52 protein-coding genes and 1 tRNA gene (1 of these 53 cut by a window edge) are annotated in these 56,440 nt (G+C 61.5%); 22 read left to right on the top strand and 31 right to left on the bottom strand.

All coding sequences use genetic code 11. The annotated features are described in order from the left end of the window. The 3 genes in view from ACE3O2_RS16285 to mutY are tightly spaced (at most 58 nt apart) and all read right to left on the bottom strand, a layout consistent with a single transcriptional unit that may run on beyond the window. Nucleotides 1-735: the 5' portion of an ATP-binding protein gene (locus ACE3O2_RS16285; protein ID WP_374339311.1), read on the bottom strand. The gene continues 126 nt to the left of window position 1, outside the view; only the first 735 of its 861 coding nucleotides appear in the window; the start codon lies at nucleotides 733-735; its stop codon lies beyond the left edge, outside the window. 5 nt (nucleotides 736-740) lie between these two features. After that, nucleotides 741-1,979 carry a bifunctional glutamate N-acetyltransferase/amino-acid acetyltransferase ArgJ gene (gene argJ, locus ACE3O2_RS16280; protein ID WP_168878579.1) on the bottom strand — a complete coding sequence of 413 codons (1,239 nt, stop codon included), beginning with the start codon at nucleotides 1,977-1,979 and terminating at the stop codon, nucleotides 741-743. A gap of 58 nt (nucleotides 1,980-2,037) precedes the next feature. Continuing rightward, nucleotides 2,038-3,090 (bottom strand): A/G-specific adenine glycosylase, encoded by a 1,053-nt coding sequence (mutY, locus tag ACE3O2_RS16275; RefSeq protein WP_374339309.1) that lies wholly within the window; start codon nucleotides 3,088-3,090, stop codon nucleotides 2,038-2,040. Between the two features lie 114 nt (nucleotides 3,091-3,204). Between mutY and hutH the strand changes: the two genes are divergently transcribed. The 9 genes from hutH (at nucleotide 3,205) to ACE3O2_RS16230 (ending at nucleotide 13,134) form a co-directional block, all read left to right on the top strand. Further along, nucleotides 3,205-4,734 (top strand): histidine ammonia-lyase, encoded by a 1,530-nt coding sequence (gene hutH / locus ACE3O2_RS16270; protein ID WP_374339307.1) that lies wholly within the window; start codon nucleotides 3,205-3,207, stop codon nucleotides 4,732-4,734. A 2-nt stretch (nucleotides 4,735-4,736) separates the two neighbouring features. Continuing rightward, nucleotides 4,737-5,432 (top strand): histidine utilization repressor, encoded by a 696-nt coding sequence (hutC, locus tag ACE3O2_RS16265; protein WP_374339305.1) that lies wholly within the window; start codon nucleotides 4,737-4,739, stop codon nucleotides 5,430-5,432. Between the two features lie 23 nt (nucleotides 5,433-5,455). Continuing rightward, the gene (gene hutU, locus ACE3O2_RS16260; RefSeq protein WP_374339302.1) at nucleotides 5,456-7,135 is read left to right on the top strand and encodes a urocanate hydratase; all 1,680 of its coding nucleotides are present in this window, start codon (nucleotides 5,456-5,458) and stop codon (nucleotides 7,133-7,135) included. A 1-nt stretch (nucleotide 7,136) separates the two neighbouring features. Then, nucleotides 7,137-7,772, top strand: coding sequence for a HutD family protein (locus ACE3O2_RS16255; protein WP_374339299.1), 636 nt, complete (start codon nucleotides 7,137-7,139; stop codon nucleotides 7,770-7,772). Then, nucleotides 7,762-8,976: an imidazolonepropionase gene (gene hutI, locus ACE3O2_RS16250; protein ID WP_374339297.1), complete on the top strand. Its 1,215-nt coding sequence runs from the start codon at nucleotides 7,762-7,764 to the stop codon at nucleotides 8,974-8,976. The genes ACE3O2_RS16255 and hutI overlap by 11 nt, the downstream gene beginning before the upstream one ends. A gap of 12 nt (nucleotides 8,977-8,988) precedes the next feature. Next, complete coding sequence (gene hutG / locus ACE3O2_RS16245) at nucleotides 8,989-9,933, top strand: formimidoylglutamase (protein ID WP_374339295.1); 945 nt, start codon at nucleotides 8,989-8,991, stop codon at nucleotides 9,931-9,933. A gap of 94 nt (nucleotides 9,934-10,027) precedes the next feature. Further along, nucleotides 10,028-10,528, top strand: coding sequence for a MarR family winged helix-turn-helix transcriptional regulator (locus ACE3O2_RS16240; protein WP_168878587.1), 501 nt, complete (start codon nucleotides 10,028-10,030; stop codon nucleotides 10,526-10,528). A 208-nt stretch (nucleotides 10,529-10,736) separates the two neighbouring features. After that, nucleotides 10,737-11,924: an ABC transporter substrate-binding protein gene (locus tag ACE3O2_RS16235; protein ID WP_374339293.1), complete on the top strand. Its 1,188-nt coding sequence runs from the start codon at nucleotides 10,737-10,739 to the stop codon at nucleotides 11,922-11,924. Between the two features lie 61 nt (nucleotides 11,925-11,985). Beyond that, nucleotides 11,986-13,134, top strand: a complete 1,149-nt coding sequence (locus ACE3O2_RS16230; protein ID WP_374339291.1) for an ABC transporter substrate-binding protein — start codon at nucleotides 11,986-11,988, stop codon at nucleotides 13,132-13,134. Nucleotides 13,135-13,200: 66 nt separating this feature from the next. Here ACE3O2_RS16230 and ACE3O2_RS16225 read toward each other — a convergent pair whose 3' ends face one another. The 3 genes from ACE3O2_RS16225 to ACE3O2_RS16215 form a co-directional block, all read right to left on the bottom strand. Continuing rightward, on the bottom strand, nucleotides 13,201-15,735 hold the full coding sequence (locus ACE3O2_RS16225; protein WP_374339289.1) for an AsmA family protein: 2,535 nt from the start codon (nucleotides 15,733-15,735) through the stop codon (nucleotides 13,201-13,203). A 172-nt stretch (nucleotides 15,736-15,907) separates the two neighbouring features. Beyond that, nucleotides 15,908-16,510 (bottom strand): glutathione transferase GstA, encoded by a 603-nt coding sequence (gene gstA, locus ACE3O2_RS16220; protein WP_374339287.1) that lies wholly within the window; start codon nucleotides 16,508-16,510, stop codon nucleotides 15,908-15,910. A 163-nt stretch (nucleotides 16,511-16,673) separates the two neighbouring features. Next, nucleotides 16,674-16,747: transfer RNA gene (locus tag ACE3O2_RS16215), tRNA-Gly, on the bottom strand. 116 nt (nucleotides 16,748-16,863) lie between these two features. Between ACE3O2_RS16215 and ACE3O2_RS16210 the strand changes: the two genes are divergently transcribed. After that, nucleotides 16,864-17,409: a DUF4442 domain-containing protein gene (locus ACE3O2_RS16210; RefSeq protein ID WP_374339285.1), complete on the top strand. Its 546-nt coding sequence runs from the start codon at nucleotides 16,864-16,866 to the stop codon at nucleotides 17,407-17,409. A 179-nt stretch (nucleotides 17,410-17,588) separates the two neighbouring features. Further along, nucleotides 17,589-18,449, top strand: a complete 861-nt coding sequence (locus ACE3O2_RS16205; RefSeq protein WP_374339283.1) for a methyltransferase domain-containing protein — start codon at nucleotides 17,589-17,591, stop codon at nucleotides 18,447-18,449. A gap of 507 nt (nucleotides 18,450-18,956) precedes the next feature. Here the strand turns inward: ACE3O2_RS16205 and ACE3O2_RS16200 are convergent. Further along, nucleotides 18,957-19,655, bottom strand: a complete 699-nt coding sequence (locus ACE3O2_RS16200; protein WP_374339281.1) for a DUF599 domain-containing protein — start codon at nucleotides 19,653-19,655, stop codon at nucleotides 18,957-18,959. 111 nt (nucleotides 19,656-19,766) lie between these two features. Here ACE3O2_RS16200 and ACE3O2_RS16195 point away from each other — a divergent pair, with 111 nt between their 5' ends. Together ACE3O2_RS16195 and ACE3O2_RS16190 are read left to right on the top strand one after the other, a co-directional pair. Continuing rightward, nucleotides 19,767-20,318 carry an RBBP9/YdeN family alpha/beta hydrolase gene (locus ACE3O2_RS16195; protein WP_374339279.1) on the top strand — a complete coding sequence of 184 codons (552 nt, stop codon included), beginning with the start codon at nucleotides 19,767-19,769 and terminating at the stop codon, nucleotides 20,316-20,318. 8 nt (nucleotides 20,319-20,326) lie between these two features. Continuing rightward, nucleotides 20,327-21,535, top strand: coding sequence for a GGDEF domain-containing protein (locus ACE3O2_RS16190; protein WP_374339277.1), 1,209 nt, complete (start codon nucleotides 20,327-20,329; stop codon nucleotides 21,533-21,535). A 6-nt stretch (nucleotides 21,536-21,541) separates the two neighbouring features. Here ACE3O2_RS16190 and ACE3O2_RS16185 read toward each other — a convergent pair whose 3' ends face one another. The 4 genes from ACE3O2_RS16185 to rlmM form a co-directional block, all read right to left on the bottom strand. Then, nucleotides 21,542-22,741, bottom strand: a complete 1,200-nt coding sequence (locus ACE3O2_RS16185; RefSeq protein WP_374339275.1) for a class I SAM-dependent rRNA methyltransferase — start codon at nucleotides 22,739-22,741, stop codon at nucleotides 21,542-21,544. An 82-nt stretch (nucleotides 22,742-22,823) separates the two neighbouring features. Next, complete coding sequence (locus tag ACE3O2_RS16180; protein ID WP_374339273.1) at nucleotides 22,824-24,398, bottom strand: DEAD/DEAH box helicase; 1,575 nt, start codon at nucleotides 24,396-24,398, stop codon at nucleotides 22,824-22,826. A gap of 335 nt (nucleotides 24,399-24,733) precedes the next feature. Then, nucleotides 24,734-25,162, bottom strand: a complete 429-nt coding sequence (gene mscL / locus ACE3O2_RS16175) for a large conductance mechanosensitive channel protein MscL (protein WP_374339271.1) — start codon at nucleotides 25,160-25,162, stop codon at nucleotides 24,734-24,736. An 88-nt stretch (nucleotides 25,163-25,250) separates the two neighbouring features. Continuing rightward, nucleotides 25,251-26,345 carry a 23S rRNA (cytidine(2498)-2'-O)-methyltransferase RlmM gene (rlmM, locus tag ACE3O2_RS16170; RefSeq protein WP_374339269.1) on the bottom strand — a complete coding sequence of 365 codons (1,095 nt, stop codon included), beginning with the start codon at nucleotides 26,343-26,345 and terminating at the stop codon, nucleotides 25,251-25,253. Between the two features lie 244 nt (nucleotides 26,346-26,589). On the opposite strand from rlmM, the gene ACE3O2_RS16165 reads away from it, so the two are divergent. Further along, on the top strand, nucleotides 26,590-26,757 hold the full coding sequence (locus ACE3O2_RS16165) for a DUF3149 domain-containing protein (protein WP_168878601.1): 168 nt from the start codon (nucleotides 26,590-26,592) through the stop codon (nucleotides 26,755-26,757). A gap of 33 nt (nucleotides 26,758-26,790) precedes the next feature. Then, entirely contained in the window at nucleotides 26,791-27,201 is a 411-nt protein-coding gene (locus ACE3O2_RS16160) for a YchJ family protein (RefSeq protein ID WP_374339267.1), read from the top strand. Between the two features lie 36 nt (nucleotides 27,202-27,237). On the opposite strand, the gene ACE3O2_RS16155 is transcribed toward ACE3O2_RS16160, so the two are convergent. From ACE3O2_RS16155 to ACE3O2_RS16140, 4 genes are all read right to left on the bottom strand, one after another. Continuing rightward, on the bottom strand, nucleotides 27,238-28,578 hold the full coding sequence (locus ACE3O2_RS16155; protein ID WP_168878603.1) for a glutamine synthetase family protein: 1,341 nt from the start codon (nucleotides 28,576-28,578) through the stop codon (nucleotides 27,238-27,240). Nucleotides 28,579-28,718: 140 nt separating this feature from the next. Next, nucleotides 28,719-29,396 carry an HAD family hydrolase gene (locus ACE3O2_RS16150; protein WP_374339265.1) on the bottom strand — a complete coding sequence of 226 codons (678 nt, stop codon included), beginning with the start codon at nucleotides 29,394-29,396 and terminating at the stop codon, nucleotides 28,719-28,721. A gap of 9 nt (nucleotides 29,397-29,405) precedes the next feature. After that, a complete protein-coding gene (locus ACE3O2_RS16145; RefSeq protein ID WP_374339263.1) occupies nucleotides 29,406-30,116 on the bottom strand; it encodes a hypothetical protein in 711 nt (236 codons plus the stop codon). A gap of 21 nt (nucleotides 30,117-30,137) precedes the next feature. Continuing rightward, a complete protein-coding gene (locus tag ACE3O2_RS16140) occupies nucleotides 30,138-31,580 on the bottom strand; it encodes an exonuclease domain-containing protein (RefSeq protein WP_374339261.1) in 1,443 nt (480 codons plus the stop codon). Nucleotides 31,581-31,672: 92 nt separating this feature from the next. Here ACE3O2_RS16140 and ACE3O2_RS16135 point away from each other — a divergent pair, with 92 nt between their 5' ends. Next, nucleotides 31,673-32,446: a hypothetical protein gene (locus tag ACE3O2_RS16135; protein ID WP_374339259.1), complete on the top strand. Its 774-nt coding sequence runs from the start codon at nucleotides 31,673-31,675 to the stop codon at nucleotides 32,444-32,446. Here ACE3O2_RS16135 and ACE3O2_RS16130 read toward each other — a convergent pair. Then, nucleotides 32,437-33,660, bottom strand: coding sequence for a multidrug effflux MFS transporter (locus tag ACE3O2_RS16130; RefSeq protein WP_374339257.1), 1,224 nt, complete (start codon nucleotides 33,658-33,660; stop codon nucleotides 32,437-32,439). The genes ACE3O2_RS16135 and ACE3O2_RS16130 overlap by 10 nt on opposite strands. Nucleotides 33,661-33,752: 92 nt before the next feature. Next, nucleotides 33,753-34,355, bottom strand: a complete 603-nt coding sequence (locus ACE3O2_RS16125; RefSeq protein WP_374339254.1) for a lysophospholipid acyltransferase family protein — start codon at nucleotides 34,353-34,355, stop codon at nucleotides 33,753-33,755. 131 nt (nucleotides 34,356-34,486) lie between these two features. Here ACE3O2_RS16125 and def point away from each other — a divergent pair, with 131 nt between their 5' ends. Continuing rightward, nucleotides 34,487-35,020, top strand: coding sequence for a peptide deformylase (def, locus tag ACE3O2_RS16120; protein ID WP_374339252.1), 534 nt, complete (start codon nucleotides 34,487-34,489; stop codon nucleotides 35,018-35,020). Nucleotides 35,021-35,023: 3 nt separating this feature from the next. Here the strand turns inward: def and ACE3O2_RS16115 are convergent, their stop codons facing one another. The 6 genes from ACE3O2_RS16115 to ACE3O2_RS16090 all read right to left on the bottom strand — a co-directional run bounded on the left by ACE3O2_RS16115 (nucleotide 35,024) and on the right by ACE3O2_RS16090 (nucleotide 40,033). Then, nucleotides 35,024-35,584, bottom strand: a complete 561-nt coding sequence (locus ACE3O2_RS16115) for a thymidine kinase (protein WP_374339250.1) — start codon at nucleotides 35,582-35,584, stop codon at nucleotides 35,024-35,026. Nucleotides 35,585-35,587: 3 nt separating this feature from the next. Then, entirely contained in the window at nucleotides 35,588-36,154 is a 567-nt protein-coding gene (locus tag ACE3O2_RS16110; RefSeq protein ID WP_374339248.1) for a YaeQ family protein, read from the bottom strand. A 26-nt stretch (nucleotides 36,155-36,180) separates the two neighbouring features. Then, entirely contained in the window at nucleotides 36,181-38,733 is a 2,553-nt protein-coding gene (locus tag ACE3O2_RS16105) for a CHASE domain-containing protein (RefSeq protein WP_374339246.1), read from the bottom strand. Between the two features lie 62 nt (nucleotides 38,734-38,795). Continuing rightward, nucleotides 38,796-39,059, bottom strand: coding sequence for a GIY-YIG nuclease family protein (locus ACE3O2_RS16100; RefSeq protein WP_374339244.1), 264 nt, complete (start codon nucleotides 39,057-39,059; stop codon nucleotides 38,796-38,798). Continuing rightward, complete coding sequence (locus ACE3O2_RS16095) at nucleotides 39,056-39,658, bottom strand: YceH family protein (protein ID WP_374339242.1); 603 nt, start codon at nucleotides 39,656-39,658, stop codon at nucleotides 39,056-39,058. Before ACE3O2_RS16095 ends, ACE3O2_RS16100 begins: the two co-directional genes overlap by 4 nt. A 45-nt stretch (nucleotides 39,659-39,703) precedes the next feature. Then, a complete protein-coding gene (locus ACE3O2_RS16090) occupies nucleotides 39,704-40,033 on the bottom strand; it encodes a hypothetical protein (RefSeq protein WP_374339239.1) in 330 nt (109 codons plus the stop codon). Nucleotides 40,034-40,160: 127 nt separating this feature from the next. On the opposite strand from ACE3O2_RS16090, the gene ACE3O2_RS16085 reads away from it, so the two are divergent. Next, complete coding sequence (locus ACE3O2_RS16085) at nucleotides 40,161-40,937, top strand: ferredoxin--NADP reductase (protein ID WP_168878615.1); 777 nt, start codon at nucleotides 40,161-40,163, stop codon at nucleotides 40,935-40,937. Between the two features lie 48 nt (nucleotides 40,938-40,985). Here ACE3O2_RS16085 and ACE3O2_RS16080 read toward each other — a convergent pair whose 3' ends face one another. The 6 genes from ACE3O2_RS16080 to ACE3O2_RS16055 form a co-directional block, all read right to left on the bottom strand. Beyond that, the gene (locus ACE3O2_RS16080) at nucleotides 40,986-41,198 is read right to left on the bottom strand and encodes an RNA-binding S4 domain-containing protein (RefSeq protein WP_374339237.1); all 213 of its coding nucleotides are present in this window, start codon (nucleotides 41,196-41,198) and stop codon (nucleotides 40,986-40,988) included. Between the two features lie 39 nt (nucleotides 41,199-41,237). Beyond that, a complete protein-coding gene (locus ACE3O2_RS16075; RefSeq protein ID WP_374339235.1) occupies nucleotides 41,238-42,467 on the bottom strand; it encodes an MFS transporter in 1,230 nt (409 codons plus the stop codon). Beyond that, nucleotides 42,460-43,032, bottom strand: a complete 573-nt coding sequence (locus ACE3O2_RS16070) for a DUF1415 domain-containing protein (protein ID WP_374339232.1) — start codon at nucleotides 43,030-43,032, stop codon at nucleotides 42,460-42,462. Before ACE3O2_RS16070 ends, ACE3O2_RS16075 begins: the two co-directional genes overlap by 8 nt. Nucleotides 43,033-43,146: 114 nt before the next feature. Beyond that, a complete protein-coding gene (locus ACE3O2_RS16065; protein ID WP_374339230.1) occupies nucleotides 43,147-46,194 on the bottom strand; it encodes an efflux RND transporter permease subunit in 3,048 nt (1,015 codons plus the stop codon). A gap of 34 nt (nucleotides 46,195-46,228) precedes the next feature. After that, entirely contained in the window at nucleotides 46,229-47,380 is a 1,152-nt protein-coding gene (locus tag ACE3O2_RS16060) for an efflux RND transporter periplasmic adaptor subunit (protein WP_374339228.1), read from the bottom strand. A gap of 35 nt (nucleotides 47,381-47,415) precedes the next feature. Beyond that, nucleotides 47,416-48,828, bottom strand: coding sequence for an efflux transporter outer membrane subunit (locus ACE3O2_RS16055; protein ID WP_374339226.1), 1,413 nt, complete (start codon nucleotides 48,826-48,828; stop codon nucleotides 47,416-47,418). Nucleotides 48,829-49,057: 229 nt separating this feature from the next. Between ACE3O2_RS16055 and ACE3O2_RS16050 the strand changes: the two genes are divergently transcribed. Beyond that, a complete protein-coding gene (locus ACE3O2_RS16050; protein WP_374339224.1) occupies nucleotides 49,058-49,702 on the top strand; it encodes a TetR/AcrR family transcriptional regulator in 645 nt (214 codons plus the stop codon). A 5-nt stretch (nucleotides 49,703-49,707) separates the two neighbouring features. Here the strand turns inward: ACE3O2_RS16050 and ACE3O2_RS16045 are convergent, their stop codons facing one another. Then, entirely contained in the window at nucleotides 49,708-50,697 is a 990-nt protein-coding gene (locus ACE3O2_RS16045; protein ID WP_374339222.1) for a nucleoid-associated protein, read from the bottom strand. Nucleotides 50,698-50,923: 226 nt separating this feature from the next. On the opposite strand from ACE3O2_RS16045, the gene ACE3O2_RS16040 reads away from it, so the two are divergent. From ACE3O2_RS16040 to ACE3O2_RS16030, 3 genes are all read left to right on the top strand, one after another. Continuing rightward, the gene (locus tag ACE3O2_RS16040; RefSeq protein ID WP_374339220.1) at nucleotides 50,924-52,546 is read left to right on the top strand and encodes a diguanylate cyclase; all 1,623 of its coding nucleotides are present in this window, start codon (nucleotides 50,924-50,926) and stop codon (nucleotides 52,544-52,546) included. 139 nt (nucleotides 52,547-52,685) lie between these two features. Then, nucleotides 52,686-54,533, top strand: coding sequence for a helicase-related protein (locus ACE3O2_RS16035; protein ID WP_374339218.1), 1,848 nt, complete (start codon nucleotides 52,686-52,688; stop codon nucleotides 54,531-54,533). An 84-nt stretch (nucleotides 54,534-54,617) separates the two neighbouring features. Next, the gene (locus ACE3O2_RS16030; protein WP_374339216.1) at nucleotides 54,618-55,760 is read left to right on the top strand and encodes a methyl-accepting chemotaxis protein; all 1,143 of its coding nucleotides are present in this window, start codon (nucleotides 54,618-54,620) and stop codon (nucleotides 55,758-55,760) included. Here ACE3O2_RS16030 and ACE3O2_RS16025 read toward each other — a convergent pair. Beyond that, on the bottom strand, nucleotides 55,720-56,160 hold the full coding sequence (locus ACE3O2_RS16025; RefSeq protein WP_374339214.1) for a hypothetical protein: 441 nt from the start codon (nucleotides 56,158-56,160) through the stop codon (nucleotides 55,720-55,722). The two genes, ACE3O2_RS16030 and ACE3O2_RS16025, sit on opposite strands and share 41 nt — an antisense overlap. Nucleotides 56,161-56,440 lie beyond the last annotated feature (280 nt).

Raw genomic sequence — 56,440 nt, 5'->3', positions numbered from 1 at the left:
CGCGCCAAAATGCTGCAACCAGTGTGCCGCTGCCGCCAGATACTCGTTCTGGTCAAACGGGTAAAACGACAGCCACAGACCAAAGCGCTCCGAGAGGGCAATCTTGTCTTCCACCGCCTCGGCGGGATGGATTTCCTCGCCCACCAGTTTGCTGCGGGCATTGTCCTCAAAATACTCGGGCACCAAATGGCGTCGGTTACTGGTAGCGTAAATCAGCACGTTCTCACCCGGTGCCGTCACCGTACCATCCAGCGCCACCTTCAGCGCCTTGTAGCTGCCGTCCCCTTCGTCAAACGACAGGTCATCGCAGAACACGATAAAGCGCTCAGGCCGCCCGTAGAGTTGCTCGATCAGCTCCGGCAGATCCTGCAGCTCGCTCTTGTCCACCTCCACCAGCCGCAGCCCCTGATCGACAAAGGTGGTCAGCATGGCCTTGATCAGCGAGGACTTGCCGGTCCCCCGGCTGCCGGTCAGCAGTACATTGTTGGCAGGACGGCCCGCCACAAACTGGCGGGTGTTTTGCAGCATCTGCTGCTTCTGCGGCTCGATGCTGTGCAGATCATCCAGCGCAATGCGGTGCCAGTGCGGCACCGGCTGCAAATAGCCCCGCGCCCCCTGCCGCCGCCAGCGGTAGGCACTGGCCTGCCAGTCGTTGACGGGCAATGCCCCGCCCTCGAGGGCATCGGCAATACGGGCCAGCTGCTGCAGCACCTGCTGCTGAATATCCAGGCTCATGCAGCTCAGCTCCGGTAATCCGCGTTGATCTTCACATAGTCATAGGAGAAATCGCAGGTCCAGACGGTGCTGCGTGCCGAACCCCGGTTCAGCACCACCCGGATCAGGATTTCGGCCTCCTGCATCACCGCCTGGCCGTCCTCTTCACGGTAGCTGCTGGCTCGGCCACCGTGCTCGGCCACCAGCACCTTGCCCAGATAGACTTGCAGCGCGCTGGTGTCCAGATCCGCCAGACTGGCGCATTCGCGTGGTGCATAGCCAATCGCCGCCAGGATCCGCCCCAGATTGGGGTCGGAAGCAAAAAACGCCGTCTTGACCAGCGGTGACTTGGCGATGGCGTAGGCCACCGCCTTGCACTCCTCCAGCGAGCGCCCGCCTTCCACCGCCACCGTCATTAATTTGGTCGCGCCTTCGCCATCACGCACAATGGCCTTGGCCAGAAACTGTGCCACCTCACGCAGCGCCGTGTAGAGCTGCTCCAGTGCCAGGCCCGGCTGTGCAATCAGGGCATTGCCCGCCTGGCCCGTCGCCATCACGATGAAGGAATCGTTGGTTGAGGTATCACCATCCACCGTGATGCAGTTGAAGGACTCATCTGCCAGACGGCGCGTCATTTCCTGCAGCAAACCGGGGGCCACGGCCGCGTCGGTCGCCACATAACCCAGCATGGTCGCCATATTGGGGTGGATCATGCCTGCCCCCTTGGCGATACCGGTAATGGTGACGGTCTTGCCATCCAGCTGCAGCTGGCGCGACATCGCCTTGGGGGCGACATCAGTGGTCATGATGGCGTGCGCTGCCTCGTACCAGTTGCCCGGCTGCAAGCGGCTCACAGCTTGTGGCAGCCCGGCCAGCAGGCGGTCCATCGGCAAAGGCTCCAGAATCACCCCGGTCGAGAACGGCAGCACGGCCTGCGCCGGCACATCCAGCAGCTCGCCGACGCGCTGGCAGGTCGCCAGTGCATCACGCAAGCCCATTTCGCCCGTACCGGCGTTGGCGCAGCCGGTGTTTACCACCAGCGCCCGCGCCGGGCGCTGCGCCAGATGGTCCTGACACACGGTGACAGGCGCGGCGCAGAAACGGTTACGGGTAAACACCCCGGCCACCGCCGTGCCTTCTGCCAGGCGCATGACCAGGACATCCTTACGGCCCGGTTTCTTGATCCCGGCTTCCGCCCAGCCCAGTTCAACACCGGGCACCGGCAGCAGGTCGGCAGGTTGCAAGGTCGGCAAGTTCACCGGCATGGTCAGCGCACTCCAGAAAGGGTTGAGTTCAGCACCACTGCATCCTGCAATGGCAAGATTAAGCTTCGGATTGTAAACGAAAATCCTGCTGCATCGCGGCCGTTGCCTGCAGGATTTTTCGGATCGGCTGCGGCAAGCCCAGTTGCAAGGCATCCGGCAGGGTAAACCAGCGCCCATCAAGCGGCGGAGGCGCGGCCTCCGGCCACACGCTCAGACAGGGGCTGATCTGCAAGCGGAAGTGGGTAAACACGTGGGTAAAGGCGGGTAAATGCTGCCGCGGCACCGCGCCGGACAGCACCGCAATCTCGTCATCCCCGGCATACTCCGGCAAACACCACAGCCCGCCCCACAACCCCTGCATGGGCCGCTGTTGCAGGCACACCTGATCACGCCACAGGCACACCCATAGCGCCACTGCACGCTCTGGCTGGGTTTTGCGTACCTTGGGGCGGGGCAACTGCTGCTGCAAACCCTGCGCATGCGCGGCACAGCTGCTCTGCAATGGGCAATCGTCACAACGCGGCTGGCGGCGGGTACAGCGCAAATTACCGAGGTCCATGCAGGCCTGGGTGTAGGCCACCATCTCGGCATGGCTGGCATCTGCGGGCACCAGGGCCTGTGCCTGCTGCCACAGCTGCTCATGCACCCGCTTCTGGCTCAGGTCCGCATCCAGCGCCAGCCACCGCGCCAGCCAGCGTTTGACGTTGCCATCCAGAATGGCCACCGGCGCGCCCCAGCTGAAAGCCGCAATGGCGTGCGCCGTCGAGGGGCCAATGCCGGGCAAGGCCTGCAGGCCTTCCGGCGTGCGCGGAAAGCCGCCCAGCGCCACCACCTGCTGTGCGGCGCGATGCAGGTTACGGGCGCGGGCGTAATAGCCCAAGCCGCTCCACAACGCCAGCACGGCATCCGCGGGGGCCACCGCCAGCGCTTCCACATCCGGAAACGCCGCCAGAAAGCGCTCGTAATAGCCGATGACCGTTGCCACCTGTGTCTGCTGCAGCATGATTTCGGACAGCCATACCCGGTAAGGGTCCGCCGACTGCTGCCACGGCAAGCCGCGCCGTCCATGCTGACGTTGCCACGCTACCAGTTGCTGGAACACTGCCGACATGCTGCATCCACCTCATTTCAGACCGCTGCGATGGTAGCACACCCTGTCGCGAGCACTTGTATAGACAATTTTTTTCTCCTATACTGCACGAACTTGTCTATACAGGATGCCATCATGACCGAACTGACCCTCCACCCCGGCCACCTGACCCTGGCGCAACTGCGGCAGGTCGCCCGCAGCCGGACGACCCTCAAGCTGGCGGCGGACGCTGTTCCGGTCATTGAAGCCGGTGCGCAGGCGGTAGCTGCGATTGTCGCCAAAGGCGAGCCCGCTTACGGCATCAACACTGGTTTTGGTCGCCTGGCCAGTACCCATATCCCGAACGATCAGCTGGAGCTGCTGCAGAAAAATCTGGTGCTGTCGCACGCCGTCGGCGTGGGTGAGCCGATGTCGGCCCCGGTGGTACGCCTGCTGATGGTGATGAAACTGTCGTCGATGGCGCGCGGCCACTCCGGTGTGCGCCTGCGTGTGATTGATGCCCTGATCCGCCTGTACAACGCCGACGTGCTGCCGCTGATCCCGGTCAAAGGCTCGGTGGGTGCATCCGGCGATCTGGCCCCGCTGGCGCATATGGCAGCGGTCTTGCTGGGGGTGGGTGAGGTATTTATTGAAGGTCGCCGCTGCAGCGCCGTGGAAGGCCTGCGTCACATCGGTTGTGAACCGATGACGCTGGCCGCCAAGGAAGGGCTGGCCCTGCTCAACGGTACCCAGGCTTCCACCGCGCTGGCCGTCAAACATCTGTTCGACATTGAAGACCTGTACCAGACCGCGCTGGTGTCTGGCGCGCTGTCGGTGGACGCGGCGGCCGGTTCGGTCAAGCCGTTTGACCATCGTATCCACGCCCTGCGCGGCCACCAGGGCCAGATCGACGCTGCGGCAGCCTACCGCACGCTGCTGGATGGCTCCGACATCAACCTGTCGCACCGTGAATGCAGCAAGGTGCAAGACCCTTACTCCCTGCGCTGCCAGCCACAAGTGATGGGCGCCTGCCTGGACCAGATTCGCCACGCCGCCAGCATCCTGCTGACCGAAGCCAATGCGGTATCCGACAACCCGCTGGTGTTCCCGGACACGCTGGAAGTGCTGTCCGGTGGCAATTTCCACGCCGAGCCGGTGGCGTTTGCTGCAGACAATCTGGCGCTGGCCGTGGCCGAAATTGGCGCGCTGTCCGAGCGCCGGATTGCGCTGTTGATCGACGCCACCCTGTCCGGCCTGCCACCCTTCCTGGTCAAGGATGGCGGTGTGAACTCCGGCTTCATGATTGCACACGTCACCGCAGCGGCACTGGCCTCGGAAAACAAGACACTGGCCCACCCAGCCTCCGTCGACTCGTTGCCGACTTCCGCCAACCAGGAAGACCATGTGTCAATGGCGACTTTTGCCGCCCGCAAGCTGGGGGACATGGCCGAGAACACGGCCAACATCCTGGCCATTGAACTGCTGGCGGCGGCACAAGGGGTGGACATGCACGCACCGCACATCACCAGCCCGCGCCTGCAAGCCGTGATGCAACAGGTGCGCAGCCAGGTACCGCATTACGATATCGACCGCTACTTTGCACCGGACATAGCAGTCACCCAGCAACAGGTCAGCGCCGCCGTATTTGCCGCGCACAGCCCGTTCCGCTTTGCTTCGCAGGGCTGACCATGAGCGTCCCGGCTTACCAGCAGATCAAGCAGTTCATCCTCGACCGCATCCATAGCGGCGCGTGGAAGGAAGGCGATCTGGTGCTCTCCGAGAACGAGCTGGCCCGCCAGTTCGCGGTGGCCCGCATGACGGTGAACCGGGCGCTGCGCGAATTGACCGCCGAGCAGGTGCTCACCCGCCTGCAAGGCGCTGGCACCTTCGTAGCGCAACCCAAGTACCAGTCCACGCTGGTGGAGATCCGCAGCATCGCGGAAGAAATCACCGCACGCGGTCACCGGCATGAAAGCGTGGTACTGCAGCTGGACGCGATGGTGGCAGACGATGCCCTGGCGCTGGAGCTGCAAGTCAAGCCACGCTCACCACTGTTTCACTCGCGCCTGCTGCATCTGGAGAATGGGCTGCCGATCCAGCTGGAAGAGCGCTGGGTCAACCCGGCACTGGCACCGGAATATGCGGCCCAGGATTTCAGCCTCATCACCCCCAATGAGTATCTGGTGCGGGTGGCCCCGCTGCAGAAAGTGGAGTACCGCATTGAAGCCCGCAGTGCCGACGCGGCTTGCCGCAGCGCACTGAAGATGGACGCCCATGAACCTTGCCTGCTGCTGCACCGCCGCACCTTTTCACAAGGCCAGGTGGCCTCACTGGCCGACCTGTGGCACCCCGGCAGCCGTTATCAGTTTACCGGCCACTTCTGAGCCGAACCCGAAAGGACCCTGACATGACCGACCCACGCCATGATCCCAGCCGCATCATCCAGGCCCCACGCGGCAACACCCTGCATTGCAAGAGCTGGCTGACCGAAGCCGCGTACCGCATGCTACAGAATAATCTGGACCCGGAAGTGGCCGAGCATCCGCAATCGCTGGTGGTGTACGGTGGCATTGGCCGCGCCGCCCGCAACTGGGCCTGCTTCGACCAGATTCTGGCCTCGCTGCGTACGCTGGAAGACAATGAAACCCTGCTGATCCAGAGCGGCAAGCCGGTCGGTGTGTTCCGCACCCATGCCGACGCACCGCGCGTGCTGCTGGCCAACTCCAATCTGGTGCCGCACTGGGCCAACTGGGACCACTTCCACGAGCTGGACCGCAAGGGCCTGATGATGTACGGCCAGATGACGGCCGGCAGCTGGATCTACATCGGCAGCCAGGGCATCGTGCAAGGCACCTATGAAACCTTCTACTCCGTCGCCAACCAACACTTCGACGGCAACCCGCGCGGACGCTGGATTCTGACCGGCGGCCTGGGCGGCATGGGCGGCGCACAGCCGCTGGCCGCCACCATGGCCGGTTTCTCCATGCTGGCGGTGGAATGCGACGAGTCGCGCATCGACTTCCGCCTCAAGACCCGCTATCTGGACCGCAAGGCCACCACGCTGGACGAAGCCCTCGCCATTATCGACGAAGCCCGCCGCAACGGTCAGGCGCTGTCGGTCGGCCTGCTGGGCAACGCCGCCGACGTGTTCACCGAGCTGGTGGCGCGCGGCATTACCCCGGACTGCGTCACCGACCAGACCTCGGCGCATGACCCGATCAATGGCTACCTGCCGCAGGGCTGGACCATGGCGCAGTGGAAAGCCGCCCGCAACGATAATCCGCAAAGCATTGTGCAACCAGCCAAGCAGTCGATGGCGGTGCAGGTCCGCGCCATGCTCACCTTGCAGGAACGCGGCGCGGCCACCCTCGACTATGGCAACAACATCCGCCAGATGGCACTGGAAATGGGCGTGGACAACGCCTTCGACTTCCCTGGCTTTGTGCCCGCCTATATCCGCCCACTGTTCTGCGAGGGCAAGGGTCCGTTCCGCTGGGTGGCGCTGTCCGGTGATCCGGAAGATATCTACAAGACCGACGCCAAGGTCAAGGAACTGATCCCGGATGACCCGCACCTGCACAACTGGCTGGACATGGCCCGTGAACGCATCGCCTTCCAGGGGTTGCCTGCACGTATCTGCTGGGTCGGCGTCAAGGATCGTTACCGCCTTGGGCAAGCCTTCAACCAGATGGTCAAGAACGGTGAGCTGAAAGCACCCATCGTGATCGGGCGCGATCACCTTGATACCGGCTCGGTGGCCAGCCCCAACCGGGAAACTGAGGCCATGATGGATGGCTCGGATGCGGTGTCTGACTGGCCGCTGCTGAACGCCCTGCTGAATACGGCAGGTGGCGCCACCTGGGTGTCGCTGCACCACGGCGGTGGCGTCGGCATGGGCTTCTCGCAGCACTCCGGCGTGGTGATCGTCTGCGATGGCAGCGATGCCGCGCACGAGCGGCTGGGCCGGGTGCTGTTCAATGATCCGGCCACGGGCGTGATGCGACATGCCGATGCCGGTTACCCGCTGGCACAGCAAACCGCACGCGAAGCGGGCTTGAAGCTGCCGATGCTGGGCAACGCGGGCTGACGTGCTGTACTGGCAAACCATTCCATACCACCGCCTCACGCCCACCCCGTGGAAAAACGGGGGCGGGCTGACGCGGGAGATCGCCCGCTTTCCGGCCAACAGCAGTCTGGACGACTTTGAATGGCGCATCAGCAGCGCCGAAGTTGCGGCCAGCGGGCCGTTCTCCCGCTTTCCTGGGGTGGACCGCCACTTGCTGTTACTGGATGGACAACTCCAGCTGCAGGAGGAAGCGGGGCCGGTGCAGACACTGTCGCCGGATAGCCCGGCCCATGTTTTTGCCGGTGAGGCCAGCATCACCGCCACCCTGCCCGGCGGCCTAGTATGCGATTTCAACCTGATGCTGCGGCGTGGACGCTGGCACGGCAACCTCACCAGCACGCAGCAAACCTGTGCGCTCGAGGTCAGTGGCACGGTCCTGTTGCACGCCACCGCAGCGCCTTGCATCATTACCCTGCCCCGCGCCCAACAGCCGATGCCGGGAACCGAGCCCCCCAATCTGCCACAGACCGTGCTGCTACACCCAGGGGACAGCTTGCTGTGCTGGAGCCGTAATGACACGCCAACCCTGCAGCTGCACCCGGCTGGGCGATTGATCATCGCCCAGCTTCATCGATGTGGAGATCACGATGTCGAATGACAGCTTCCTGCTGCGCCATGTCCATCTGGCCACCTTTGCACCGGAGCAAGCCGACTACGGCCTGCTGCCAGATGCCGCCCTGTGGGTGCAGGATGGCCACATCGCCTGGCTGGGCGCCGAGCAGGACCTGCCCGCTGGGCTGCCCGATTGCCCGGAACAGGATGGTCAGGGTGCCTGGCTGACGCCGGGCCTGATCGACTGCCATACCCATCTGGTGTACGGCGGCAATCGTGCCCACGAGTTCGAGCTGCGCCTGCAGGGGGCCAGTTACGAGGAGATTGCGCGCGCCGGTGGCGGTATCCGCTCCACCGTGCAGCATACTCGCGCAGCCGATGAAGCCACGCTGCTGCAATCCGCATTGCGGCGGCTGGATGACCTGCTGGCGGAAGGCGTCACCACCGTCGAGATCAAGTCGGGATACGGGCTGTCCCGCGATGACGAAACGCGCATGCTGCGAGTCGCCGGACAACTGGCGCAGGCTCGAGCAGTAACGGTACAGCGCACCTGCCTGGCGGCCCACGCGCTGCCGCCCGAGTTTGCGGGGGATGCCGACGGCTATATCGACGCGATCTGCCAGTGGCTGCCGCAGTGGCACGCCGAAGGGCTGGTTGACGCAGTGGACGCCTTTTGTGAAAACATCGGCTTCAGCCCGGCGCAGACCGAGCGCCTGTTTCAATGCGCGCAGCAACTGGGCTTGCCGGTCAAACTGCATGCCGAGCAGTTGTCTGATCAGGGTGGTGCGGCGCTGGTCGCCCGTTACCATGGTCTCTCGGCAGACCATCTGGAGTGGCTGAGCCCCCAAGGCATTCAAGCCATGGCGCAGCAGGGCACGGTCGCCGTACTGTTGCCGGGCGCTTTCTATTACCTGCGCGAAACCCGCCTGCCGCCAATAGACGCGCTGCGTGCCGCCGGGGTGCCGATGGCCGTTGCCACCGATTGTAATCCGGGCACCTCGCCGATGACCTCGCTGCTACTGGCCTTGAACATGGCCTGCACCCTGTTCCGCCTGACACCTGCTGAGGCACTGGCGGGCGCCACCCGTGAGGCCGCGCGTGCACTCGGTCTGCTGCACGATCGGGGCACGCTGGAGGTGGGCAAGCGGGCAGACCTGGCACTCTGGGCCATCCATCACCCGCGCGAACTGGTCTATACCTTGGGCGCCAGACCGCTGTTGCAACGCTGGGTGGCCGGACAGGCCAGTTAAAAAGGAATCTTCATGTTTCAGCATACCGATTTCAAACTATGGCAAGGCCGGGTGGATGACGAAGAAGGGGAGCGCGCACTACGCTGGCACCAGCAAGTGCAGGCACTGCAGGCCGGGGCTGCGCCCGGCTTCGCCCTGCTCGGCTTTGCCTGTGATGCCGGCGTCGCGCGCAACCAGGGCCGCACCGGCGCCAAAGCCGGGCCGGACCTGATCCGCAAGGCACTGGCCAATCTGGCCTGGCACCACCCGCAGCCGGTCTATGATGGCGGTAGCGTGGTATGTGAAGGCGACGCGCTGGAAGCGTCGCAAGCACTGCTGGGCACACATGTCGCTACAGCCATGGCGGCCCGGCACACCCCTATCGTGCTGGGCGGCGGCCATGAGATCGCCTGGGGCAGCTGGCAAGGACTGGCGGCACATGCAGCAAGCCTGGCACAGCCTCCGCGAATTGGCATCCTCAACTTCGATGCCCATTTTGACTTGCGGCAAGCGGCACGCGCCAGCTCCGGCACCCCGTTCCGCCAGATCGCGGAAGACTGCCAGGCACGCGGCTGGCCCTTCCATTACGCCTGCCTGGGGGTGGCCGAAACCGCCAACACCCAGGCGCTGTTTGCCCGCGCTGAGTCACTCGGCGTCTGGTGGCGGACCGACCAGCAGATGCTGATCAGCCAGCTGCCCGCTATTCGTGCGCAGCTGGAAACATTTCTAGCCGAGGTCGACTGGTTATACCTGAGCATTGATCTGGACGTGCTGCCCGCAGCGGTGGCGCCCGGCGTTTCGGCACCCGCTGCGCACGGGGTGGAGCTACCGGTGATCGAGGCCCTGCTGGATGACATCCTGCGCAGCGGCAAGCTAAAGCTGGCCGATCTGGCCGAATTCAATCCGCAGCATGATCAGGACCACCGTACCGCCAAAGTGGCAGCCCGTCTGGTCTGGCTACTGGCACGCGGGGTTTGAAGGTGATCAACGGTCGCTACTCCGTAGCCAAAGGGAATTGACAGAATGCGACGAACAAGCGACATTCCCCCCTTCCTTTCAGCGGTACGCAACCATGTTTGACCTGCGAGAACTTCCCAGCCATGACACCATGCTGCGCTTTGCCCGCAGCTATCCGGACTTGGACATCAGTGCGCTGGAAAGCTGGCTGACTTTGCTGCGTACCGCCAGCGATGAGGTCCACGCGTTTGAGACCTTTCTGTCGCAGTATGGTGTGTCGCCCACCAAGTTTTTCGTACTGCTGTTGCTCAAGCGGCACCCGGACGGGCTGACCCCCTCCCGCCTGGCGCAGGGGGTGGATGTGTCGCCGCCGACCATGACCGGTATCGTCGAGCGCCTGGCCCGTGACGGGCTGGTGGCCCGGCTGGATACACCGGTCGATCGTCGCAGCGCACTGGTTTGCCTCACCCAGGCCGGCAGTGATCTGATGGACACCCTGCTGCCACCGCACTACGCGCGGATTGCCCGCCTGTTCACCCGTCTCAACGAGGAAGAGCGCATGCAGTTGCGCCAGCTGCTGGCCAAGCTGCGTCCACCCGTTTCGGACTCCGAGTAAGCCGGCAAGCGGCGCTACCCGATTGACATGTCGCACGCGTTTGATCAAGCGTGCGCTCAATCTGTCCGTTCCTATTCTCAAGCCTTTTTGATTGCATTAGACTTGCCCCGGAAAGCCAACATCGGGACCAACACCGGTGAAGCAACCGACTGATCACCCTTCGGGTGTGCGTCAGGCATAACAAAGACATAGAGTGAGGATACACACGATGCGCTTGCGACATCTTGTCAGCTTGCTGGCTGCCTGCAGCCTGACCGCAACCGGCGTTTCAGCCGCCCCTGCTGCCGCCCCCGCCGGCAAACCCGACATCATTGTAGGTCAAGTCGTCGATCTGACCGGCTCGGATGGTCATAGCGGCAATGAGTATGTAGTCGGTGCCAAAGCTTACTTCGATGAGGTCAATGCCAATGGCGGTGTGTTTGGTCGCCAGATCAAGCAAGTGGTGATCGACAGCAAAGGCAGTGCACCCAAGGCTTTCCAGGCTACCCAGCAACTGATCGACACCGACAAGGCCGATGTCCTGTTTGGTTATACCGGGACCGCTGCCGTGTCGCTGGTGGTGCGCAGCAAGCTGCTGCAAAAGAACAATATTGCCCTGGTTGCCCCGCTGACCGGTGCCGATGCACTGCGCGCCACAGCCAGCGATGTGGCCATGCCGGACTCGGAAGGCTTTGTGCCCCAGCTGTTTCACCTGCGCGCCAGTTACAGCCAGGAAGCCCGTAAACTGGTGAAGCAGGCCATCAACTTGGGCATGAAGAAAATCGCAGTATTCTATGCCGACGATGCCTTCGGCAAGGGCGGGCTGAAGGCGGTGGAGGCCGAACTGGCCAAGCGCAACATGACACTGGTTGCCAAGAGTGCCTATGACCCGCGCAAGCTGGATGTCAGCGAGCCGGTGCTGATGCTCTCCCGGGCGCAACCGCAAGCAGTGATCATGGTGTCGGAAACCCAGGCTACGGCAAACTTCGTCAAACAGTTCCGCGGCAAGATGACCGGTACCCAATTGATGGGCCTGTCGGTGGTGAACCCCAAGGTGCTGATCCGTGAGGCCGGCATCGAGAACGTACAAGGCATTGGTCTCACCGTGGTGGTACCCAACCCCTACAACCCGGTCACCATCATTGCGCGTGAGCACAAAGAGATGGTGACGCCGTATCAGAACCAGGCCGAACTCTCCTACAACACCATGGAAGGCTATCTGGCAGCCAAGCTGCTGGTGGAAGGCCTCAACCGGGCCGGTGCGCAAATGAACCGGGAGAAGATCCAGCGCGCACTGGAGTCCATGGGCAGCGTGAGCCTGGGGGGATACGAGATCAACTACTCGCCCACAGACCACCGTGGTTCCAGCTATGTGGACATGGCGGTGATCAATAAAGACGGCAAGCTGCTGAACTGATCGCGCGGTCAGGCTCTCCTCCCCCCTTAAGCCGCCCCAGCCGGGCTGGCGGAGTACTCATATGCGTAAACTCATTACCCTGGCCATCCTGACCGGCAGCCTGTGCTCGCCGGTATGGGCAGACGATATCCTCATCGGCCAGGTGGCCGACATGACCGGTCCGGAAGGGGCCTGGAGTACCGACTTCACCAATGGTGCCAAAGCCGCCTTTGACCAGATCAACGCTCAGGGTGGCATTAACGGCCGCAAGCTCCGCCTGGTCACGATCGACACCAAGGGTCAGCCTGGCAAAGGCGTGACCGCCACCGAGCAACTGATCGAGAAAGACAAAGTGCAGGTCTTGTTCGGCTTTACCGGCTCTGCGCAGATTGAGCAGATCGCGCGACGCAAGGTCTTGCAGAAAAATGGCGTGTCCCTGTTTGCGCCCTTGTCGGGCTCGGACATGATCCGTGGCATTGCCAATGGCAGCGGAGACAGCCGCGATGTCTATGTCCCGGAGATGTTCCACATTCGTGCCAGCTATAGCCAGGAAGCCCGCAAGCTGGTGAAACAGGCGATCAATCTGGGCATGACCCGGATTGCCGTGTTCTATGCCAACGACAGCTTTGGCACGCGAGGCCTGGAGGCGATTGAGGCCGAGGTGGGACGCAAGAAGCTGGCGCTGGCTGCCAAAGGTAATTATGACCCCAACAAGAATGAGGTCACCGAGGCCGTCAACCAGATCAGCCAGGCACAACCGCAAACCGTGATCATGGTGGCAGATGAAGCCAATACTGCGCGTTTTGTGAAGGCCATGCGTGCACGCATGCCCGGCTTGCAGCTGCTGGGGCTCTCCCTCATCAGCCCGCAGCAGCTGATCCGTGATGCTGGCCTGGAAGCCGCGCAAGGCGTTGGGCTCTCGCAGGTGGTACCCTCGCCCTTCAACAGCACCACACCGGTGGCCCGTGCTTATCGTGATGCCGTAGCCCGCAATGGCAGCAAGGAAATCACCTACGCCGGCCTGGAAGGGTATCTGGGCGCACGTAGCCTGATTGAAGTCCTGCAGAAAGCCGGTGCGCAGTGGAGCCCCGACAAACTGAGCAAGATTGCCGAATCCATGGGCAGCATGGACTTGGGTGGCTACACCATTGAGTACAGCACGGGCGACCATCGCGGCTCCAGCACCGTAGACATCGCGGTCATCAGCAAGGATGGCAAGGTATTGAATTAAACGGTACAACCGCCACTATGCAAAAGGCCCACCATACGGTGGGCCTTTTGCATGGCAAGGTGCCGCTTATTTGCCCAGCAGCCCCTTCAGCTTGTCTTTCAGCTTGGCCTTCTCGGCATCTTCTTTCTGTTTCAGCTTGGCTTTCTCGTCTGCCAGCTGCTGTTTGACCTTGTCCTGCTCGGCCTGCAATTGCGCTTTGGCTTTCTCTTCCGCCGCCTTGGTATCAATCTTCAGCTTGTTTTCCAGTAGTTGCTTGGCCAGCGCGCCGTAATCCACGGTAAACGTGGGCGCGGCAAAGGTGCCACCAATTTTCACCGGCACGGTGACACCGCCCAGCGCACCCGCATCCTTTTTGTACTCCACCCCGGCCAGCAGCCCGTAGTCTATGGTCTGGGCAGGCAGATTGAAGTGGCCCTTGCCGCTACCCTTGAGCAGGGGGCCGACCATGCTGAGGTCGTCGTTCTGGGCAACACCATTGTGAATATTGAAGCTGGCGGACAGATCGGAGAACTCGGTCTTGGCGTTGGACTTGGCTTCCGGCTTGGCCTTTTCCCGCATCTGGTTGATGGAAGACTGCGCCTTCTGCACGGTATCGACAATGCTGATACCCTTGATGGCCCCATTCTGCACCCGCACCTTGCTGTTGCCATTCAGAGTGGCCAGCCACTGTGGCACAGTGCGACCACTCATGCTGAGGGTACCGGACAGGTTGCCGGTACCGGTGACTTTATCCTCGCCACTGACGGTTTTCATCAGGGTGCCGACGGACACCCCGCTGAACTGATGCGTCAACGACAGCACCGGTTGTGCCCCAAAGCGTGCCGATGCACTACCTTGCAGCTGGCCTTCCAGCAGCTGGGCAGAGAACGGGTCCAGCCGCCAGTTGCCGGGTTTGGCGTCAAAGTGCAGCTTGAGGTCATTCACCACCCACGGTGCCTTGCTCAAACGACCGATGCGAATGTCCGCCACCCCGCTCAGCTTGTGGAACAAGGGCAGATCCGGCAGCACAACACCGCCACCCTGGGCTGGCGCCACCGGCCCGGGCTTCGACGGTGGCAGATAGCGATTCAGATCCAGCGCATCCAGCGAAGCGTCCAGCTTGAAGGCCGGGATGCCACTGAAACCCTGCAATGACGCTGCCAGTTTCAGCGCCGAGGCATCCAGTACGCCGTTAAGCTGTGTATCCAGTTGCTGGGCCGCCAGATTAGTCTGCAACTGGCCCGCCAGCTTCCAGCTCAGCGCGGGCGCGCCGGGCAAGACAGCCTTGCCCTGGGTGGATAGGCCTGTCAGACGCAGCAGCTCGGGCTTCAGGTTCGGGCTTTGCTTCAGTATCACTTGCAGCGCAGCATCCAGCCGCATTTCCAGCCCGTTGCCGCCCATTTGGCCATGGGTTGTCAGCGCCACCTGTTTGGCCTCAATCTGCTGCAGGCTGCCCGACAGGCCCGAGATGCTGCCTTGGAGCACCATATTGTCCTTGCCTTGGGCAAAGTTGGCTTTCAGCTGAATGGTCTGCCCGCTGACCGCCGCTTTTGTTGCTTTCAGGCTAGGGGCCTGCACCGAAGCGCTCAGCTTTCGCCCAGCGCCTTCTTGTGCGAACTGCATGTCCAGTTTATCCACCAGCAATTCCGCTGGGGTGACCCGCAGTTTGGGTGCCCGCACGGCAGCGCTGAGCTGCTGTCCTTGTCCTTGCTGCTTCAGCTCGGCATCCAGCTGCTCCACCAGCAATTCGGTCGGGGTGGCCTGCAGCTTGGGCAGCTTGAGTGCCACGTGGCGTGTCAGCCCTTCTGCGGACTGATCCAGCAACACCTCCAGCTGATTGGCGGCCAGTTGCTGTGCCTCGTAGTGAGCGTCCCCCGTCACCTTGAGCGCCAAACCCTTTTGCTGCTGGGCGCTGCCATTAAAGGTCAGCAGCAGGCCTTTTGCATCCAGCGCTTTGGTAGAGGCTTGCATGGCGAGTGTACCACTCAGGCCCAGCTTACCCTCCACCAGCGCGGTGGGGCCCTCCAGCGTTCCGGCGCTCAGCTGGGTGTCCAGCTTGAGCTGCGCCCCTTTCTCCGGGTCTATATCGGTCGCTTCCAGATTCAGGCCCTGCACACGAGCCGTCTGCTTGCTCACCGCATCCTGCCAGTCCAGCTGCGCCTGGGTCAGCGTCAGCCTGGCCATTTGCAGCGAGAACTTGCGCTCTTCCCCGGCGGGCTTGGGTTTTGGTTGCATCAGGTCGTCGATGTTCAGCTTGCCTTGCTCATCCCGGCGCAGATGCAGCTGCAGGCCATCCACCGTCACCGCATCCACCTCCACCCGCCGATCCAGCAAGGGCATCAGGCGCACCCCGGCACGCAACTCGGTGAGCCGTGCAAACTCGTCCGGCTTCTGGTATTCCGACAGCGACACATCATGCAGCTTGAGGCCAATGTTCGGAAAAATCACCAGCTCGATCTTGCCGCCGATCTTCAGCTCACGCTGCGTCTGGTCACGCACGGCCGTGACGATACGATCCTTGTAATCATTCGGATCAAAGGTGGCAAACAGGATGCCGATGCCCACCGCCAGCAGCACCAGCAAAATCCCGAACCCGATTGCAATCCGCTTTACCCAGCGCATGCCCATTTACCCTCACACTCAAATACCGACAGCCCGTGCTGCCCCATGCCAACAGTCTAACGGAAGACGGGTCTACTGACTGCAAAACTTCGTCACGTCTCAGTGCAGTTGCTCCCTAGCAGACAATAAAAAACCCACAGCCAGGCTGTGGGTTTTTCGAGGCCGCCAAGTCTCAACCCAGCAAGCCCTCTTCCTTCATGGCCGCCTGCACCGCAGGCATCGCAGCAGCGCGCTGCAGGAAGGCGCTCAAGTTTGCAAACTGCTGGGTATCCATATTCACATAGCGTGCCCAGCCGCTCACCACAAACAGATAGGCATCGGCCGCAGTGAACGTCTCGCCGGTCAGCCAGGTCTTGCCTGCCAGCTGCTGATCCACCCATGCAAACTTCTTCAGCAGGGTGGCATGGTGGTAAGCCTTGGTGGCCTCATCCGCCGCCGGGTTGAACATTGGGCTGAAGCCCTTGTGCAGCTCGGAGGTAATGTAGTTCTGCCACTCCATCACCCGGTAGCGCGCCATGCTGCCCGCCGCAGGCATCAGCGACACCTCACCCGCCCGATCTGCCAGATACTGCACGATGATTGGCCCTTCAGTCAGCACGCTGCCATCATCCAGCTGCAATGCCGGTACACTGCCCTTGGGGTTGATCTGGAAAAAATCTCCACCATCCGGCGTCTTGTACTTGCTCACCTTCACCAGTTCAACATCCTGATTGGTGGCCTTGATGATGATATGCGGCACCAGCGAGCAGGCGCCAGGGGCGAAATACAGTTTCATGGCAATGACTCCTTGCAACGGGATGAAGGGCTACCATAGCAGGCGGGCCGTTCTGCCGCAATCTGCACCTTGCAAGCCGGGCTGAGCAGGTCCTCGAGCTATAAAAAAAGCCAACCGCTTCCGGTTGGCCTTTTGGACAGGCATGCGCTGTCAGAATTCGCGTTGGAGCGGGCGATGGGAATCGAACCCACGGCACAAGCTTGGGAAGCTTGGGTATTACCATTATACGACGCCCGCGAAGGATGGGTATTGTACGACAGGCAGTCCGTCATGCACAAGGGACGAACAGAGCCATTGACAGCATCGCATATAAATTCTATAAAGCGCTTGCTTGGTTGACGCGAGGTGGTGGCATGAATCCCCTGTTCCGCAAGCTGGCCCTGTATGTTGCTGCCCACCCTAGGCTGGCGGCACGCGTCATGAAGCTGGGCTTTAACTGGTTTCCGGCCATCCGCCGTACCGGTGGACGCATCACCCACGTCTCGCCCGATGTCCGGCATGTCCGGGTCACCTTGCCTCTGAATTGGCGCACCCGCAACATCAATGGCACCCTGTTTGGCGGCAGCATGTTTGCCATCACCGACCCGATCTACATGAGCCTGCTCTATTTCAATCTGGGCAATGACTATGTGGTGTGGGACAAGGAAGGCAGCATCCGTTTCAAGCGCCCTGGCAAACGCACCCTGTACGCCGACTTCAGGCTGGACGATGCCGAACTGGCTGCCGTGCGAGAGGCATTGACACAAAAGCCGGAGATTGACCGCCACTATCGTGTACCACTGGTGGACGCGGAAGGACAGGTTTACGCGGAAATTGAGCGGGTGCTATACATTGCACACCGCCATGTCTATGAGTCCAAACTGGCGGCGCGACGGGCGGAACCGAAAGCAGCTGGCTAACGGTTGCCCTCAAGGAATCTGGTGCCGGGTATGCATTCCGCTCCCCCGGCCCGGAGCGGTGCGGCGTCTGGCGCCGGTTACACGGGCGCAACATTAGCAGGCGAGCATGACAGGTTCATGACACGGATCAGTGCGATCCCCACCTATAATGTGTCATGCCCTTCCATGGAGCACTGCCCATGCCTTCACCCGCCCTGCCCGGCGCCTTGATCCCGCTGCAGTACCATTACCACATGCTGAGCGATCAGGCACGACTGGGGGCTTTTCAGCAAGCCATTGCCGCCGTGATCCAGCCAGGGCAAGTGGTACTGGAGCTGGGCTGTGGCACCGGCGTGCTGTCGTTTTTGGCTGCGCAGCGTGCCCGGACAGTGTTGGCGGTAGAGCTGCTACCTGAAATGGTCAACACCAGTCGGCATTTGCTGGCCCAAAATGGCGTAGCGGACCGAGTAGAGGTCATTCACGCGGATGCGCATGACTATCTGCCGCCCGAGCCGGTGGATGTGGTTATCTGCGAGATGCTGCACAGTGCGCTGCTGCAGGAATCCCAACTCTCTGTCATGCGCACGTTCTGTCAGCGCTATCAGGCACACTTTGGCAACCTGCCCCGCTTTCTGCCTGAGGCTACCTTGCTCGGCGTGCAGCTGATTGAACAGCAGTACGATTTTGCTGGTTACCACGCACCGGTCCCGCTATTTCGCCAGGCCGACAGCCTGGACGAGCACGTCCGGCTTCGCTCCGAGGCACAGTGTGTCTTGTCACTGGATTATCGGCAGCCCTTGCCAGCGTCCATGCAGTGGGCACATACCTTTCACATTGAGCAGAGCGGCCTGTGTAACGCGTTGAGGCTGATCACCAAGCATTTGCTCGCCATCTTGCCGGACACTGCACGCAGCATCGACTGGCACAGTCAGTACCTGCATTGGCCCCTGCCCAAGCCGATGCACCTGCAGCCCGGCATGAAACTGACAATACGTGCGAACTACGCAGCCGGTGCACCGGTTATGGCGCTGACACAAGGCTTGCAGATCGAGGTTCACTAAGGCCTGCCCGATTGTTGTGATTTCACGACAATTTGAAATATGAACATAAGTTTACAACCCAGCAGTGCATCCACCCCGAGAAAATTTTCATAAAATCTATATCCCTATGTTTTATATGGACATTTAACATGCCATAGACATTAAAAACCATCAGGTCAGCAAGTCACTTTCATGCCCGTTGCATGGATATCGATATGGTAATAACAAATTGTTCAATAGTAACAATGCATTACACTTAATTAACGTTAACGTTAACCCTTAATATTTACGTTAACGTAAACGTAAATATGGCTTTCACTTTTTGCTTGACGCTGCTTCCGAATACTGGAGAATGGCGAAACTCATCACCGATTGAGTAGCCGGCCTCAGCACCCACCACCGCTAACGCCGGACGCAAAGCGCAAACACAAAGGAGATGCAGACACCCGCGACCATCCTGTACGCCGGTGCTGCACGAAAAAAGAGTAGAGACCCTGAGCCCCGCTGGTAACAGCGGGGCTCAGTTTTTCAGGCCTGCCCACGCAGCGCCCACAAGGCGGGGGAGGCAAAATCCCGCCTATACAGAATCCACACTACCAGCGTGCATAGCCCCACCACCAGCCAGGGCTGGATGAACCAGCTCGCCGCCGCCAGCCCAAAGTAGTAGGCCCGGATCCCCCGGTTGAACTCATCGCCGGCGTAGCTGTTAATGCGGGCCATCTGCTCCGCCTCGGATTCCAGTGTGGCCGTATCCTGCACGGGTTGTGGAGCCGCCCCCATCAAGATGCACAGGAAATTGAACTGTCGCATCGACCAGGTGAACTTGAAGTAAGCAAACACGAACACCACCAGCATCAGCAGCAGACGTATCTGCCACCAGCCGCGGCTGCTGGCATGCGCAAACGGCAGGTTGGCGGCAAACACCATCACCTTGTCCACCGTTCCCATCAGGGCCAGCAGACCCGCAATAATGTAGATGGTGGTGGAGGCATAAAACGACACGCTGCCCATCAGATTACCCACCAGCGCCGCGTCCACCACCCGGTTTTCCCGCTGCAGCAACGCCCTTGCCCAAGCCACCCGGTGCTGATGGGTTGCTCCGATCAGCCCGCGCGCCGCGCGTGGCCCTCGCTCAGCCAACCAGCCATACCCCGCCCAGCACCCCAAAAACCAAAGCAATGCCAGCGCATCGTCCCATTGCAACCCGCCTATCCATCCTTGCAGCATGTTCACCCTCCTCTGCCTTCACCTTGCATGGCAGCAACGGAAAAGGCAAGCCTTCTGCCTGCTCTGCGTCTACAATAAAGCCGTCAGCCGCTCATCGCCGGAGTCACCGTCATGTCGGTCACCGTTATCCTGATCCCCGGATACCTGAATTCTGGCCCGGATCACTGGCAAACTTTGTGGCAGCTGGTTTTTCCGCAGCATGTGCGGGTACGCCAGCTGGACTGGAATCACCCGCGTCGCCAGGCCTGGATTGAGGGTCTGCACGCTGCATTGCGTTGCTGCCAGGGGCCGGTGGTATTTGCCGCACACAGCCTGGGCTGCACGACGGTGGCAGCCTGGTGTCGACAAGCCGAGCCGGATACACTCCGTCGCGTTCGTGGCGCGCTGCTGGTTGCGCCCCCCGAGCTTGAGCGGCCAGACAGTCTGCCCGCCCTGCATGACTTTCAGGGCATTCCCGCCCACCCCCTGCCCTTTCCCAGCCGAGTGATCGCCAGCAGCAATGACCCCTACAGCAGTCTGGCGGCTTCGGAACAGCTGGCACAAGCTTGGGGCAGCCAGTTCACCTTGCTGGGCGCGTGCGGTCATATCAATGGCGAAAGCAATCTGGGCACGTGGCCCGACGGGCAGGACTGGCTACGCCAACTGATGGTTAGCCCTGCTTGATGGCCAGCATGATCGCAACACCCTTGGCCGAGCGCAGCCTCTATTCCGGAAGCCACGCCGCGCGCCAGCTGGTATGCCTGCAGTTGCTGCGCCAATTGTTTGACCAGGGGCTACTGACCATTTTCATTGCCCCGTTTGCCTACCTGCTGATCCTGCATATCCTGTCACCCGTCACCTCCAGGCCTCGGCTTTGGGCTTGGACAGGCTTGCTGGCGCTGGAGTGGGTCTATCACCTGGGCATCACCCTCTGGTTTCGTCGGCGCGAGCGTCGGGTGGAGGAGGTGCCGCGCTGGCTGACAGCCAAGTGCATCAGCACCATCCTGTCCAGTGTGGCCCTGTCCGCCGTCGGCTGGCTGGTATTCCCCCCTTGGGATCAGTTCACCTACATCCTGATGCTGTTCATCTTCCTGAGTACCGCGACGGCCGTCACTGCCGTCGCATTCAGCGCCTTCAAGCGCATGCTGTTGCTGTACAACGTCATCAGCTGGCTTCCTTTCCTGTTGCAGCTGTTGTTCAGTACGCAGTCACAAGCTTTCCTGCTGGGAATAGGCGGCCTGCTCTACCTGACAGTGACGCTGATCTATGGCTGGGGCGTGCACCGCATTTACCACAACGGGGTGATGCTGCAGGTGACCAACGCCCAGCTGGTGGCCGATTTGTCCGCCTCCAAGACCGAGCTGGAGCGTGCCTTGCAGCGCAGTGAAGGGTTGGCACGTCGTGATGAGCTGACAGGGCTGTATAACCGCCGGGAAATGTGGGTGCGCCTGGATACCCAGCTCAAGCTGCAGCAGCGGCTGGGGCAGCCCTTCTGCTTTGCTTTGCTGGATCTGGATTTTTTCAAATCCATCAACGATCAGCACGGCCATCTGGTAGGCGATGAGGTGTTGCGTACGCTGGCTCAGCTGACGCAAGGCTGTCTGCGCGACATCGACTTCATCGCCCGCTATGGGGGTGAAGAATTTGCCGTCATCCTGCCGCAAACACGGCTGCAGGAGGCCGAGCAATCCATGGAGCGTTTACGCCAGCATGTGGCCGCGCACAGCTTGCAGGTAGATGGCCAAAGTTTGCGGATCACGGTGTCGATCGGGCTCACCCAGTATCGGACTGGGGAGCCCTTGAACATCACCCTGGCACGCGCAGACAGCGCCTTGTATCAGGCCAAGGCAGCGGGTCGCAATCAGGTTATTTGCGATTTTGACGTGCTGCAGCCCCGCTGAATACGCTTACTGTTTGCGCAGCAACAGTCCATTCAGGTAGTCGCCCTCCGGGAAGGATAGCGCGCTTGGGTGATCCAGATCGGCATGCAAACGCCCGATGGCTTGCGCCGAGACCCCGGCATCCAGCGCCGCACCCGCCACCACCTTCTGGAACAGCTCCACCCCCATACCACCTGAGCAGGTAAACGTCGCCAGATGACCGCCCGGCTTCAGCAGCTTCAAAGCCCACAGGTTAATGTCCTTATAGGCGCGGGTCGCTTTGGCCACGTGCGCGGCGGTCGGGGCAAATTTGGGTGGGTCCAGCACGATCAGGTCAAACTGGCGGTTCTGGTCCCGCAGGCGGCGCAAATACTGGAACACATCGGCTTCGACCCACTCTGCACGGGCAGCCTCCATGCCGTTGAGCAACTGATGCTGCCGCGCCAGTGCCAATGCCTCCGCCGAAGAATCGACCGACAGCACCGAGCTCGCCCCGGCCTGCAAAGCCGCCAGAGAAAACCCGCCAGAGAAGCAGAAGCAGTTGAGCACATCCGCGCCCTGCGCCAAGGCCGCTACCCGCTGCCGGTTCAATCGCTGGTCCAGATAAAAGCCGGTTTTTTGGCCGCTGACGATGTCCACCTGATAACGCAGCCCGTGCTCTTCGATCATCACCGGCGCATCCGGCGCATTGCCACGCAGCGGACCGCTGACCTGCTGCAGCCCCTCCAGTGCGCGCACCTCGACGTCAGAACGCTCGTAGACTTGCTGAATGCCGGTCAACGCCACCAGCTCATCGACCAGCACATCACGCCAGGCTGCCGCACCGGCAGACAGTAGCTGTACCACCAGCCAATCGCCAAAACGATCAACAATCACCCCCGGCAAGCCATCCGACTCGGCATGCACCAGCCGCATGGCATTGGTCACTGCGTGCAACGGCTGGCGGGCCGCAATCGCTGCGCTGAGGCGCCGCTGAAAGAAAGCACGGTCCACCGTGTCGCGCTCTTGCGCCGTCCATACCCGCGCCCGAATCTGTGAGGCCGGGCTGAACGCGGCCCAGCCGAGGAAGGTGTGATCGTGCGCCCGCACGGCGACGGTCTGCCCCGCCTCCAGCCCCTCCGGTTGCTGTGCCACCGCGCCGGAAAATACCCAGGGGTGCCGCTGGCGCAAGGATTTCTCGCGACCGGGTTTCAGGATCAGGTTGGGTGTGGCTGGGCGGGTTGACATGGTCTTCTCCAGGCAGATGAAAATGAAACCGCCCCCAGTACGGGGGCGGAGCATGCAATGCTAACGGCGAGCTACAGGACCATCAGTCACCGTAGCGACGACGGCCTTCCGGGCGACCTTCAGTACGGCCACCACGGCGGTTGCCGTCTTCAGACCAGCGACGCTCGGTCGGACGGCCACCATCGCTGTGCGGGCGGCGCGGTGCCGATTCAGCCTGACCGTCACCGTAGCGACGGGCCTGACCTTCGCCGCGGTTGTCCTGGCTGAAGCGACGCGGTGCACCTTCGGTACGGCCTTCTTGCGGAACACGACGGTTTTCGCGCGGTGCGCCATCACGGAACGACACGCCCTGACCTTCGCCACGCGGCTGGCCGTCACGCTGACCCCAGCTACGTTGCTCGCCGTCGCGACGCGGGCCCGAGAAGCCACGACCCTGACCACGGCCTGCACCGTTGCGCGGTGCACCCGGCTTGCCACCGGCGGGGCGCGGCTTCACGCGCGGCTCCAGCCCCGGCACCACGGCGGCGAAAATACGGTTGCCGATGAAACGCTCGATCCGCGACAGCAGACCGCGCTCACGCGGCGACACCAGCGAAATGGCCACACCGCTACGACCAGCACGGCCGGTACGGCCAATGCGGTGGACGTAGTCTTCGGCGTTCTTCGGCAGATCGTAGTTGATCACATGGCTGATACCATCAATGTCGATCCCGCGCGCCGCCACATCGGTAGCCACCAGCAGGCGGACGTGCCCGTTGCGCAGCTGGGTCAAGGTCCGGTTGCGCTCGCGTTGCTGCATGTCACCATGCAGGGCAGCGGCAGCCCAGCCTTCATTGGCCAGGTGGTCAGCCAGATCATCGGCATCCAGCTTGGTCGCGGTAAAGATGATGGCTTGCTGCAAGGTCTGGTCGGTCAGCAGATGACTGAGCAGCTTGCCCTTGTGTGCCAGATCATCGGCGTAGTGCATGCGTTGTTCGATCTTGCCTTGCTGGGCCTGAGTCGCCGCAATCTGGATGCGTTGCGGCTCACGCAGCAGACGGTGGGCCAGGTTGCCTACAGCACCATCCAGCGTGGCGGAGAACAGCGCGGTCTGGCGGCTCGGTGCAGTCATGGCGCAGATGGCTTCCACGTCGTCGACAAAGCCCATGTCCAGCATGCGGTCGGCTTCATCCAGCACCAGCATTTCCAGCTGGGACAGATCGATACGGCCACGCGACAGATGGTCCAGCAAACGGCCCGGGGTGGCGATCAGCACTTCGAACGGGCGCGACAGCAGGCGGTTTTGCACCGGATAAGGCATGCCGCCCACGATGGTCACGGTCGCAAAGCGGGACAGGAACTTGCCGTACTGGCTGGCGGCAGTAGACACCTGGGTCGCCAGTTCACGGGTCGGGACCAGCACCAGTGCGCGCGGGCCAAAATAGCCTGCCGGGCGCGGGGTGCTGGCAATGCGTTGCAGCGCAGGCAGCAGGAAGGCAGCGGTCTTGCCGGTACCAGTAGAGGCCGAAGCCATCACGTCAGCCCCTTCCAGCAGTGCCGGAATGGCAGCCGCCTGGATCGGGGTGGGTTTTTCATAGCCGGATTCTTCCAGGGCACGCAGTACGCGCGGGTCCAGATGAAAATCGGCAAACATGGGGGTGGCGGTTTCGACCGTCATGCGGCTTCCTATCAAAGCAAAATGGTTACTACGCGAGCAGGCAGAATGCGTCCCTGCTGCCCGCGTTACCATAGGCAACGGGCTGGCTGCAGACACAAGAATTCGGACAGATTGCTAGCGCACGACATCGACGCTAACCGGAGAACCACATCTCAATGTGGCAAGACACGCAGCCAGAAAGGCCACGGAATACAGTCAGGGTTCGATGTTGAAGCCCCGGAAACAGACCGGGCTGCTGCCCCTCAGGACAGACAGCCCGAGACTGTAATGATTTTTTTAATAAAAATCAAGCACTTTTTGCTATGCAGCATTCGCTGCCCTGCACGGCTGCGTTTTCAACGCTTCAGGTTGTCGCGAATCTCACGCAGCAGCAGCACTTCTTCACTGGGTTCTGCCGGTGCCGCAGGTGCGGCCACTTCTTCTTTCTTGAAGCGGTTCAACTGCTTGATCACCAGAAACACCGAGAACGCCACAATCAGGAAGTTGACGATGGTATTGATGAAAGCGCCATAGCGCAGTACCACCGCGCCAGCATCGGTCGCCTCCTTGAGGGTGGCATACGGTGCGGCGGCCTTGGTGCCTTCTTTCAGCACCCAGTACAGGTTGGCAAAGTCCATATTACCCAACAGCATGCCAATCGGCGGCATGATCACGTCGTCCACCAGCGATTTGACGATGGCACCAAAGGCAGCACCAATGATGACGCCCACCGCCAGATCGACCACATTGCCCTTCATGGCAAACTCTTTGAACTCTTTCAACATCGGGTACCTCCTTCAATATGGGACACACAGCGTGTTGCATTATTCAAAGTTGCTGACCGACTGTACAGTCGGCAAAGGTTAAGGATGGTTACCGCTTCCGGGACGACAGACGCCGCAGGTAGACCGTGATCTCTTCGCGGTCGTGATACAGCTGCCTTGCTTCGAGTTGATGCGGCACCCCGCTCAGGCGCTCCCGTATTTCGTCAAAGCAACGCTCTACTTCCGCCAGACGCTTTTTCATCGGCAGCTTGAGGTTGAAGATTGCTTCGCGCGCCAATCCGTCGGCCAGCCAGTCCGCCATCAGGCGCGCCACCCGCACCGGCTGCTCTACCATGTCGCACACCAGCCAGTCGACCGGCTGGTCAGGCCGGAAGCGGAAGCCATCCTGCCGGAAGTGTCGCACTTGCGGGTGACCTTGTACATTGCCTTTGAGTGGGCCATTGTCCACCGCCAGCACCTTGAGCCCCCGCGTAATCAATTGCCAGGTCCAGCCCCCGGGGGCCGCGCCCAGATCCACCGCACGCATGCTGCTTTTGAAACGCTGCTGTTCCTCTTCAGCACTCATGAACACCTGGATGGCTTCGGCCAGTTTAAGGGTCGATCGGCTCGGTGCCTCAAATGGCATGCGCAGACGTGGAATGCCTTGCGGCCATTCGCTGCGATTGCCGGGCATGGCCAGCGCCAGATGCACCTGGGCATGGCTACGCCAGAACAGGACCAGCCGCACGCCATCCTCCGGCCCCACCAGCACCCCGACCTGCCGCAACGCCGGTGCCAGCTTGTCACCAAAACGGCGGCAGAAGCCGGACAACTCTTTGGCTTCGTTGGTGTCTGCCGTCTCCAGCCAGACCGAACCCACTTTGAGCGGCAAGCCCTGCAGCGCCGTCAGCAAGGGGGTCAAACGGTCGCGCTCCGGCAGACCGGTCAATTCGCCCACCTCCAGCAGCAGCTGCCGCGCAAAGATCAGGTCGGCCCATTGTACCTGTTGCAAACGGCGGTCCGGACGCACACTGCACAGCCGCACAAAACCACTGCCCGCCTCCGCCTCTACGCTCACCTGGCAGCCGATTTTCAGCCCTGCCTGCAGCAATTCCTCGCCACACTCCGCCTCAAACCCGGCGCGGCAATAGGCCAGCAGGCCGGTAATGGGCAACTCTGACGACAAGGAGACGGTACGGCGCATGCGAGGCTCTGGCTTGGACACTATGGCAGCGGATTGTCCTCTTCCGTTTGGGGGACGACAAGCGGATTCTGGAGGCCCCCGTTTGCGGCTGCGCAAGCCGCGTGCAGATAACCCCTTGAGCGAGAGGGGAATTTGACGCGGATCAAGTGCAAACCGTTCAGACCGGCGTTAGATGGAGGCATGCCCCGAACTCGGGTACCGCTTTAACTCGGGTACCGCTTTCATTTCACATGGAGTAATCATCATGCCGCAATGGATCACCGTCCTGTTCACCACAGACATCGGCTTACTCAGCATGGCCGTCATTGCCTTCATTCTGGTGATGGCGACTTATCTGTTCTTCTTCGTGCGACGCCATGTCCGTGAGGACAGCTTGGCACACGACCGCCAGAGCCAGAAGCTGCCGCAGTAAACGGCAGCGCAGGCTTCGGGTACACTAGGGCGCATGAAGCGCAAACCCACCCCGACGCCCGCCCCCGATTGCCCTTGTGGCAGCACGCTGCCTTTGGCGCAGTGCTGCCAGCCCATCCTCAGCGGCCAGCAAACAGCCCCAACCGCAGAGGCGCTGATGCGCTCCCGCTATACGGCCTATGTGCTGAAAGACGTTCACTGGCTGCTGGCCAGCTGGCACAGCCGTACCCGTCCTGCCGAGCTCGATCTGGCGACGGATGACAGCCGCTGGCTGGGGCTGACCGTGCACGAGCATCAACAGCAGGATGCGGACCATGCTACGGTGCGCTTTACCGCCCGCTACAAGGTCGGCGGCCGCGCTTGGCGATTGCATGAGCGCAGCCGCTTCGAGCGCGAAGCCGGACTATGGGTCTATGTGGATGGGGAGCAAGACCCGGCAGCGTGATGCTGCCGAAGGGCCTGCCGATGGGCATGGCTTGCCTCAGGCCTGCCCGGCCAGATAACGCCGCTCCCACGGCGTGATCTCGTTATAGAAACTGGCCAGCTCCATCTCCTTGCTGGCGATGAAGGCGCGGGTGAATTCGGCGCCAAACAGGCGTTCGGCTGTCCCCTGCTCTTCCATGCGCTGCAAGGCGGCGTCCAGTGTGCGCGGCAGGGTGACCGCTTCACCATAGACATTGCCGGTGGCGGGCTCATCCGGCTGCAAGCCTTCAGCCATGCCCTGCCAGCCGCTGACCAGACTGGCGGCCAGTGCCAGATAGGGATTGGCATCGCAACCCGGCAGGCGGTTTTCCACCCGGCGCGCCGCCGGCCCGGACAGGGGAATGCGCAGACCCACCGAGCGGTTGTCATAGCCCCACGCCAGATTGATCGGCGCGGCGGAGCCTTTGACAAAGCGCCGGTAAGAATTGACGTGCGGGGCAAACAGCGGCAACAAATCCGGCAGATAGCGTTGCTGACCGGCAATGAAGCCATAGAACGCCGCCGAGGGTTCGCCATCTTCGCCACTGAACACATTGCGCCCCTGCTCATCCACCACACTCTGATGAATGTGCATCGAGCTGCCCGCCACACCGGCAATCGGCTTGGCCATGCACACCACCAGCAGGCCGTGGCGAGCGCCAATTTCACGCAGCGCATACTTGAACAGGAAGGTTTGGTCGGCCAGCTCCAGCGCAGGGCCGTGCTTGAGATTGATCTCGAACTGGCCCGGCCCCATCTCATGGACAAAGGTATCGCCATCAATGCCCAGCACCGGCAGGGCAGCGTAGAGGTCGTCAAAGAAGCCATCAAAGGCATTCAGGGCCGAGAAACTGAAGGAAGCCTGCCCCACCTCACGCCGTCCCAGCGGGTCCAGCGGCGGTTGCAGCGGCTGGTTCGGGTCCGGGTTCGGGGCCAGCACGTAGAATTCCAGCTCAGGGGCCACAATCGGCGTCCAGCCGCGCCCGGCATAACGTGCCAGCACGCTCTTGAGCACCGAGCGGGACGCCAGCGGGGTCAGCTCGGTATCACTGTCCATGCAGTCGTGGATGGCCAGTGCACGCGGTACCCTCGCCCACGGCACCGGGCGCAGGGTTGCATAATCCGGCTGCAGTCGCGCATCCGGGTCATGTTCGCCATAAAACTGGTAGTCCGGGTAATCTCCGGTGATGGACTGGATCGGCACCGCACGGGCGATCCGCAGCTCCTGGCCCGCGGCAAAGGCCGCAGCGGGCAGGGTCTTGCCGCGTGGCACACCGTTGATATCCGGAAAAATACACTCCACTTCGCGGATGTGGTGGCTGTCGAGCAATTCTTCTACGTGATGGGGGATCGGGGTCATGTCTGCCTCAGCTGCAGCCCACTGCTGCATTGTTAATTCCGCATAGTGAAACACAAATCCATCATGCGGTTTTCAGACATGCTACCAGATGGGGGGCACGCTGCCAACGCGTGCTCCTCCCCCGGCATCAACAATGACTTTTAAAGCGGTAGCTGACAGCGCGCCGACAAATGACGCATAACGGCATGCAGGGAATTACAGACCGTGATGCCATGCGCCAGCAGCGCGCTGGAAGGCGCCTTGAGGTCCGGCACCATCAGTGGGGTCATGCCTGCGGCCAGGGCGGCTTGCACCCCAGGCTCGGAATCTTCCAGCACAACGCAGTGCGCCGGTTTCACCCCCAGCCGCTCGGCGGCGGCCAGAAAGATGTCGGGTTCCGGCTTGCCACGGCTGACCCGATCGCCACCGATCACATGTTCAAAGTAGCGCTGCACGCCGGCATGCGCCAGCTTGCGCAGCGCCATGTCATGCCGGGTGGAAGTGGCCACGGCGCGCGGCATGTTCAGTCGCTGCAGCCAGTCCAGCAGCTCGAACAAGCCGGGCTTGGTCTGCAGTCCACCATCAAACAGCGCCGCCTCATAACGCGCCTTGAAGCGCTCACGCACCGCCAGCGGGTCGAAGCCCGCACCGAAATGCGCGGCCAGTATCTGGTCGGTATCGCGCGAATTGCGCCCCACCAGTTGCATGGCCAGCGTACGATCCATCACATAACCGTGATCCGCACAGGCATCCATGCCAGCCTGCTGAGCAATACGCTCGGTATCGAGCATCAGCCCATCCATGTCAAACAGCACGGCATGCAGCTTCAAAACAGACATCATCCCTCCTTAGGGCTGGGCCTGGATACGGCCCATCAACAGCGCTTTACTGGCTTGCGGAATATACTCGGACACCGGCAAGGTGCTCCAGGCATATCCCAGCGGTACCCCGTTCAGATCGGCATACAGGCGGATGGTACCGCGCCCGACACCGTTGGCATTGCCACCCGGCAGCGCGCGGCTATCGCGCGGGCCGTGTGCCGACTTGCTCGAGTCAATCACCTTGACCTGCCACTGGTAGGTGCCCGGCACCTTGGGCGGGCTGGAGCCGCCGGACTCAACCGGTGCCTCATCCACGATCATGATGTGACCGGTATCGTCATCCTCAGGCGGATTACGAATCACGATCAGATCCCCCGGCTGCAGGTTCTGCACCCGGGTGACGGCCTGAAAACCCTGGTTCTCGGCCACCGCCTGAAAGTAATGAATGGCTTGTGGCTCACGGCCGGCCCGGCTACGCAGGCTGGCCAGCAGCTTGGGCTGCGTCCGCGAGAGTAAGCCATTCACCAGACCGCTGCAGTCGGTATACGCCGTCGCTTTGCCACTATCCGGCCAGGTGATCTGGCTCTGGTGTTGGTAGTGGCTGGCCCCGGCGCTCAGGTTGCCCAGCAGGCTGCGCACCAGCGTCAGGTGTGCAGGGGCTTCTGCCGACCAGGCCGGTAGCGCCAGCAACAGTGCCAGCCCACACAGGGGACGTCCAAGCGTACGAAAGATCACCATGGGCTACATACCTCCTTGTCGCTATGGGCGCACCAACACGCGATGCACCCGGTCCTGCGGATAACGGCGCAGGGTGGATTGCAGAATACGATACAGCTCAGCATCAAACACGGGCAACGGAGCCTGCAACAGGTCCATGGCCGCCGCCTCGGTAGGGGCTGAGCCCAGATAACGCCATTGGTACAATGCATGCCAATCGGCATGCAGGCCGCTGCTGTCCGGCTCTTGCAACAGAACGGGCCCTGGATACGGCCACTCTGCCAGGCGCAGCTTGCCGAGTGCGGTCATCAGTCGGGCACTGTGAAAGGACAATGGTTCCCGCCCGACGCAGGCCCCCGCACATTTGCGCCCCTGGAAGGCAAAGCAGGGACTATTGACTTGGCGTCCCGGCTGCTCCAGCCCAAGATGGATGAGACAGAGCTGGTAGCGTTCCGCCAGCTTGCGCAGGGCCTGCTGCGCCTCACGCGGGCTGCGGTAGAGGCCGTGGCAGGCCTGTCCATCCGGCAGTGGATCGCGCAGAGAGACCAGAACAGGCCGAAACACCTCATCCCCCACTCGCTGCAGTACCCAGCTCAACACTTCCGCTCCGGCGCGCCCCTGCGGATTGGCGGCAGGCTGGTGTTGCTGCAACCATTGCGCCTCCAGCAGGCTGGCACCCAGCTCGCCACAGGTACTGACATGCTCAATGCGGCGAACCTGCGCGCCCAGCCCCGGTGGCAAGCCCTTGCTCGGTTTGTCACTGAAATGGGCCAGTATCCGTTTGCGCAGGTGGCTGGCCTTGCCCACATACAGCGGCCCCTGCTCACCCCACAGCTGATAGGCCCCGGGGCCATCCGGCAGCTGGTCCAGCGCCTCCGCATCCAGCCCCGGCGGCAATACCGGCCCTTGCAGCATCTCGGCCACCGCTTGCCATACCACCTCCGCCCCCAGCTCCGCTTCAGCGGCCTGCAGAAAGTGCCACAGCAGGCGAGCATCGCTCAGCGCACGATGGCGGGTCGCGTCTGACGGCAACTGGTGCCGTTCCACCAGCGCATCCAGGTTGTGTTTGTAATGTTGGGGGTAGAGCTTGCGCGACAGTTTGACGGTACAGAGCACAGGCGCCCGGAACGTCAGCCCGACATCGGCAAACGCCTGTTTGAGGAAGCCATAGTCAAAGCGGGCATTGTGGGCGACAAACAGCTTGCCCTGCAGCCGCGACCAGACTTCCCCTGCCAGCGCGTCGAAATGCGGTGCGTCTGCCACCATGGCATCATCAATGCCGGTGAGCCGGGTAATGAAAGGCGGGATGGCTTGCTGCGGGTTGACCAGGCTACTCCACGCCTGCACCTCTCCATCCAGCACCTCTACCAGTCCTATTTCGGTGATACGATCCCGCTCCACCGAAGCACCGGTGGTTTCCAGGTCCACGCACACCAGCGCCGGGCGCTGCACCATGCCATGCTGCCGTTCAATGAAAGCTCGCATTGTACGCCCTTTGCCGACATACGGCAGGCAGGGTGCGCCTGACCCCGCTACACTGAGCATGTACCACCCTGCACCATGCCGCTGGAACCGACATGATCCGCTTATTCGCTGTCTCCATTTTGCTGGGGCTCACGGCACTCCCCGTCCAGGCCTTCCGCCTGTGCGTTCCCGAGCAGGACTTCTACCCTTTGATGGTCCTGCAAGGGCGGGATGGCACCGCGGTGCGCCTGACCAATATGGTTTTTGATCAGCTGGATATGTCGCTGGAGGTGGTGCACCGCCCCATTACCCGATGCCTGCAAGAGCTGCAGCACAATCTGGTGGATGGTTTCCTCGCTTCGCCCTTTACCCCGGAGCGCAGCCAGATGGGGGTGTTCCCGTTGAAAGATCAGGATGGGTTACCCGATGAGCGATTGGCAACGTTGGAGTGGACTTATGCCCTGTACCGCCGCAAAGGGGATACGGTAGGCTGGGAAAATCGCCGTTTCACCGGACTGAACGGACCATTGGGCATCTCATCGGGTGCTGCCATTACCCTGACCATGCGGCAGCAAGGCGTGGAGGTGGATGATGGCGCCAGTACGGTCATCCTGAATCTGGAGAAGCTGGCCGCCGGCCGGGTGCAGGCCAGCCTGCTGCCCCGCTCGGTGGCGGACTATCTGCTGCTGCACACCCCAAAGTTGCAGGCCACCATCGAGCAAGCCCACCCCGAAGTGGCCACCGGCAAGCTCTATCTGCTCCTGGCCAAAGACTGGTTCCAGCGCAACCCGATACTGGCTCAGCAGCTCTGGGCTGCTTTCCCCAAAGTGCGGCGCTCCAAAGCCTACCAGCGCAGTGAAGCGGACTTCCTGCGGCGTTACCCCTGAGACGGTACCCCTGTTTCCCGCGTGGCCAGCCGGGTATAGCCATACCAGGCGGCGATGGAGAGCACATTCAGCACCAGCATGCCCGCTGACAATCCCGCCAGGGAGGGTGACAGCCAGGGGGACAGCACACCGCTGACCACGGCCGAAAACGCCACCTGCAAAGAGGCTTGCAAAGAGGCCACCATGCCCCGTCGCGACGGGTTGCACTCCAGTGCCAGCAGCGTGAGCGTGGCACTGCCCAGCGACATGCCGATGTTGAACACCATCAGCGGCCCGATATTCAGCCAAACCGAAGGCTGCCCCCAGCAGCTGTGCAGCAGGTTGAACAGGGCCGCCCCGCCCAGCATGGCAAACGCCAGTCGCATGACCTGCATCGGTGTCAGCTTGCCCGCCAGCCTGCCTGATAGCCAGCCGCCAAGGAAAATCCCCACCACGGCCGGTACAAACATATAGCCAAACTGGGTTTCCTTCAGCCCAAGATGATGGACCAGAAACACCGGAGCGGAGGAAATGTAGAGGAACAAGCCACCAAAATTGAGGGCCACGCAGGCCACCAGCAACAGGAAACGGCCGTGGGTCAGCAAGTCGCGATACCCCTCCAGCAGCGCATGCGGAGCCAGTGATTGGCGCTGATGCAGGGGCAAGGTTTCCGGCAGGGCCCGCCAGCACACCACTAACAAGATGGTCGCCACCAGGCCGACAAACAGGAAGATGGAATGCCAGCCAAACGCCACATGCAGGGCGCCCCCGATGATCGGGGCAATGCCTGGCGCAATGGAAAACAGCATGGTGACGCGGGACATCAGCACTTGCGCCACATGGCCGTCAAAGCGGTCGCGAATCATCGCTCTGCCCACCGCAATACCGGCTCCGGCAGACATGCCCTGTAACGCCCGGAACACCAGCAGGTATTCGATACGGTAAGAGGCTGCGCAACCGAGGGTGGCAATCGCAAACACAAACAGCGACACCAGAATCACTGGCCTGCGCCCGACGGCATCGGAAATCGAACCATGCCACAGCATCATGGCGCTATAAGCCAGCATGTAGACCGACAGCGTCTGCTGCACCTGCAAGGGCGTAGCGTGTAGCGTACGGCCGATTTCGGCGAATGCCGGCAGATAGGTATCAATCGAGAAAGGGCCCAGCATGGCCAACGCAGCCAGCATGGCGGCGAGGGTCCAGTCAGGGTGGTGGCGGGTGGCGCGGGTCATGAACGGTCCTTGCTAAAGAACCATCATGCGTGGGTGACCATACAAGGTACAGGTACAGCCGGGCAGAAATCAGGCGGACAATTCTGTTGAGATCAGTCACGCCGCCATTGCCACTCCGCCTGCCAGTTTTCCGCCCGCTTGGGCGTGATGCCCCGGTAAAAGGTGCGTAGTTGCTCCAGATCCTGATCCATATTGCCGCTGGGTATGATGGCCGGGCCAAAGCCGCCACGCTTGCGTCGGTAATCCAGATAGGCGGGTATCATGGGCACTGCCGCCCCTAAGGCCACATGATAGAAGCCGGTTTTCCAGGTTTGCACCACACCACGGGTACCTTCCGGGGTGATGGCGAGGGTCAGCTGCGGATAGCGCGCCACCGTCTCGACCAGTTGCTCGACCAGATTGTAGGCACGATCGCGTTTGACCGGGATGCCGCCCAACCAGCGCATCACCGGCCCGGCTGGCCTCTTGAACAGCGAATGCTTGCCCAGCCAGCGTGGCTTGCCCCCTCCGGCAAAGCACAGTGCCAGTCCGATCGGGAAATCCCAGTTGCTGGTGTGGGGGGCGACCACCAGCACATATTTCTGGTGCGCCGGGAACGGGTTATCCAGCTTCCAGCCGCTCAGCCACAGCCCGACGCGGGATACCAGTACAAACAGATGCCGCAGTATCGGCGTTTCAAATACAGTGCGCTGCATGCCGGACCACTCAAACGGGAAAAGGCGTTCACTATACTGCGTTCTGTTGAACCTTGCTCACCCGACCGGTCAGTAATGCGGGTGCCGGGGCGGCGTGGCACAATAGCGGCATTGCACTCTGGTAGACCCGCATGGCCATCCGCCCCGTCCTGAAAATGGGCCACCCCACCCTGCTGCTGCACGCCGAACCCGAAACCCGGTTTGGCAGCCCCGAATTGCGTGCGCTGATTGAAGACCTGCACGACACCATGCTGGCGGAAGGTGGTGTGGGGATTGCCGCGCCACAGATTGGGGTGTCCCGCCAGGTGGTGATCTTTGGTTTTGAGCGTAGCGAACGTTATCCGGAAGCCCCGCCCGTCCCCTATACCGTCTTGCTGAATCCGGTCATCACCCCGCTGGACGAGGTCGAGGAAGAGGGCTGGGAAGGCTGCCTGTCGGTACCCGGTTTACGTGGCAAGGTGCCACGCCATGTGCGCATTCGCTACCAGGGCCAGGACCCGGATGGCCAGCCGATTGACCGGGTTGCCGAGGGCTTCCATGCCCGCGTGGTTCAGCATGAGTGCGACCACCTGTGGGGTACCCTCTACCCCACCCGCATCCGTGACCTCAAACAGTTTGGCTTTACCGATGCCCTGCTTGCCACACCGTCACCCACTACTGACTGACGCTTAGCCCAGATAGAAGCAGCGGGCACATACCGAGCGGTAACGGCTGTTGCCGCCCACTTCCACCTGCTCTCCTTCCCTCACCCGCTGCCCTTGGGCGTCGATGCGGGTGTTCATGGTGGCTTTGCGACCACACAGGCAAATGGTCTTCATTTCTTCGAGGTCATCCGCCAGCGCCAGCAGATAGATGGCACCGGGGAAGGGCTCGCCCTGAAAGTCACTGCGGATGCCGTAGCAAATCACCGGAATATTGCGGGTGTGGGCAAAGCGGTGCAGTTGCCGCACCTGGCCCGGGGTCAGAAACTGGGCCTCATCAATCAGCACGCAGGCCAACTGCTGCTCATTGGCCAGCGCGGTACCAAAATCCAGCTGTGGCGAAAAGGTACGCGCCTCCCGCTGCAAACCCAGCCGTGAGGCGATCTGCCCCACCCCAAAGCGGTCATCCAGTTCTGCGGTATACAGCACTACCCGCTGCTGCTGTTCTTCGTAGTTGAAAGCCACCTGCAGCAAGGCGGTGGATTTGCCTGCATTCATCGCGGCATAACGGAAATACAGTTTGGCCATGGTTTACGCCTTGAGGCTACGGGACGCTGGATCCCCTTGCAGACAGCTGAGTCGCACGGTGACCGAATGCTCGCCATCCGTGAGCCAGACCTCACCATCCTGCAGGGTACACTGCAACTGCATGTTGCGCTGGGTCAGCCGGGTCATGGCCTGACTATCCTCTGCGCTCACTCGCCACACCAGCAGATTGTCCAGCCCGGACAGCTCACTGCGCTGTTGCCCCCACCAGACATCGGCTGCCGCGCCGCCATACACCAGCAGCACCACCTGCTGTGCCCGGCGGCTGGCCTTGCGCAGCTGTTTGGGATCAGGCAGACCGACGTCGATCCACCACAACAGCTCACCGCTGTAGTCCTGCTGGGCCAGCGCGGCTTCATCTTCATTGGAGAGTCCGCGCCCGAAGGCCAGCCGCTCATCGGCATAGAGGGCAAACGCCAGCAAGCGCACCATCAGCCGCTCGTCGGTCTCGGAGGGATGCCGCGCCAGAGTCAGCGCGTAATCCTGATAGTGGCCGCGCTCCAGATCAGCCAGCTGCAGATTGCATTTGAATACGGTTGCGCTGAGCGCCATGATGCATCCCGGCAAAAGCCGCGATTCTAGCGCGCTTCTGTCTCGGTGTCAGAGGCAGCACACACCGGCAGCAGGGTAAAGAAGGTAGCCCCCTTGCCGGGCACGGAATGGAAGCCAAGATCTCCCTTCATCAGACCCATCAGTGCCTTGGAGATGTTGAGGCCCAGTCCGGTGCCCCCCTTGCGGCGACTGTCCGAGGCATCAGCTTGGGAAAAACGGCCAAAAATGCGCGACTGGAAGTGCATCGGGATGCCCGGGCCGTGATCAATCACGCTTACACGTACCCAGTCGCCTTCGATCTGGACACGGATCACGACTTCATCATCGGCCCGGGAAAATTTGGCAGCATTGGACAGCAGGTTGGCCAGCACCTGACAGTAGCGGATACCATCCACATTGACCCATACATCCGGCACATCCCCACGCAGATGGTAGTTGACCCGATACTGGGCCGCATACCCGGCATTGGCGGTCAGGGATTGCTGCAGCAGGGGCAGCAGCGGCTGAGGCTGGCAGACACATTGCAGCTGCCCGTTTTCCAGCTTGTCCATATCCAGCAGGTCATTGATCAGCAACAACAGGCGCTCGGTGTTGCGCGCCGCCATCTCGATCATCTGCTGCACCTGGGGCTGCAATTCGCCCATGGCACCGGCGGACAGCAGACCCAGCGATCCACGGATCGAGGTCAACGGTGTCCGCAGCTCGTGACTAACCGTAGCCACAAATTCCGCCTTCAATTGCTCAGCCTGCTTGCGGGTGGTGATGTCAGACAGGATGCCGGTCAGGCGGGTTGGCTGCCCGGCCTCATCCTGCTGCACCAGCCCATGTGTCATCACCCACAGCAGCTCACCATCAGACCGCTCAATCCGGTACTCCACCATGAAGCTGTTTTCATGACTGGCCAGGCATTCTGCCAGCGCACGGTCCAGAAGGGGGCGATCCTCCATCACGGCACCGTGTTTCCAGCCGTCCAGCCCGCCAGCTACCGCCCCCTCGCGCACCCCGACAATGTCACGCCAGCGGGGGGAGAAATAGCTGGTTCCGGTCAGCAGGTCACAATCCCACAAGCCATCTGCCGCCGCCTCCAGTGCCAGCTGCAGCCGGGCCTCACTATGCACCAGCGCCAGCTGGCTGGCTTGCAGTGCTGACTGGTCATGTACCACCACGATCACCTGCCGGGTATCGGCATGTTCCAGCACGCTCACTGCCAGCGACACCGGGAAGCGCAGACCATGCTCGCCATGGGCTTCAGCATGTCGGCTGGATTGGGAAACGGCGCGGCGTACGGCTTCATCACCATGGGCAATCCGGCGGATGGTGTCCCCTGCCAAGTCAGGCAGTAATCCGCCAACTGCCTTGCCCTTGGCGCCACCCGGCATCAATCCCAGCATCAGTTCGGCGGCGCGGTTTGCCGTCAGGATGGCCCCATCCTCGCCGACGGTCAGAATGCCATCGCCCGCGGCAGCCAACACGGCCTCGATATAGCTGCTTTGCTTGCGGAAGCTGGCGCTCATCCGGTCTGCCAGCAACAAGGCCCGCTGGCGACGCCCCAGCAGCGACGCGACCAGCGCCGCCAGGGTCACGCTCAGCATGAGGCCCGCACCCAGCACGACCCAGACCCCATGCAGGGGATAGCGAGCCTCAAAGGCGGGTTGACTGCAGATGCGCAGGGTCCAGTGGTGACCGGCAATATTCAGGGTGTGCTGCAGCACGCGAACCTTGTCCAAGGGGGGGGCACTACTTTGATACATCAGGCTGGACGGCCCGACATCATCACCATCATGCACTTCCAGATAGACTTGGGCCGACTGGTTGCCCAGCACCCCTTGCATCAGGTCCCCCATCCGGAACGGGCTATAAACGTAGCCCTGCAAAGCAGCACGGCGCTCCACCAGATTGCGCAAAGGCAGATCTTGCCGGTACACCGGCACATAGATCAGAAAGCCCGCCTGGACATCCTTGCGGGTTTCCTGCACCAGGGTAACCTTGCCGGACATGGCGGGCTCGCCCGTGTCACGCGCACGAGACATGGCCAGGCGGCGGGTGGTTTCACTGAACATGTCAAAACCGAACGCCCGCTGATTGCGCAGGTCGAACGGCTCCAGCATGGTGATGGCGGTATATTCGTCTCGTAAACCGGGTGGACGGACCCGGTAACCGGGAAACCCATCTTGCTGGATGCGCGTTTCATGCTCGGCCAAGCGGGCGGCAGGAATGTACTCGGCAAATCCCAGCCCCTGTATGCCGGGGAAGTGGCGGCGCAAATTTTGCGGGGAGGCAAACAGGTTCCATTCCTGCCGACTGACTTCGCCCCGCGAAGCAAACAGGCCACTGCCCGCCCGCAAAATGGCGATGTAGGCCTGCAGGCGATTTTCCAGCCGCAAGGTGCTGTCATTGGTCAAAGCCTGAAAAGCCAGCTCAGCCTGCTCGGCACGCTCCTGGCTGGCACGCCAGGCCAGCTGTGCGGTGACGCCCAGTCCCAGAGCAAGGGTAAGCCAGACCAGCCAGGATTGATGCCTCCAGCGCGCAGGGCGCTCTTCGGCCATCGGTTCCGCAAATGATGAGGGGGATGGCGTCATGCCACATTGTCCGTACACGGGTGGTTTCAGTATAGGAAACCCGACTCAGGAAGCAATGTTCCTTACTCTGCTCGCCAGCCTGATACCAGGGCCAGCTTGGCAGGACGAGACAGACGCTTGATCCGCGCCTCTTCCCGCAGCGCCTCGCTTTGGGTAGCAAACGCGCGGCTTGCCAGCAGTTGCTCGGGGGGAAAGGCGCGGGTAAAACGTGCGCCCTTGCCACTCACGTGCTGCTGGTAACGGGCATGAGGGTCTCGTGCAATACCGGTATACAGGCGATCACCCCGGCATTGCAGCACATACACCCACCAGAGGTCGTCACTCACCGCGCAGCTTGCAACGCGGCCACCGCTTGCTCCAGCACTTCCACCCGCTGCAGCAGCGAAGCCAGCAGGTCGGATGCTGGGGCGGCGACTGGGGCATCCTCGGCCACCTCGCCCAGCAGATGCACCCAGCGACTCTCCCGTGCCCCTGGCTGGCGCGGCAGCAGGCGTACCAGCGCGCCGGCTGCTCGCTCGGACAGTTCTTCAAGAAAGGCTTCCACCGCGGAGATATCGGCAAAGCGATGCATGCGCTCACAGTTGAGCCGTAGCTCCCCTGCCGTTTGCGGCCCGCGCAGCATCAGCACGGTGAGGATGGCCACCGACTGGCTGGGCAACTGCAATGCCTTGTCAAACTGCTGCGCAAAGCGGCTGGCGCGACCGCCACTCTGCTCCGTGATCCAGCCCAGATCACGCAGCTCATCCAGTGCAGCCAGAATCTCCGCCTCAGAAAGGGTCAGCACCGGTTCGCGGCTGGTTTTCTGGTTGCAAGCGGATTGCAGCGCATTGAGCGTCATCGGGTAGGTATCAGGCACTGTGCGTTGCTTCTCCGACAGGGAAGACAGCACACGCAAGGCTGCGGCAGACAGCTGGGGCACACTCATGGCAAACATCCGCAAGGAAACATGCCTGCCATTATGCCATGTGGCCTAGTGCTCCTCCGCACTCACTTCACAATCGGCATCACAACCCACCCCCACCCCCAGCCAGCGCCGCAAGCAGCGCTGCCCGAGGCGGCTCCGCCACCAGGCAGCAAACGGCAAGTAACGCTCTGGTGCCAGCAGCATCCCGCAACCATACTGCGTTCCACGCCATTGCAAGGCAGGGCACGGCCCTTGCCGTTTCAGAAAACGCAGGCGTGCCAGCGGACAGAGCTCGGCGGCACAGCACACCCCGCAGCCATTGCACGGTTGCCCCATCTGCGGCTTGTGCGGCGCCTCGGGGTGTAGCTTTACCCATTGAATGAGGGTTGAGCGCAAAATAAGCCGACTCCTGCATATTCTTAGAACGAATCAGCCTAGCCATAACATGCGCTGACGCAATAAAATTCTAAACCGTTCAGGTACAATATCAATTTTGCAGCGCATCACGCGAAGACTTCATACCATGGCCAACTACGCCCAAGAGACCGTGACCAGTGTGCGCCACTGGAACGACACCCTGTTCAGCTTCAAGACCACCCGCGATGACGGACTGCGCTTCGAGAACGGTCATTTTGTGATGATCGGACTGGAAGTGGATGGCAAGCCACTGATGCGCGCCTACAGTATCGCCAGTGCCAATTATGAAGAAGAGCTGGAGTTTTTCAGCATCAAGGTGCAAAACGGTCCGCTGACCTCTCGCCTGCAGCATCTGAAGGAAGGCGACACCATCCTGGTGTCGCGCAAGCCAACCGGCACGCTGGTGGTGAGCGACCTGAAACCCGGCAAGAACCTGTTCCTGTTTGGTACCGGGACCGGTCTGGCCCCGTTCCTGAGCATCATCAAAGACCCGGAAGCCTATGAGCGCTTCGACAAAGTGATCCTGTTCCACGGCGTGCGCTATGTCAACGAACTGGCCTATGCCGACTACATTCAGAACGAACTGCCGCACCACGAGTACTTTGGTGACATGGTGCGCGACAAGCTGGTGTATTACCCCTCGGTGACCCGTGAGCCATTCCGCAACCAGGGCCGCCTGACCGATTTGCTGGAATCCGGCAAGCTGTGCGCCGACTTGGGCCTGCCGCCGATCAATCCGGAAACCGACCGCGCCATGCTGTGTGGCAGCCCCAGCATGTTGAAAGACACTGCCGCCATTCTGGACCGTTTCGGTTTCCAGGTGTCTCCGCGCGTGGGCGTGCCGGGCGACTATGTGATTGAACGCGCCTTCGTCGAGAAGTAAGCCTCCCGACAAACAAAACAGGCCCTCAGAATGAGGGCCTGTTTTGTTTTACACCACGGTAATGCGCACTCCGGCGCATTCCACCACTTGCCCGGCCCGAATCTTGGCCGCCTTGCGCAGCTCAACTTCCCCATCGACGGTGACGATGCCGTCACTGACCATCTGCTTGCCCTGACCTCCACTATTGGCCACGCCCACCAGTTTCAGCAGATCACACAGGGCAATGTATTCGCTCGTTAATTCAAATTGTTCATTTTGCATCGTTTTTCCAGATTCTCAGTTTGCAGGCTGCCGCCTGATTCAAGCCTTGGCTTGGGCATTTAACAAGCGTGACAACCACAGTGCCAGCACGATGGCCAGCAACGAGACTACCATGCTGAGCACCCCCACCCAGGGGAAGTGCAGCAGGTGTCCCGCTTCGTCCTTGAGCAGAATCGCGCCTGCGATCGCAGCCCCCGCCCCGCTGGAGAGGTCACGAAACACATTGATGAAACTCATGAAGCTGCCGCGCAGGTGAGGCTCTGCCACCCGCGAGGTCAGGCTCATCAGCGGGGTAAAGCGCCCGGACACCAGAATCATGAACGAGGTTGACACCAGCAACGCCAGCCACAAAGGCATAGGGCCATACAGGCAGGTGGTCAGCAACATGGCCGGCATGGCACACAGCGCCACCAGCGTGAACACCTTGCCGGCACCAAACCGGTCAGACCAGCGCCCGATCAGGGGTGCGGTGAACAAGGTGGGAATACCCCCGGCAATATACACCCAGGGCAGCTCGGATTCCTTCACGCCGACGTTGGCCACCAGTGAGGGACTGAGGAAAGGAATGATCAGGAAGCCGGACACAATGACCGCAGACATCAAGGCAAACGCTACTTGATGATGCCGTGGCGTAAAGATGGCGTGCAACTGTCCCAGCAAGGACAGCGGGGCTCGCCCCATATGCCCGCGCAAGCTGGGCAACTGCTGCCAGGCCACCAACAGCATCAACACGGCGAAGCCAGCCACGGCCAAGAAAGGTACGCGCCAGCCCCAGTGCGCCGCGAGGTAGAGGCTGAAGGGCACGCCAATAATGGCTGCCAGACTGAAGGCGCCCATCACGATGCCCATGGCCGGGCCACGACGCTCCACCGGAATCACATCCACCAGGATGGCCATGGTGCCGGCACTCATGACCCCGGCAAACGCTCCGGCCAGAACCCGCCCGATCATCAGCGACCAATAGTCTGAGGCCACCCCGCAGACCACGGTAGCGAGGATAAAGCCGACATAGAGCACCAGATGGGCCTGACGCCGGTCAAACCGGTCCAGCAGGAAACCTGCCACCAACCCGGCCAGCGCTGAGCTCCAGGCGTAGCTGGACACCAGAAAGGAAAACGCCGCCGGGGTGATGTGCATGCTGCGCATCAGCTGCGGCCCCAGTGGCATCATAATCATGAAATCAACGATGTGGGTAAATTGCACCCCACACAACAGCAGCAACAGGATACGTTCGTTCACCTGCTGGCTCAAACTGCGCGGTTCACTCACCCGCTTCTCCTGGTTGGGACATCAGCGCCTGCCAGCCGGCATGGCCTAACTGTGTCAGGGTTTCGATATTGCGCCAGTAGATGGTGGAAGGATCCGGAAAGGCCAGCACGGCACGTTCGATACTTTGCTCACGCAACAAGTGCAGCGTGGGATAGGGCGAACGGTTGGTGTTGTTGTCAATGTCGTCCGGGTCCGTCCCTTCGAACTGGAATTGCGGGTGGAAGCTCGCCACCTGCAGCACCCCCTCCAGCCCATGCTCCACCACTGCTTCTTCGGCAATCTGCGTCACATCATGGAACACAAGGAAGTCGTTCAGCAAGCTTGGGTGGATCAGCAGCGTGGTATCCACCTGCTCCGGGTCGGCTTCGTTCAGTGCCAGCAGTTCCCGGTCCAGATCCTCGAGGAATCCATCAAGATGAGGCGCCTCACTCACCACAATCCGCACCTGATTTTTGACGTACACCGACTTGGCAAACGGGCACAGGTTCAGGCCAATCACGGCCTGCTCCAGCCAATGTCGGGTCGCGGCGATGACCCTGTCAACGCTTGGGGTAGATGCTTGCATGGGGGAACCTGAAACAGAAAACGGGGAAACCTGCATTGTAGCGTCTGACGGACCGGACAGGCGATGCAGCCTGTCCGGTCGGACCTGATCAGTGTGCAGGCAAGTAGAATCGCCTCACCACTTGGCCTTACGGCGCATGAATTGCTGGAAATCATCAATCAGGGTGTAGAACACCGGCACCACCAGCAAACTCAGGATGGTCGAGGTCACCAGGCCACCGATCACCGCAATCGCCATCGGTGCACGGAAGCTCGGATCCACCCCAATCCCCAGCGCAATCGGCAGCATGCCTGCGCCCATGGCAAGGGAGGTCATCACGATCGGCCGCGCTCGCTTGTGGCAGGCATCCATCAGCGCCTCAAACCGCGCCATGCCCTGATCCCGCGCCGTTACCGCATACTCAACCAGCAGAATGGAGTTCTTGGAGGCAATCCCCATTAGCATGATCAGGCCAATCAGCGCCGGCATGCCCATCTCGCTGCCACCAATCAGCAGCCCCATGAACGCCCCCCCCAGCGACAAGGGCAAGGCGATCAGGATGGTGATCGGCTGCAGGAAATCATGGAACAGCAGCACCAGCACCATGTAGATGCACACGACCCCGGCCAGCATGGCCAGACCGAAGCTGGCAAACAGCTTGCCTTGCTCTTCACTGTCGCCCACTTCCTTCTTCTTCACACCGGCAGGCAGGTTCTGCAAGGTTGGCAATTTATCCACCGCCATCGCCACCTCACCCAGCGAGCGACCATTGAGCTCGATATTGAACATCACCGAGCGCGACTGGCTTTGCCGCTCAATCTGTGTCGGGCCACTGGACAGCCGCAGGGTGGCCACTTGCCCCAGCATCACCGGTCCTTTGCTACCCGGCACCATCAGCCGCGACAACAGCTCCAGATTGTGGCGCACATCCGGCCCCATACGCACCACAATGGGCACTTGCCGATCGGGCAGATTCAGCTTCGACTGCTGGGTGTCATAGTCCCCGACGGTCGCCACCCGCACCACTTCGGCAATGGCCCCCGGCGTCACCCCCAGGTCTGCTGCACGTGCCGGGTCGGGACGAATCTCGATCTCGGGTCGCTCCAGACTGGCATTGGCCGTCACCGCGCCCAATCCCGGGATGGTGTACAGCTCCTGCTTGACCTTCTCGACGGTGCGATACAGCATTTGCGGATCATCGGACACCAGCACCATCTGGTACTTCTCGCCATTGCCCCCCAGCCCCACCGTGACCCGCACGCCGGGCAGTACCGACAGTTTTTCACGCAGCAAGCCTTCCAGTCGGGTCTTGGTGATCGGCCGCTCATGGCGATCCGCCAGCGTAAGCATCAAGCTGGCCTGGGTCACACTGGCCGCACCGCCATCGGCAAACAGGTCCGTCCCGGCAGAGCCGCCACCAATGGCGGTATACACCCGCTTGATGTAAGGCTGCGTCATCAGCAGCTTGCGCGTACGCTCTGCCATGTCCCGGGTCTGCTCAAAGGTACTGCCAGGCGGCAATTCGATCTTGACCGCAGTTTGCGACATGTCATCGGCAGGCACGAAACCGGTTTTCAGCAAGCCCGACAACGCCATCGAGCCGATGAAGAAGCCGATCGTCATCAGCACGGTGAGCAGGCGATGCCGCAAGCACCAGCTGGCGACCGCCATGTACCCGCGCGTGACCGCGCCCTCTTTCGGGTGGTAATCAATCTTCTTCAGCATGTAGGCGGCCATCATCGGCGTCAGCAGACGGGCCACCAGCAGGGATGCCAGCACGGCCAGTGCCGCAGTCCAGCCGAATTGCTTGAAGAACCGCCCCACAATGCCGTCCATGAAGGCCGTCGGCAGGAACACCGCCACCAGCGCCAGCGTGGTGGCAATCACCGCCATACCGATCTCGTCAGCTGCCTCCATGGCTGCCTGATACGGGGTTTTGCCCATGTGCAGGTGGCGTACGATGTTCTCGATCTCCACGATGGCATCGTCCACCAGAATCCCCACCACCAGCGCGAGTGACAGCAGCGTCACCACATTGAGGGTGAAGCCAAAGTAGTGCATGCCGATGAAGGTCGGGATCACCGACAGCGGCAAGGCCACCGCCGAGACAAAGGTCGCGCGCCAGTCCCGCAGGAAGAACCACACCACGATGATGGCCAGCAAGGCGCCTTCATACAGCAGGTGCATGGAGCCATCAAATTGCTCCTGCACCGGCGTCGCCATGTCAAAGACCTCGGCATACTGCAGGCCAGGCACGGCTGACTTGAGTTGGGCCATGCGCGCACGCACCGCGGTCGCCACATCCATTTCCCCGGCACCGCGGGAACGGGTCAGCTCGAAGCCGACCACCGGCTTGCCATCGAGCATGGCGGCGCTGCGGCGATCCGCCACCGTATCCTTGACGGTGGCAATCTGGTTCAAGCGGATGCGCCGGCCATCCACCAGTGCCAGCTCCATATTCCCTACTTCTTCAGCAGTCTTGACCGTCCCGAGGGTACGCACCGCCTGCTCCGACCCGCTGAGCTCGGTACGACCACCGGAGGCGTCTTTCTGCGTGATCAGCAACTGGCGCGACACATCCAGTGCCGTCACGCCAAGCGCCTGCATGCGTGCCGGGTCCAGCTCAACACTGACCTGCCGGTTCAAGCCGCCCACCCGTGTCACCCGGCCAATACCGGCAACCCCACGCAAGTCCTTGGAAATACGGTTATCAATCAGCCAAGACAGCTGCTCCTCGTCCATGCCGGCGACACTGATGGTGTACACCAGAATGGCCTGGTCGCTGAAATCGACCTTGCTGATCACCGGGTCTTTCAAGTCCCCCGGGAGGTCACTGCGCACCCCGCTGACCGCATTGCGGACATCGTCCACCGCCTCGGTGATCGGCTTTTCCAGGATAAATTCGACCGTGACCAGCACCAGACCGTCCTGAATCTTGGAGTACACCTGTTTGACGCCCCGCAGCGACGCCACGGCATTTTCCAGCTTGCGCGCCACCTCGCTTTCCAGCTGAGCGGGCGCGGCACCCGGCAGCGCTGCGGTGATGGTGACCATCGGCAGCTCCACATCGGGGAAACTCTGCACCTTCATGGCTTTGAAGGTCAGTATCCCGGCCAGTGTCAGCAGGATGAACAACATCAGGGACGGGATCGGTTTCTTGATCGCCCATGCAGAAAAGTTCATTGCAACCTCTTGTATTTAGCGGTCCGGAAACGCCTTAGCGTGTAACGACCTTGACCGTATCGCCGTCATTGAGGAAGCCACCACCACTGGCAACTACCTGACTGGTCGCCGGCAGACCCGATACCTCGACACGGCCACTCAATTGCTGTCCGGCCTGCACCCGTTGCAGATGAATGCGGTTCTTGGCCTGCAGCACAAACACATGTGCGAAGCCATCCCGCAGTACGATGGCGCTGCCCGGCAAGGTCAGGGTCGTACGGGTGCCCACCTGTAGCTCCCCTTTGGCGAACATGCCTGGCTTGAGCTTGCCGAGCGCCGGGTCGGTGCTCGGAATGTCGATGAAGACCTGCACATTGCGGCTTTGCGCATCCACCACGGGTGATACCTGCCGTACCGTACCGGTCTGTACCGTGCCGTCCGGCCCGGCCAGGCGAGCAGTTTGTCCGGGGCGTACCCGCACACTCTCCGCCGCGGTCACATCGGCTCGCCATTCCAGCCGGCTCTGCCGGACCAGGCGCACCAGTTCTACTCCAGGTTGCCCCACGCTGCCCAGGGTGGCCGGGCGGGCGCTGATCACACCACTGTCCGGGGCGAGCACTCGGGTACGCGCCAGCCGTAGTTGCACGGTCTGCAGTTGCGCACGAGCGGTTTGACGACGAGCATCCGCCATCTGTTCCTGCGCGAGAAACTGGCTGACCTGCTGTGCGCTCATGGCTCCGGTTTTATCGACCTGGCGCGCACGGTTGGCATTGTCTTTGGCTTCACGGTAAGCGGTTTCCGCTTCATTGACGGCTGCCGAGGCTTGTTTCAATTCTGCCTGCACCGTCTGATCATCAAAACGGGCCAGCAACTGCCCCTTGCGCACCACATCCCCGACCGACACCGGCAGCTCAACCAGCCGCAGCCCCTGCAGCTCGGTGCTGACGGCTAGCTCTTGCCATGCCGCAATGCTGCCATTGGCTCGGATAATGTCCGGCATGTTCACGACTGTGGGTTGCGTGACTGTGACCGCCAGCGCGGGGCGCGGAGGTGGGGCAGCAGGTTTCTCCTGCCCGGATTGGCCGCATGCGCCCAGCAAGGCTGTCATCATGGCCAGCCCTCCCAAGGTGGCCCACGCCAATGGTCGCATCTGGCGTGGCGAAACCGTCTGCTGTGGGTCACCCGGCTCGCTGCTGTTGAACAACATTTTCGGTACTCCTGACATGTTTCAATCCAGTCCAGTTAACGAGGCTGCTGACGTACTTGGGTCCAGTCGCCGCCCGTAGCTTTATACAAGGCGATCCAGTAGCTGACCCGTTCACGCTGCAGCTGTGCCAGCGCCATTTCGGCACCACGCCATTGGCGACGCGCCTCTTCCAGCTCCAGCTGGCTAACGCTTCCCGCCTTCCACAAAATATCGGTATTCCGGTACACCTGCTGATAGGCGCTCACGGCCTGTCGCAATTGCTGCTCGCGTATGCGGCTCCCTTCCAGCCGCACCAAGGCCTCTTCCACTTCACGCACCGCTTGCCGTACCAGACCTTGATAGGCGGCAACGCTTTGCTGGTAGCGGGCCTCTGCGGCCTCTTGTTGCGCCTTGAGCCGGCCGCCATCGAACAGCGGGAAGCTGATGCTGGGGCCAAAGGACCAGCTGTTGCCCTCAATGGTTGCACCAGCACTTCCTACCCGCAGGCGGCTGATGCTGCCCAGCAGCGACACCGAGGGGTAGCGCAGCGCCTCGGCCACTCCCACTGCGGAAGCGGCAGAGCGAATGCCATCTGCCGCAATGCGGATATCAGGCCGCTGCTGCAGCACATTGGCGGGAACGTCATCCACCACCAGTCCTGGCGGTTGTGGCTGGCTGGCATAGCCCACTGCCACCCAATCACGTACGTCACGCTCGGCACCCCCCGTCAGGGCGACCAGCCCCTTGATGGTCAGGTCACGTGCAGACTGCAACTCCTGCAGCTGACTCTGGCCATTGGCCAGCGCGGCATCCAGATTCAACACATCGGTTGCCGACGACCATCCGGCCTGACGACGTTTCTCAACCAGCAAATGCGTCTGCTGCAATGAGCGCTGCTGCTCTTGTTGCAGCTGGATTTGCTGTTCCAGGCTGCGCAGCATGACATAGGTATTGGCCACCTCTGCGGCCAGGCTGATGCGGGCATCGTGCCATTCGGCATCACGGGCCGACTGGGTGGCCAGATAACTCTGCCGCGCTGCCGCCACCCCGCCAAACAGGTCCAACTCCCAGCTGGCATCCAGCCCCAGGCTTTGTGTATGCAGGCGCTCGTTCGGCTGCTGCACTTCGTTGCGACTATGGGTATCCGCGCCATGCAGGGTCAGCCGGGGCCACAGCGCCGCGCCCGCAGCGGCAGCATCCGCCCTCGCCTCCTGAATACGCGCGGTTGCTTGCTGCAGCGACGGGCTGGATTGCTGCGCAGCCACCTGCAGGCGCTGCAGCACGGCATCATGCCAGCCTGCCCACCAATCTTGCAGCGCCACCACACGCTGCGGGTCCACCACCGGCTTGCTTGCCTCCCAGCGGGTGGCCTGCGGGTTCATTGTTGCTGCATCGGGCTGGGGAACTTGAACCGCACACCCCGTCAGCAATCCCACCACGATCAGTCCCGTCATTTGCGGGCGTTGCACGATCCACTCCCCAAACCGCCTCATTGCTGGCTCCTGTGCTCAACGCTATTGCTGGTTCAGCTCACACCTTTCAGCGCAGCCAGAGTGAACTGAACAGTTCAGTCAATCCTACATTGACCGAACCGTTCAGTCAATATAGAATAACTTCATGTAACCTTAATTGAAACTGCCCCTATGGATACGCGATTGTTTTCCAGCGCCCCCGCAGGCTTTGCCGGATAAGCCCGCTGTGGACAACCCAAGCTACAGCCTGCCCGTGCTGCGCCCGGGCCTCAGCAAAGCCAAATACGACCAGATTCTGCGTGGCGCGCGTCAGGTCTTTCTGGAATCCGGTTACGGCAGCGCCAGTATGGACCGCATTGCGCGCGAAGCGGGTGTCTCCAAAGGCACGCTCTACAACTACTTTGCCAACAAGGAAACCTTGTTCGCCACCATGATCCAGGGGGATTGTTATGATGCCACCAGTGGCAGCCATGCTCATGACACGCCACTGGACCCGCAAAACCCCGCTGCGGTTTTGACCGAATTTGGCCTGCACATGGTGGAAGAGTTGCTCGACCACGAGCACATGACCTTCATCCGCATTGTGCTGGCAGAAGCGGTCAATTTCCCGGAGCTGGGCAAGATGGTGGAAGCCACCGGCCCTGGTCTGGCGGTGCAGCACATGGCCGATTACTTTGGGCTGGTCAATCAGGTAGGCCAGTACCACTTTCCCGACCGTCCACTGGCCGCCGAACAATTCATGCAGCTCTGCGATGCCGGCTGCTACCGGCGCACGCTGCTGGCACTGGATGCGCCGACCCGCGAGCAGTTGACCCAGCAAGTTCACAGTGCTGTCCGGCTATTCCTGCAGGGTCACCGGGTCGAGCGTTAAATTCGTCAGTCCGCCTGCAAGGCGGCGCGCAGGGATTCTGGCAGACCGGTCAATACCAGCCGGTCATGCTGACGCTCATAAATGACCTCGCCACTGCGCAGGCTGCGACGGTCGAACTCCAGCCGCCAGTGCTCTCCGGCCGCTTTGAAGCGCGTCAAAGGCTTCAGCGCACGCCGGTCCGGCACAAAGCCATCGGTCACCGCCTGCTCTGCCAGTACCGTTTGCAAGCGGGCAGGCGCCTCAGGCCAGCTCTGCTTGATCAGCTCGTCCAGCGCCAGCGGCGTGCCGCGCTCGCCCAGCGCCTCCAGTGCGCCATGCATCTGTGCAAACACTTGATCTCGCTGCTCCGCAGGAACCGCCTCCTCCTCTGCAAAACGGGTCAGGCCCTGCACCAGCTTTTGCGTCTCTTTCAGCGGCACCATCACGTCCTCACAGCCCAGCAGGCGCTTGAAGCCCGGGCTGCCATCACCCCGCCCCCGCAAGAAGCCAATGCAGCGCTCAGTGCCTTGCTGCCAAGCGGTCAGATCAATCCGCCCGGCCAGCTGAATCGACGGCAAGTCCAGCACCGACTGCACCTGCAAGTGCCCTTGCTGCATCTGCAGCACCTGCCTTTGTGGCAGCAAGGCCAACAGGATCACGTCGGCAGAACCTTGCTGCAGGCGGGCAAACATCAACCAATGGCCTGGAACCGGCCCGCCCTGCAGGCACTGCCTGGCGTGCCCATGCCAGTGCTGGCACAACGTCGCAAAGTCCAGCGACTGTGCCACGGCATGCGCCGTCAGCCAGCGCTTGACCTGGGCATCATCCAGTTCGCCAGGGCGACCGTATCCTTTGCCCAAGCGGCTGGTATATTGCTCCAGCACGCCTTCGAGCAAGGACTGCGCCTGATCTTGCTGAACATCCAGCGACAGCGCCACGCCATCATGGCCGGAAGCCAGCTCTGCCTCTGACAGGGGGAACAGTAACAGCTGGTGCAATTGCTGGACAGCAGACATCAAAATACCTTCGTGAGAATCAGGATACTGCGACATTTTCCCATGTCCGCCCTGCTTTGTGGTTTTGACCTGTAACCGGCCCTGCAACAGCTTGATCGCATGCTGTTTTTTTCCCGAAAACCGCTGAAGGCTGGTAGGATGCTGTGCTGCCATCATTGCGTACGGCAATAATCCATTATTTTGATGTACTGGCCCCCAATCGCAGCCCTGACCACTTATCAGATCGATGTCCTACTCCCCCCTAGAGCTCGCTGGCAAGCATCAATCCGTTGAATCCTGCTGGGAAAGCTACCGGAAACGACCCGAGTTTGAAGGCTTTGTCGAGTTTGTTATCTCGCTCAACAGCCTCACGGAATTTCTGCAGGACAAAGGTCTGGCCGGGCTGAATCATGCCGGGCAGTCGCTGGAGCAACTGGCGCTGAGCCTGTTTGGTGATGATAGCAATCACCCGCTGCCCGCGGAGGCCCAGATTGAGATCTCAGGGCAGATGGCACGATTGTCGCAAGCCATGCAGCAGCACCTGGCCGACGTCAAGCTCCGCCAGGAGCGGCGCGCCGTACACGGCGAGGCTGAGCCGGTAGCGGATGCGCCAGGCTTTCGCAGCATCTGGTTGCTCTCCAAGCAGGCCGAACGCTGGCAGGACATGCTGGCGCAGCTGGGCTACTTTGGCATGAAGGCCAGCAGCCACCATTATCACGAGCTGCCGCCAGTGATGGATGACATGCCGATGCTGCTGCTGGACGCAACCGGGTGTGAACTGGAGGAATGGCAACATCGGCTGGCAACGCTGCGCGCGCAATTGCCGGCCTGCCGCATCATTGGCCTCTCCATGCGCGCGGAGTTCAATCTGCTGCAAAGCTCACTGGCCGGCGGCTGTGACATTTGCTTGCTGGAGGACACCCCGGTGGATCAGATTGTCGCTCGCCTGCTGGAGCTGGGTGAGCCGGTCGATCTGGAGCCGTTCCGCATCCTGATCGTGGAAGATTCATTGACAGCGACCAAGCTGGTGCAACGTGCACTGGACGAGCGCCAGATCAGCACGCAGGCCATACAGGATCCGAAGCAGGTGCTACACGCCCTGCACCAGTTCAATCCGGAACTGATCCTGATGGACATGCACATGCCGGGTTGCACGGGAGTGGAAGCCACTCGCATCATTCGCCAGGACAATCACTACCTGTCCATCCCCATCGTTTACCTGTCCGGCGAGACCGATGTGGCCTTGCAGGTGGAGGCTTTGCGTCTCGGCGGTGACCTGTTCCTGACCAAGCCATTCAACCCGGTGTTTCTTAACGCCATCGTCAAGAGCAAGGTCGAGCGCTACCGTGCGCTGCGCCGCTCCATGTATCACGACAGCCTGACCGGTTTGCTCAACCATACCAGCACCAAAACCTCGCTCGAGGCCAGTCTGTCCAGCATGCTGGCTCAAGGGCAACCCATGACCATCGCCATGATCGACATTGATCACTTCAAACGGGTCAATGACACCTATGGCCATCCGATGGGGGATCAGGTCATCCGCAGCCTCGCCTGGCTGTTGCGTCAGCGCCTGCGCAAAACCGATATCGTCGGGCGCTATGGCGGTGAGGAATTTGTGGTCGGCCTGCCAGGTGTGGATGCCGAACAGGCACAGGGCATCCTGGATCGCATCCGCACCGATTTCGCCTGCATCCGCCACCCTTACCGTGACCAGCATTTCAGTGTCAGCTTCAGCGCCGGTGCCGCCGATCAGACGATCTCCAGCGATGCGGAAGACCTGATCAATGCGGCCGATGAAGCCTTGTATCATGCCAAGCGCGAAGGCCGTAACCGCATCCACCTTGCCCGCCGCACCCCGAATGCGGCCTGACCCAGCCAACTGAGGTTTTCCCCTGAGTACCCGCACCCCACCCCGTACGGACAGCACACCGCTGGATCATTGGCTGACCCTGCTGGGCGCACGACTGGTACAGGGTGATGGTGTCGTCGCCCTGTCACTCGGCGGTACGGTGCAGGCAGGCTCGTATACTGTCCGCTACCAGCTGATCCCCGCCAATGGCACCCTGGCCAAAAGCGGCAAATGGCAAAAACTGGGGCCGGAAGGCCAGTATGAGCTGGTGCATTCCCGCTTCCCGCAAGATACAGCGCTCACCTTTCAGCGCGATGTGCAAGCGTTTGTGTTCAAGGCCATGCTGCTGGCAGAGCGTTTGGGCGTTGATGCCCTGCCGCACTTTTCCGCCCTGGTCAGCGATGTGCAGCTGGCGGCCCAGCGCTTCCAGGTGGTGGAAGAGCGGATAGAAGCCGCCGCAGAGCGTGCACGTGAGCAAGAAAATGCAGCACTGGCCCAGTCCTCAATCAAACTGGACCAATACCCGGAAACCTTTATCGCCGCGCACCGGATGGTGCGCCGCTTCATTGCCGTGCTTGGCCCTACCAACTCGGGCAAGACCCACCGCGCCATGCAGGATCTGGCGCAGGCCGCCAGTGGCGTCTACCTAGCCCCACTGCGCTTGCTGGCGCTGGAGAACTTTGAGCGGCTGGAGGAGCAAGGCGTCGCCGTCAGCCTGATTACCGGCGAAGAACAACGTTTAACCCCGGGTGCAACCCACGTTGCCAGCACCATCGAGATGCTGAATACCCGGCGCGTGGTCGAAGTCGCCATCATTGACGAAATCCAGATGCTGGACGACCCCGACCGGGGCAGCGCCTGGACGGCTGCCGTCTGCGGCGCCCCCGCCGAGCGTGTCTATCTGGTCGGGGCGTTGAATGCCCGCCCCGCCATTGAGGCGCTCGCCCGCAGGCTCGGTTGCCCACTGGAAATCATCGAGCTGGAACGCAAGTCGCCACTCACGCTGGAGCCCCAGCCAGTACGCAGCATGGGTAATCTGCGTCGCGGTGATGCCGTCATCGCATTTTCCCGCAAGGACGTGCTGTACTGGCGGGATCAGATCACCGCTGCGGGCCTGTCCGTCGCCACCATTTACGGTAATCTGTCACCCGAAGTGCGACGCGCTCAAGCCAAACGATTCCGCGAAGGCGAGGCCGATGTGCTGGTGGGTACCGACGCCATCGGCATGGGCTTGAATCTGCCGGTGTCCCGTATCGTGTTCACCACCGCCGAAAAATTCGATGGCAAGGAAGAAACGGTCCTCGAACCCTGGCTGGCACAGCAGATTGCCGGGCGTGCCGGGCGCTATGGCATGCACGAAGCGGGCTTTGTGTCGGGTTTCGATGACGGCACGCACCGTTTGCTGAAGCGTTTGCTCAAGGCACGCATCGACCCCTTGCGCGACACCGGCTTCAAGGTTGCCCCCTCGCTCGATCAGCTGCAGCAAATCAGCCGAGCCACCGGCGAGCAGGGACTGGAAAAACTGCTGAAGCTGTTCGCCCGGAACATCGACGTAAGCGACGACTTTTTCATCCCGGCCAATCTGGCTGAACAAGTGGAACGTGCAGCCTGGCTCGATGTGCTACCCCTGCAACTGGCCGACCGCTTGATGTTGTCACTGGTGCCGATTTCCACCCGTATCCCACGCCTGAGTGACGCCCTGATGGGCTGGGCTCGTGGTCTGGCCAAACAACAGCGCATGCCCTTGCAGCAGGAAAACTGGCGTCATGCCCGCTTTCCGCTGCAAGCCGCTGAAGATGCCTGCAAGTGCTACTCCGCTTACGCTTGGCTCAGCTACCGCAAGCCCGAATACTTTCCAGATGGTGAGGCCGCCGTTGAACTGGCGCGCAGGGTCTCGGTAGAAATTGATGCCATGCTACAGGCACAGAATGCCAGAGTACGTCCGCAACGTCGCAGCCGCGACGCCAAGCCTCAGCAGCAGCGCCGGTCACGCCATAAGCAAGGATGATGGCCAGCATCGGCCCTGCCGATAGCGGTTTCCACCTCCGGCCGCCTTTCCTATACTGCCCTTTCCACACTGGGAGGGCATAGCATGGCAGGCGTGCAACACGGCGGCACCATCGAGCAAGTCAAGCAGATGGTGTCCCGGCTGGAGCAGCGCTCCAGGGATATCGGCAGCATCACCGACACCATCACCCAGATTACCAAGCACACTAACCTGCTGGCCTTGAATGCTGCGATTGAGGCGGCCCGTGCTGGTGAGCAGGGGCGCGGCTTTGCGGTAGTCGCTGATGAAGTGCGTAAACTGGCCGAACGTACCGCCACCGCCACCGCTGAAATCAGCGGCATGATCCAGCAAATCCAGCAAGAAACCGGACACGCGGTAGAAGGTGTGGAACGCGCCGAGCAAGAGGCAGTGCTGCAGAAAGCGGATGCCATTCTGGCTGGTGAAGCTGCCACCCTGTCTGCTCGCTTTACCCGCATGGCAACCGTTGCCGATGGTTTGCGTCACCTGCTGGTCAGCACGGTGGCGGCGGGGTGCGCCCTCAGTCGTGAGCAGATCAATACACAAATGCGCACCCTGCTGGGTCGCTACCCCGAATTGTTCGCCCTCTCCAGTGGCTGGGAGCCGAATGCGCTTGACCAGCACGATGCCGATTACATCAACCAGGAAGGGCACGATCACAGTGGTCGCTTCTTGCCGTACTGGAACCGCGCCAATGGCCAGGTCGCCCTCGAACCTTTGGCCAATTATGATGTACCCGGTGAGAATGCCTGGTATGAGCTTCCTCGTAAACTAGGGCGAGATGTGCTGATGGAGCCCTACTATTATCAGGCGGCAGGGCAAAGCGTACTGATGACCTCGCTCATGCTGCCTTTGGTGGTCAACCAGCGTTTCCTGGGGGTCGTGGGGCTCGACTATGCACTGGCACAACTGCAGGAAGAAATGCATGGCAAGCAGCCTTTAGGCCAAGGCCGCTTCATGCTCGTGTCCAACGAAGGTGCCTGGGTCACTCACCCGGACAAACTCAAACTCGGCAAGCCTGCGCGCGAACTTCCGGCAGCCCTGTTGCAAGCCATACGGGAAGGTCGGCCTCACCAGGCCATGCTATCCCCGCACACCGCCCAGCTCGTACAGCCCGTGGCATTTGGTGATGCCCCAACGCCATGGGCACTGATGCTGGAACTTCCGCTTAATCGTAGCGAGGCAAGCCAGACTGGACCAGCAAGATGAACAGCCCGACAGCATGGCAGAGGCCATAAACGGTACAAATCAGCGAACTCCACCATATGAACGGGGTGCGCAGCTGTGGCATGAAGACCGCCGCCAGCATCGGCAGCACACCACGCAACAGGTAGATCAAGGTGATCCCTGCCAGCGCCCAGTCCAGTAGCGGGAAGGGCGGCAGTAAACCCGCTCCGGAAAAGGCATACAACGCCCACAGCAGCAAAACCAATGCGATGCTGGCGGTGATCAATGCGGGCTCTAGCTTGCCCTGCTCTGCAAGGGTTGCCATGCGCTCCCCTGCGCCAAACAAGCGATACCATGCCGGGCCTTTGTAGATGATGGCTACATGTAGCGCAGCTGCAACCAGGCTAAGCACACCCCCGACGATCAACCATGGATTGTCCATGACAGGGCTCCGCAACAATACAATACCTGCATTCTACTGGATGACGGTTTGATCGGTGGCCGTTTCAACAGTTACCGCTACTGGTAGAACTGCGGCAAAGGGGTAGTGCCAGCAAGGGCGCGCCTCGGCGTCTAGCGAGAGTGAATTTTGAGCGATTGTGTCCGTGGGTTGGCGACTACGCGCACTACAAAGCGAGAAGCCCCTGCAGCTGTCTGCAGGGGCTTCAAATGGGAGCCTGGCGGTGACCTACTTTCACAAGCGATCTGCTCACTATCATCGG

Origin of the sequence: Leeia sp., from assembly GCF_041909055.1 — a bacterium.
Classification (GTDB): Bacteria; Pseudomonadota; Gammaproteobacteria; order Burkholderiales; family Leeiaceae; genus Leeia; species Leeia aquatica.
This window is presented reverse-complemented; position numbering and strand designations above follow the sequence as displayed.

What these genes read in the sequence shown, in the direction of transcription:
- ACE3O2_RS16210 (WP_374339285.1), top strand. Translation starts at nt 16,864, where the DNA reads ATGAATCCCCTGTTCCGCAAGCTGGCCCTGTATGTTGCTGCCCACCCT.
- rlmM (WP_374339269.1), bottom strand. Translation starts at nt 26,345, where the DNA reads ATGCGCCGTACCGTCTCCTTGTCGTCAGAGTTGCCCATTACCGGCCTG.
- ACE3O2_RS16025 (WP_374339214.1), bottom strand. Translation starts at nt 56,160, where the DNA reads ATGGACAATCCATGGTTGATCGTCGGGGGTGTGCTTAGCCTGGTTGCA.
- ACE3O2_RS16030 (WP_374339216.1), top strand. Translation starts at nt 54,618, where the DNA reads ATGGCAGGCGTGCAACACGGCGGCACCATCGAGCAAGTCAAGCAGATG.
- ACE3O2_RS16140 (WP_374339261.1), bottom strand. Translation starts at nt 31,580, where the DNA reads ATGCGAGCTTTCATTGAACGGCAGCATGGCATGGTGCAGCGCCCGGCG.
- ACE3O2_RS16195 (WP_374339279.1), top strand. Translation starts at nt 19,767, where the DNA reads ATGTCGGTCACCGTTATCCTGATCCCCGGATACCTGAATTCTGGCCCG.
- ACE3O2_RS16060 (WP_374339228.1), bottom strand. Translation starts at nt 47,380, where the DNA reads ATGTTGTTCAACAGCAGCGAGCCGGGTGACCCACAGCAGACGGTTTCG.
- ACE3O2_RS16095 (WP_374339242.1), bottom strand. Translation starts at nt 39,658, where the DNA reads ATGAGTGTGCCCCAGCTGTCTGCCGCAGCCTTGCGTGTGCTGTCTTCC.
- ACE3O2_RS16205 (WP_374339283.1), top strand. Translation starts at nt 17,589, where the DNA reads ATGCCTTCACCCGCCCTGCCCGGCGCCTTGATCCCGCTGCAGTACCAT.
- ACE3O2_RS16165 (WP_168878601.1), top strand. Translation starts at nt 26,590, where the DNA reads ATGCCGCAATGGATCACCGTCCTGTTCACCACAGACATCGGCTTACTC.
- ACE3O2_RS16190 (WP_374339277.1), top strand. Translation starts at nt 20,327, where the DNA reads ATGATCGCAACACCCTTGGCCGAGCGCAGCCTCTATTCCGGAAGCCAC.
- ACE3O2_RS16200 (WP_374339281.1), bottom strand. Translation starts at nt 19,655, where the DNA reads ATGCTGCAAGGATGGATAGGCGGGTTGCAATGGGACGATGCGCTGGCA.
- ACE3O2_RS16185 (WP_374339275.1), bottom strand. Translation starts at nt 22,741, where the DNA reads ATGTCAACCCGCCCAGCCACACCCAACCTGATCCTGAAACCCGGTCGC.
- ACE3O2_RS16105 (WP_374339246.1), bottom strand. Translation starts at nt 38,733, where the DNA reads ATGACGCCATCCCCCTCATCATTTGCGGAACCGATGGCCGAAGAGCGC.
- hutU (WP_374339302.1), top strand. Translation starts at nt 5,456, where the DNA reads ATGACCGACCCACGCCATGATCCCAGCCGCATCATCCAGGCCCCACGC.
- ACE3O2_RS16070 (WP_374339232.1), bottom strand. Translation starts at nt 43,032, where the DNA reads ATGCAAGCATCTACCCCAAGCGTTGACAGGGTCATCGCCGCGACCCGA.
- ACE3O2_RS16115 (WP_374339250.1), bottom strand. Translation starts at nt 35,584, where the DNA reads ATGGCCAAACTGTATTTCCGTTATGCCGCGATGAATGCAGGCAAATCC.
- hutG (WP_374339295.1), top strand. Translation starts at nt 8,989, where the DNA reads ATGTTTCAGCATACCGATTTCAAACTATGGCAAGGCCGGGTGGATGAC.
- ACE3O2_RS16080 (WP_374339237.1), bottom strand. Translation starts at nt 41,198, where the DNA reads ATGCAAAATGAACAATTTGAATTAACGAGCGAATACATTGCCCTGTGT.
- ACE3O2_RS16065 (WP_374339230.1), bottom strand. Translation starts at nt 46,194, where the DNA reads ATGAACTTTTCTGCATGGGCGATCAAGAAACCGATCCCGTCCCTGATG.
- ACE3O2_RS16130 (WP_374339257.1), bottom strand. Translation starts at nt 33,660, where the DNA reads ATGACCCGCGCCACCCGCCACCACCCTGACTGGACCCTCGCCGCCATG.
- hutC (WP_374339305.1), top strand. Translation starts at nt 4,737, where the DNA reads ATGAGCGTCCCGGCTTACCAGCAGATCAAGCAGTTCATCCTCGACCGC.
- mscL (WP_374339271.1), bottom strand. Translation starts at nt 25,162, where the DNA reads ATGTTGAAAGAGTTCAAAGAGTTTGCCATGAAGGGCAATGTGGTCGAT.
- ACE3O2_RS16110 (WP_374339248.1), bottom strand. Translation starts at nt 36,154, where the DNA reads ATGGCGCTCAGCGCAACCGTATTCAAATGCAATCTGCAGCTGGCTGAT.
- def (WP_374339252.1), top strand. Translation starts at nt 34,487, where the DNA reads ATGGCCATCCGCCCCGTCCTGAAAATGGGCCACCCCACCCTGCTGCTG.
- ACE3O2_RS16240 (WP_168878587.1), top strand. Translation starts at nt 10,028, where the DNA reads ATGTTTGACCTGCGAGAACTTCCCAGCCATGACACCATGCTGCGCTTT.
- ACE3O2_RS16150 (WP_374339265.1), bottom strand. Translation starts at nt 29,396, where the DNA reads ATGTCTGTTTTGAAGCTGCATGCCGTGCTGTTTGACATGGATGGGCTG.
- ACE3O2_RS16135 (WP_374339259.1), top strand. Translation starts at nt 31,673, where the DNA reads ATGATCCGCTTATTCGCTGTCTCCATTTTGCTGGGGCTCACGGCACTC.
- hutH (WP_374339307.1), top strand. Translation starts at nt 3,205, where the DNA reads ATGACCGAACTGACCCTCCACCCCGGCCACCTGACCCTGGCGCAACTG.
- ACE3O2_RS16180 (WP_374339273.1), bottom strand. Translation starts at nt 24,398, where the DNA reads ATGACGGTCGAAACCGCCACCCCCATGTTTGCCGATTTTCATCTGGAC.
- ACE3O2_RS16230 (WP_374339291.1), top strand. Translation starts at nt 11,986, where the DNA reads ATGCGTAAACTCATTACCCTGGCCATCCTGACCGGCAGCCTGTGCTCG.
- hutI (WP_374339297.1), top strand. Translation starts at nt 7,762, where the DNA reads ATGTCGAATGACAGCTTCCTGCTGCGCCATGTCCATCTGGCCACCTTT.
- ACE3O2_RS16160 (WP_374339267.1), top strand. Translation starts at nt 26,791, where the DNA reads ATGAAGCGCAAACCCACCCCGACGCCCGCCCCCGATTGCCCTTGTGGC.
- ACE3O2_RS16235 (WP_374339293.1), top strand. Translation starts at nt 10,737, where the DNA reads ATGCGCTTGCGACATCTTGTCAGCTTGCTGGCTGCCTGCAGCCTGACC.
- argJ (WP_168878579.1), bottom strand. Translation starts at nt 1,979, where the DNA reads ATGCCGGTGAACTTGCCGACCTTGCAACCTGCCGACCTGCTGCCGGTG.
- ACE3O2_RS16045 (WP_374339222.1), bottom strand. Translation starts at nt 50,697, where the DNA reads ATGTCTGCTGTCCAGCAATTGCACCAGCTGTTACTGTTCCCCCTGTCA.
- ACE3O2_RS16225 (WP_374339289.1), bottom strand. Translation starts at nt 15,735, where the DNA reads ATGCGCTGGGTAAAGCGGATTGCAATCGGGTTCGGGATTTTGCTGGTG.
- ACE3O2_RS16085 (WP_168878615.1), top strand. Translation starts at nt 40,161, where the DNA reads ATGGCCAACTACGCCCAAGAGACCGTGACCAGTGTGCGCCACTGGAAC.
- mutY (WP_374339309.1), bottom strand. Translation starts at nt 3,090, where the DNA reads ATGTCGGCAGTGTTCCAGCAACTGGTAGCGTGGCAACGTCAGCATGGA.
- ACE3O2_RS16145 (WP_374339263.1), bottom strand. Translation starts at nt 30,116, where the DNA reads ATGGTGATCTTTCGTACGCTTGGACGTCCCCTGTGTGGGCTGGCACTG.
- ACE3O2_RS16155 (WP_168878603.1), bottom strand. Translation starts at nt 28,578, where the DNA reads ATGACCCCGATCCCCCATCACGTAGAAGAATTGCTCGACAGCCACCAC.
- ACE3O2_RS16125 (WP_374339254.1), bottom strand. Translation starts at nt 34,355, where the DNA reads ATGCAGCGCACTGTATTTGAAACGCCGATACTGCGGCATCTGTTTGTA.
- gstA (WP_374339287.1), bottom strand. Translation starts at nt 16,510, where the DNA reads ATGAAACTGTATTTCGCCCCTGGCGCCTGCTCGCTGGTGCCGCATATC.
- ACE3O2_RS16040 (WP_374339220.1), top strand. Translation starts at nt 50,924, where the DNA reads ATGTCCTACTCCCCCCTAGAGCTCGCTGGCAAGCATCAATCCGTTGAA.